Genomic DNA, 44,911 nt, shown 5'->3' with positions numbered 1-44,911 from the left:
TCACCGTGGCCGGCACGGCGAGCTGAGCGAGGTCGCCGCGCGGAACGGCCTGTCGGCGCTGCCGTACTTCGCGCTGGCCGCCGGATTCCTCACCGGCAAGTACCGACTTCCTCGTCGTCGACGAGGACCGCACGGCACGTCAGATCGCCGAGAAGCGCGCGGCGCGCGAGCGCAACGCCAACTTCGCCCGGCGCGGAGTCCGGTTCTCCCTGGAGAACCTGGACGAGGGGGTGCCCAGCCCGAGCACGTCGGCCGGGTGCAGACGAGCGTCCCCTTCGCCGAGGGCGCCACCCTCGTGCTGTACACCGACGGACTGATCGAGCGTCGTACGGAGGACATCGACCGCGGTCTGGCCCGCCTCGCCGGCTCCCTCGCCCACCACCGGCACGCGGAACCCGAGGCCCTGGCCGACGCCCTGCTCGCCGACCTCCTCCCCGCCGAGGGCAACACCGACGACACGGCCCTGATCGTCCTGCGCCTGTGACGGCGGCCCGGCGACTGGCCTGAACCCGTCGCTCGGAACCACGCCCCGGCGGCCCGCCGTCAGTTCCGGCGAACGAGCATGGCCAGGCGGCTCGTTCGGCGGTTACACGTCGGCTCGTCGCCACCCGTCCACAGCTTTCCCGGCCGATTGTCAGTGATCGCCGCTAACGTTCCGCATGTCGTCGCACAGACGCCGGGACGTCCCGGCTGAACTGTGCTTTCTTCGGGCTGTGTTGATGTGGGAGGCGGGGGCATCGTGGGTTGGCTGTCGGCGGGTGACGGGTATGAAGTCACCCTGGTGGAGGGGCGGGTGGCGGCGCGTGCCACCGGGGGCCGGGCAGCGGGGCGGCAGTTGAAGTCCCTGCCGCGCGCGCTCAAGGACCACCCCGAGGTGGACCGGCTGCGGCGCTTCGCCGAATGGCTGGATCGGCACGCCGCGTCGTGCGTCGCCCAGGTCGACTCCTGGATGGTGTCGTCGCTGCCCGTCCCCACCGGCCTGCTGGTCCGCGTGTGGCCGGACGAGGCCTGGCAGTCGGCCCTGCGCGACCTGGCCGTGGTCGGCGACGACCCCGACGAGGTCGGCTTCCTCCGGGGCACCACCGAGGACGGGGAACTGCGGGTGGTGAACCTCGACGGCGAGACGGTACGGCTGTCCCCGCGCACGGTGACCCTGCCGCACCCGGTCCTGCTGCCGGACCTCGACGACATCCGGGAGTTCGCGGCGGAGCTGGGCATCGTCCAGCGCGTCGAGCAGATCCACCGGGCGACCTGGCGGCGCCCCGAGGAGTTCGACGCCAAGGCCACCGAGGTACGGGAGTTCAGCGGCGGCTCGTTCCGCTCCCGCTTCGCCCTCGCCGCGCGCGCCAGTTCACTGGGTTACCGCGTCTCCGGCGGCTACTCCACGGCCCGGGTCCGCGACGGCGGGCGCACGGTCGAGGCCTCCGTGTGGATCGGGGAGCCGTACTGGGAGGACACCGTGGAGACCGGTGGCCTCAGCTGGCAGGACCAGGACGGCCGTGCCCTGCCGCTGCGCGAGGTGGGCCCGGTGGCCTGGTCCGAGGGGATGCGGATGGCGGCGGCGCTGTACGCCGGGCGCGACATCGAGAAGGGCGAGGACGCATGAGCGGGGGGACGCAGGTGTCGTACGAGGACATGCTCGCGGCGGGGGCGGTGCTGCCGCCGGACTCGGTGGGCGCCGGTGAGCGGGCGGTGCCGCTGACGGCGCGCAGCTACCGGCACCCGGGGCTCGACGACCGGGTGGTGGTGCGGCTGGTCGCCGGTGAGCTGGGCGCGGCGGAGGATCTGGCCGCCGGTTTCCTCGGCCTGGAGCCGGCCGCCGAACCGGTCGTGGTGGGCCTGGGGTCGCGTCAGTCGCTGGGCTTTCCCGAGTGGGTGCTGGTGCACCACCCCGAGGACGGACACCACGCGCTCGGAGTCGTACCGGACCTGGAGCGGGCGGCCCGGCAGGTGAAGTCCCGGCCCAAGGCCGCCCTGGACGCCTACCTGGAGCTGGGTTCGCGGCTGGCGGCCTCCGTCCCGCACTTCCTGCCGACGTTCTACGAGCAGGCGGGCCGGGTCTTCCTCGCCGAGGAGAACGCCACCTACGCGGCCCAGTTGTTCACCCGGGCCCGCAAGGCCGAGGCCGAGCACGGGCTGGTCATCGAGGAGGACCGCCTCGACGCGGTGTTCCTGGAGTTCGCGCTGGCGGGCGCGCTGCCGGTGAAGGTGCTGTCCTCCTACGGCAGGGAGCTGGCCGCCCGGGTGCCGGCCGAGGAGGCGCTGCGGCGTTTCACCCGGCTGTGTCTGCGGCGCACCGCCGGTGGTCTGCCGCCGTCCGCGCAGATGGCGGGAGACCTGCGCAAGCTGGCCCGCGCCGCCGGCCAGGACGCCGACCTCGCCGAGCAGCGGTATCTGTCCGAGCTGCTCGGACTGCCGGCCACACCGCGTGCCGCGGCCGGCTGGTGGAAGGGCCACCGTGCCGCGCTGGTGGCACTGGCCGCACGGGAGCCGCGGGTGCGCGGCACTCTGCTGGACATGCTCCCCGCGGTCCACGACGACGAGATGCCCGCGCTGTGGCTCCAGGTGCTGGAGGACTCCGGCGCCACGGCGGGGCTGTGGGACGCCGCCCTGCCCGAGGAGGAGCGTCCTCGGGACGGCACGGCGGGCTGGCTGGAGCGCTTTCTGACGTTCCGGGAGCGGGCCAGGTCCTGGCGCGGCTCGACCCGGATGCCGCTGCTGTACCCGCTCGTGGAGCGGACGGCGGACCGGCTGCGGGCCGAACTCGCCGCGTCCGGCGGCGCGTTGAAGGTCACCCACGACATCGATCTGATCGACCTGCTGCTGTCCCTGGACATACCGGTGGCCGCTCCGGAGCGCGATGACGCTCTGCCGCTCGAACAGTGGGCACTGGGCGACGGGCACCGGGACCTGGTGTTCCTGGGCGCCGACGCCCGGTTCCACGACGCCTTCCTGAACGGCGCGGACCGGTTCGGCGATGACGACCAAGGCCTGCGGGCCATCCGGCTGTTGGCGCGGTCGCCCGGCTGCCGTCCGCTGCTCGCCCGCTGGGTGCGTACGGTCGTCGAGCGGTTCACCGCGGTCGGTCTGCCCCGACTGCCCGACGCGCTGTCCCGGTTGAAGTGGCTGCCCGCCGAGGCGCTGGCGCTGGCCGAGGCGGACGTACGCGAGGCGGTCGCCACCGACCTCGCACCGGTGCTGGCGCGCACCCTGCGTGCCGGCCTCTTCGACGAACTGGGCTGGCCCGCCTGGGAGGACGCGGCGGCCTCCCTCGTGCCGAAGGACCGGGTGGAGGACCTGATCGTCGCCGACGCCTGGCCCCACCTCGTGGTGGCAGGCGACGCCCAGGCCCGTGTGATCGGCGCCGAGGGCACCCTGCTCACCCACGACCTGCGCGTCCCCAAGGACAACCGGTACGGCGACCCCGGCTTCCACCACGTCGACGGCGAACTCCTCGTCTACTGGAACAGCCGTGACGACGGCCTGCGCGGCTACTGGCACACCCGTGCCGACCGCGTCGAGAAGCTCGAAGGCCCACGCGGTACACGCGGCACCGAAATGGACTGGTACAAGGGCGACTTCGCCATCACCCTGCCGTTGCCCGGGGGCGGCCGGAGCACCGGACGCGGTGTGCTGCACGCCGGGGACACCACCGTGCCCGAGGAGAGTCCACTGCTCTTCGACGGCTCCAACCACTGGGTCTGGAACGCGGATTCCGAGGACCGGGAGGCGCACGGCTGGTACGAGTACGACCCGGCCACGGGCGAGCGCGGACGCATGAGCCGGCCCGCCTTCCTCGCCGACGCGCTGCGCTCCGCCCCCGCCGGCAGCAAGCTCACCGGCGGCCGGCTGCGCCCCTCCCCCACGACCGGTGTCACCCCCGCCTGTTCGCCCGTCGACGGCCTGGTCGGCCTGCGCATGCTGAAACTCCCCGACGGCTCCACGCGGGTCGAGGACCTCGCCGGGCACACCCTCACACTGCCCTCCGGGCCGGGCCGGCCGTACACGCTCGTGATGTTCCCGGGCGCGGAGCGGCCCACCGCGGTCGTCCGCAACGGCTGGCAGCTCGACCTGGTCGACGCGGACGGTGTCGTCACCGCCTGGGCGAAGACCGACCGTACGGCGGGCGTGTTCGGCGAGGGCTCGCTGCTGCTGCCGCCGGTGCAGTACTGGGAGTGCCTGACCCCGCGCGACCCGGAGGGCTCGGCGGGGCTGCGGAAGATCGACCGGGACATCGCCGCCGCCCTGCTGTCGGCGGCCACCGGCCGGGACACGGAGGCGCTGCCCGCCGCGATCCGCACGCTGCTGCCCGTCACCCACCCCGCCCTGCTCGCGGGCATCACCGGGGTCGTGCGGTACGCGGCGGCCCAGCAGGCGGTCCTGGACGCCGCGGCGACCCGGCTCACCCTCGCCCTGGACGGTGGCGTGGAGGACGAGGGGCCGGCCGGTCCGACGGACAGTCTGCTGCGTGACGCGATGAGTGGTCTCGGTGCGTCGAACGGCTACTGGTGGAACCGCGACGACCAGGCCGACAGCGTCTTCCGCACCCTGCGGATGCTGACCCGGGCCGCCGACGCCGCACCGGAGACGTCCGGTGCCCGGCTCCACCTCGACGGTCCCGAACTGCCCACCGGGCAGCCCGAGTTGCGCACCCTGCTCGGGCGGGCGACGGCCCTCGCCTACCGCGCGGCGGCCGGCACCACCGCCGACGAGCACCGCGAGACGCTGCGGCAACTGCTCGCCGGATTCGACCGGTTGGGGCTGGGACGGTCCGAAGTGCCCGGTCGCTGGCGCTCGGTGACGCTGCGTCTGGACGCTCATCTGCTGCGTCCGGCCCCGGGCGCCTGGCGGGAGGGCTCCTGGAACGGCCTGCTGCCGCTGGCGGACGGCGCCTTCGTCGCCGTGACCGGACACGGGTCCCCGGGCGACGACGGCTGCGACTTCACCGGTCTGTTCCACGATCCGGCCGGACGGTTCACCGCTCCGGAGCCCTACAGGGTCGTGGCCTGCGACCCGGTGGGCGAGGACGAGCACCCGGGCCGGCTCGGTGCCTTCCTCACCGCACTCGCCGAGCGCGGTCCGGCACCGTGGTTCCCGGACGCCGCCGAGGAGTTCGCCCGGCTCACCGGAGTCACGGAGACCATGGCCCGGCTCGTCGTCGCCGGACTGCCGAATGCCGACGCCTACGAGCGGGCCTTCCTCACCACCGAGACCCGCACCGTCATCGGGGTGAAGGTCGCCCCGGCGGCGGTCGCCAAGGACGAACTGCGCGGCATCGACAGTGCCGTCCGCGCCGCGGTCGTGGCGGCCCTGCTGCCCGCCGACCCGGTGCGGCTGTGGACCGAGGGCCCGGACGTCGCGGCGGGCGCCGCGGTGTGGAACAGCAGGCTCGGCAAGCGTCCCGCCCTGCCCGAGGACCTGCTCAGCGACGCCGTCCGCGCCCTCAAGCACGCGCCGTGGAGCGTACGGGAAGCCCTGCCCGCGCTGCTGGACCCGGCCCGCGCCCCGGAACTCAGCCGGGACCTGCGGTGGGAGGTCAACGGCGACCGGGTGCGGCCGGCCGGGAACGACACGGCCGGGTTCAGCACGCAGACCCTGGTCGGTTCGGTCGGCCTCGCCGCGTGGCTCGCCCACCGGCTGCCCGCCGGCGACCCGATCCGCGCCGCACTGCCCCCGGTACTGACCGCCGTACGCCAACGCCTCGCCGCCCCCGGGCTCATGCTCGACCTCGGCCAGTACATCAGCCTCCCCGCGTTCCGGAAGACGGCGGGCACCCCCACCGAGACCGGTCCGGGATTCGAGCGCTACGGCGCCGTGGTCCTGGCCACCCACGACGACCAGCCGGCCCCGGGCATCCGTGTCGACCTGCTCGACGAGGCCGGCCAGGATCCCTACCTGCCCGCGACCCGCGTCGACGACCAGCCGTACCCGGCCGAGGTCGCCCTGCGACTGGTCCGCGACCCCCGTTTCGCGGCCCTCCTCGCCGACCCCGGAGAGCCGATCCTGGGCGGCCAGGACAAGGACGGCACCTGGTGGCCGCAGGACCCGGGCCGCTCCGTGCCCGACCTGGTCGCCGAGGTCGCCAAGGAGCACGGCCTCGGCGACGACGCGGCCACGCTGTATCTGATGCTGCTGGCCATGCCCGACCCGACCGACCGTCTGACGGCACGGTGGACGGGGTGGAAGCCGGCCCGGCTCAAGGCGGCCCGCGCCGGACTGACCGCCACCGACCTCGTGGTCGAGGCCACCCGGACCAGGGCGGGCCGCTCGCTCTTCCTGCCCGGCGGCTGGGCCGAGCAGTCGGCCCCGCGCGTTCCCCTGGAGCAGTGGAAGCTGCCGCTGTTCGACACCGTCGACGGCGCCCGCACGTTCTTCGGCGTGATCGTGCCGACCGAACCGGTCGCGGACCTGTACCGCAGAGCCTGGCAGCGGGTCCAGGAGGGTGACGCGCCCCGGTTCGAGGAGCTGAAGGTGCGCCGGGGACGCCGCCGCTGACGGACCCGGCGCAGGAGCGCCCGACACCACCGGTGCGCGCCGTACAGGCGACCCGGCTCGACCGACGCCTGCTACCCGGGGGCGCCCGGCATCACCGGCGCCCCCCCTCATCGACGACCAACAGACCTACCCCGCAAGGACATTCATGACCCCGACCGACACGGCGACGGCCCTGCCCCACCGGCAGACCCTGCCCGCCGAAGAGCGCCACGCCACCGAACTCGCCTTCCTCGCCGCGCACGACGAGGGCCCGCGACCGCCCGGCTGGCTGCTGACGCCCCGATCCGTCATCGCCTTCGTCTGCGGCAGCGCGGGTGAACCGCTCAAGCTCGCCAAGCCGCACGAGTCGCTGCCCCGCGAACTCGTCATAGCCCCCAAGTTCGTCGGTGAACGCGCCCTGGTGGAGCGGTGCGTGGTCACCCTCGCCGGAGAACGCGGCCTGCTGCTGGTCGGTGAGCCGGGCACGGCCTAGTCGATGCTCTCGGAGCTGCTGGCGGCGGCCGTCTGCGGCACCAGCGCGCTGACCGTGCAGGGCACCGCGGGCACCACCGAGGACGCCCTGCGCTACGGCTGGAACTACGCCCTCCTCCTGGCCCAGGGACCCACGCCCCAGGCGCTGGTGGACTCGCCCGTGCTCGCCGCGATGCGCTCCGGACGGGTGGCGCGCGTCGAGGAGATCACCCGCTGCCTGCCCGAGGTGCAGGACGCGCTCGTGTCGATCCTCTCCGACCGCCGGATGAGCGTGCCCGAGCTGTCCGGCACGGACGACGCGCAGGTCGCCGCGGCCTCCGGCTTCACCGTCATCGCCACCGCCAACCTGCGCGACCGGGGTGTGTCGGAGATGTCCGCCGCGCTCAAGCGCCGCTTCAACTTCGAGACGGTGCATCCGATCGCGGACGTGGACGCCGAGACCGCACTCGTGAAACGACAGGCTGTCGCGGCCGTCCAGCGGGCGGGCGCCGCGTTCGACGTCGACGACGCGGTGCTCGATGTCCTGGTGACCGTCTTCCGTGATCTGCGGGCGGGCCGCTCGGCCGAGGGCTGGGACGTGGAGCGTCCCGGCACGGTGATGTCCACCGCGGAGGCGGTGCAGGTGGCCGTCTCCCTCGGGGTGGCCACCGCCTACCTCCCGGCCGGGGACCCTCTCGACCTGGTGCCCGGCCATCTCCTGGGCGTGGTCCGCAAGGACGACCCCACCGACCACGCACGCCTCCTGGGCTACTGGGACGGTCCGGTGCGCCGCCGCGCCGAGGACGGTTCGGCGACCTGGCGCCGGCTCTGGGACCTGCGGGAGAACCTTCGGTGACGCTCGCTCAGGACCCGAGGGCCGCGCTCGACGCCCTCGCCGACTCGGTGGTGCCGTACCTGCTGGGCGTACGGCACCACAGCCCGGCGCTCGCCGCCGCCGTACCCGCCCTGCTGGACGCGGCCGGCGCCGAGGTGGTGTGCGTGGAACTGCCGGCGGACTTCCAGCCGTGGCTGACCCACCTCGGCGCGCCCGGCACGCTGGCGCCGGTCGCGCTCGCGGGTGCCGTCGAGGGCGGGCGGCTCGGCTTCTACCCGTTCGCCGACTTCTCCCCCGAACTCGCCGCGGTCCGCTGGGCGCGCGAGCGGGGAGCGGAGGTCGTCTGCTGCGACCTGCCGATGGCCGACGCCCGCTGGCACACAGAGGAAGACGCACACGCCGAGGCGGTCGACCGTCCGGCGTCCGCGTCCTTCGCGCACGCGCTCACCGCCGCCGGTACCGGCCGTACCGGGGACGACCTGTGGGACCGGAGCGTGGAGGTCCTCGCCCCCGGCTGCGCCCCCGAGTCGCTCCGCCGGGCCGCCCTGGGCGTCGGCTGGGCGCTGCGCCAGGACTCCGGGTCGTCGGGCGGCGTACCCGCGGTGGACCTCGCCCGCGAGGCCCATATGCGGGAGACGATCGCCCTCGCGGCGACCGGCGGACGCCGCGTCGCGGCAGTCGTCGGCGCCTTCCACGCACCGGCGCTGGCCGACGGGGCGGACCGGCGGGAGCGGGAGCCGGAGCAGGCTGACCGAGCCGGGGTGCCCGGGACACCGGCGACCGGTTCGGCACTCCCGGCAGAGCCCTCCCTCGTCGTCACCTCCCTCGTCCCGTACGCCTTCGATCTGCTGGACTCCCGGTCCGGCTACCCGGCAGGCATCCGCGATCCCCGCTGGCAGCAAGCGGTGTTCAGCGCCGCGGGCGATCCCGATCTGCTGTACGACGCCGCCGCCCGGGCCATCACCGGGGTGTGCCGGGAGTTGCGCGCGGCCGGGCACACCGCCGGGACGGGCGAGGCCCGGGAGACGCTGCGCGTGGCCGGTGACCTGGCCCGTTTGCGCGGGCTCCCCGCGCCGGGCCGGGGCGAGGTGCTGGAGGCCCTGACGTCCGTCATGGGGCAGGGCGAGCCGCTCGGCCGGGGCCGTGCTCTCGCGCGAGCCCTGGAAGTGGTCCTGGTGGGTACCAAGCGCGGCCGGGTCGCGCCGGGCACCCCGCGCTCCGGGCTCGGCCCGTCCGTCGAGGCCGAACTCACCGCCCTGCGGCTGCCCGGTCCGGACGATCCCGCCCGGCGTGAGCTGCGCCTGGACCCGCTCCGTTCGGCGCTCGACCACCGGCGAGAGATCCTCCTGCGGCGCCTCGACGTGTGCGGGGTGGGATACGGCGAGCCCGTGGAGGTGGCCGGTACGGGCGATGCCGCCGCGCTCACCACCCGGTGGCGGGCGGCGTGGGTGCCGTCCGTGCCGGTCCGCCTGGACCTGGCCGGGGTGCGGGGCGTGACCGCCGCGCTGGCGGCCGAGGGAACGCTGCGGGAGACCTTCCGCAGGGAGTCGGCGGAGGGCGGCCCCACCTGTGCCCTCGTCCTGACGGGGCTCCGGGACGCCGCCCGCTGCGATCTGCCCGCCCTGGTGGCCGAGCGGCTGGCGGAGGCCGCCGAGGTGCTGCCCGCCTCCGCGACGCTCCCCGAGATCCTCACCGGACTTGATCTGCTGGAGGCACTGCGCCGGGGCCATCTGCCCGCCACCACGCCCGGAACCCGCCGGGCGGCGGGCGAACTCGCCGCCGATCTCCTGGAGTCGGCGGTACGGTCCCTGCCGGGCCTGGCGGGGAGCGACGACCCGGAGGAGGCGGCCGCGCTCGTCGCCCTGGCCGCACGCGCCGGTGAGCATCGCCTGGGACTGCGCATGGACGAAGCCCTGAGCGGCCTCGCGCACACCGGCTCCCCCCTCGTCCAGGGGGCCGCCCTGGCCTGCCGGGTCCTGCTGGATCTGGACGGCGCCGACGCCCTCGGTGCCCGGGCCGCCGGCTGGATCGATGCCGCCACCGGCCCCGACGCACGGCACGCGCTGGCCCGCCGCCTCGCCGGGCTGCTGACCGGGGCCGCGCCGCTGCTCCAGTCGGCGCCGACCGCGCTCGATCCGCTGCTCGACCGCGTCGACTCGCTCGCGGACCAGGCGTTCCTGGAGCGGCTGCCCGCTCTGCGCGGCGGCTTCGACACGCTCTCCCCGGCGGGCCGCGACCGGCTGCTGCACACGGTCACGGAGCGGCTCGGCGACCGCCTCGACCTGACGCTGGCCGCCTCTCCAGAACTGCTGGCCCTGTGGGCGGCGGCGGACGAGTGCGGCCGTACGGCGGTGGAAGCCCTGTGGCCGACGCCCCGGACCGCTGACCTGCCGGCCTCCGCGACGGCCGGCGTACGTCCCGTGCCGGCGCCGGACCCGTCCGGTACGGCCGAGCCGGCCGACGGCGTACCGCGTCTCCCGCCGACGGACCGGTGGCGCCTGCTGCTGGGCAGCGAGAGCGACAGATTGCCGGCAGGCGCCCGCCGTTACGCGCACGCGCTCGACGAGCTGTACGGCACCGGTCGCGGCGAGGGCTCCTCGGACCCGGGCCGGGACGGCGGGCGCGGCGGCGGACAGGACGCCTCCTTCCCGACCGCGCGTGAGTGGGCCGAGGAACTCCAGGCGCTGTTCGGCGCGGAGGTCCGTGAGGAGGTCCTCGCCCGCGCCGCCGATCAGGGGCGCGGCGATGTCCTGGCCGAACTCGACCCCGCGGCCGTACGCCCCTCGGTCGATCTGCTGACGTCGGTGCTGTCGCTGGCGGGCGGGATGCCCGAGCAGCAACTGGCGCGGCTACGACCGCTGGTGCGCCGGCTGGTCGACGAACTGGCCAAGGAGTTGGCCACCCGGGTGCGGCCCGCGCTGACCGGTCTGGCCACCCCGCGCCCGACCCGTCGTCCGGGCGGCCGGATCGACCTGCCGCGCACCCTGCGGGCGAACCTGGCGCACGCCCGCAGGAGGGCCGACGGCAGCACCCTGGTCGTGCCGGAACGGCCGGTGTTCAGCACCCGTTCGCGCAAGGAGGCGGACTGGCGGCTGATCCTGGTGGTCGACGTGTCCGGGTCGATGGAGGCCTCCGTGGTCTGGTCGGCGTTGACCGCGGCCGTGCTGGGCGGAGTACCCACGCTCAGCACGCACTTCCTGGCGTTCTCGACCGACGTGATCGACCTGACGGACCGGGTCGACGACCCGTTGTCCCTGCTGCTGGAGGTGCGGGTGGGCGGTGGCACCCACATCGCGGCCGGTCTGGCCCACGCCCGTTCCCTGGTGACCGTGCCCAGCCGGACCCTCGTGGTGGTGGTGAGCGACTTCGAGGAGGGCTACCCGCTGGGCGGGCTCCTGGGCGAGGTACGGGCGCTCGCGAGTTCCGGGGTGCATCTGATGGGCTGCGCCGCGCTGGACGACACCGGCACCCCGCGCTACTCCGTGCCGGTGGCCCGGCAACTCGTCGCGGCCGGGATGCCCGTCGCCGCCCTCAGTCCTCTCGCCCTCGCCCGCTGGGTGGGCGAACGCCTTCGCGGAGAGTCCCGATGAACCCCGAACTGCCCCCGGTGGCGCCCGAAGTGGCCGCTGCCGCCGTGGAGGCCCTGACCTCCCGCCTGCGCAAGAAGCTGGACGCCGCGATCGAGACGTACGTGGCCGCGCCCGTCACCGTCGAGGGCGCCGTGCGCCGGGTGCGGTGCGGCGAGGACGCGGAGGTCGTCCTCACTCCTGGTCCTTCCGGGACGGTCACGGACGCCGAACAGGCCGTGTGCAGCTGCCTGTTGGCCCCGAGGTGCCTGCACCGCGCCGCCGTGCTGGGCGCCTGTCCGGTGGCCGACGCGGAGACAGCCGTAGAGACGAACGCGCCGCCGGCCGAGGCGGCCGGTACCGCCGCGGAGGCGGTGCGGCCGACGCGGGACGTCACCGGCGCGGATGCCGTCCGGGACGTGCCCGCGGCAGCGCCGCAGGCGGGTCCCACGGACGCGCAACGGGCCGCCGCGCGCGCTCTGTGGGCCGCCGCGGCCGCGGCTCTGGCCGCCGGGGTTCCGGCGGCGGGTGCGGTGGCGCAGGCGGAGGTGCTGCGTGCCTCGCACACCGCGCGCCTCGCCGGACTGCACCGCGCCGAGGCGGCGGCGCTGCGCGTGGTGCGTGGACTGCGGGGCGCCCGGTCCCGGCACGACGGCCACCGGCTGGCCGACCTGGTCGCCGATCTGCGTGAACTGCTGCTGACCACGGGCCTGTTGGCGGCGGCCGATCCGGACCCGGCACTGGTCGGAACCGCCCGCCGCGGCTACCGGCCGGAAGGCGCGCTGCGGGTTCACGGGGTGTGCCGGGAGCCGGTGATCTCCGCCACCGGGTACGGCGGGGTGGTCACGCATCTCCTCTCCGACGACGGGCGCTGGTTCACCGTGGCGGACGTGCGGCCGGGCGGTCCCGCCCGTGCGCGCGGTGCCGCGACCGCCACCGTCGCGCTCGGCTCGGGCAGCCTCGACCACGCCCAGCTCTCCCGTGGCGGGCTGCTCATCTCGGGGGCGACGCTGTCCTCTGACGGCCGTCTCGGTGCCGGCAAGGGAGTCCGGGCGACGCCGGTCGCGGGCCTGTCCTGGACATCGGGGCCGATGGCCGCCCTGTTCACCCGCCCCCTCTCCGAGGCCGTCACGGCCCGGCTCGGGAACGCTCCGGCGGGCGACCCAGCGCGGGCCGAGCGGACGGACGGTGAGCTGATCGGCTGCGATCTGGTCATCGTCGGAGTGGTCGAACAGCACGTGCTCGCACGGGAGTTGGTGTCCGGCCGGGCGGACCCGGACGGACTCCTGATCCGCCTGCTGCCGTCCCACGGCCACCCCGACCTCGCCCACACCACCAACCTCCGCCGACTGGCGTCCCGCCCCGGGCTGCGGCTGCGCGTCGTCGGCCGCCTCGACCCCGATCGCGCGGTCACCCTGCGGCCCCTGGCCGTCGGCCCGCTGCCGGACGAGGGTACGGCGACCCTGCGGCTGCCGGCCGAGTGGCTGGGCCACGCCGATCTGGGCTACGACCGCCTCGAAGGCATCCACCTGCCACCCGCCGACGCCCTGCCGGAGCTGCCCGCGCTCCCCCAAGTCCCGCCGGACCCGGTGGCCCAGGCGCCGTTGTGGCGGCTGCGGCGGTCGGTCGAGGTCGCCGTGTCCGGCGGTCGCAGGGCCGCCGCCGAGCCCGCGCGCGACGGCGACCGGGCCGGGGCCGCGGCGGCGCTGCGCCAGGCGGGTTTCCGCACCGCCGCGGACCTGTCGCGCGCCCTCGCCGCGGAGGCGGACCGGCGCGGCCGCGATGTCTTCGGCCGCACCGAGGAGGCCGACCCGGACGGGTACGCCCGCGCCTGGCTCGCCGCCGCCGTCTACCTGGCCGGCACCGAACGGGAGTTGGTCCGGTCCACTTGGCGGCCGACGGGGACGACCTGACCACGACGGCCGCCGGCGCGTGCGCGTACGGGCCTTGGGCTCAGCGTGCGGGTTCGAGTGCCGGGCAGCGAACTGGACCGGTCCCGTCGGACCATGTCGTCCGGGCCCTTCCGTGAGGCGGAAGCAGTGTTGCGCCCCCGTGACGCCCTTCCGGACGATGTCGCCATCACCCAACGACGGGAGCCGCAACGATGCCGCACACCACCGCCTTCGCCAGGAACCAGTGGTACAGCTAGCGCATCTTTCTGACCTGCGCTTGTGTGGGGGCGATGAGGCTGTGACCTGCTAGGACGGGTTGCAGAGGCGAGCGGAGGCAGTCAGAGGAAACCGCTCTGATTCGACCCCGGTTCGACCCGGGTCGCTCAGAGGCAGTCAGAGGCAGCGACCTCTGCAACTAGCCTCTGAGGGGCTCGAGTTGGCCGATGTGGATCACGAGTGTGCGGCTCTGGCGGTGCTCTGACTCGACCTCGGTCGAGCTGCGATGGGGACGCCTGCCTCCGCTCGGGGCCACGCATACGAATGCTTCCAGGACGGCAACCCTGGAGGCATTCACTGGCACCGATTGGAGGTCGGTCCCGGACACCACCCGTGGTTTTAGCGGGCCTGGGTGGCGTCCACGTCTTTGCGAGACGACCCCACCGTGCGACACAGCACCCACCACACGAACCTCCAGCAGCGGCACTCTCACCCGTCCGACCCCTCGGGCCTCTCTCACCTGCCCTCGGCGGCAGCCGATCTCGTCCTCCTCGGGGACCTCACCGGCCGCTACGCCACAGGCAGTTACAGCAGGCTCGCCTCAGACGGCCGAAGCCTGGTCCTGCGCACCGATCGCCAGGGCGCGGCCGAGCACGGGCACCGGATCACCGCGGCCATCGCCTGCCACGTGGCCCGTATCGGCGGCACCGTCGACCATCTGACGCAGCTCCTGCTGCACCCGGACCATGAGGGCGGCAGGCACGCCCGCAACATCGCACTGCGCTCCGGGCAGTCGCGTGCCCTGGACTACATCCGCCGGGTGTGGGCCAGCGCCTCGGAAGCGGTCAGCACCACCCGGGCGCTGGACTCCCGGCACGACGCGTACGAGGTTCTCGCCGCACTGCGCGACCGTATCGAGACGACGCCCTGGCACGGAGAGCGGGGACGCACCGCCCTGCGGGTCCTGCGGGCGCACCTGAACTTCGCCGAGACCGCGGGCGGCCTCCTGCACCACGCCAGCGAACGGCAGACCGCCGAAGAAGCCGGCATCTCCCGCACGACATTGCGGGCCGTCTACGAAAGTGTCCTCAAGCCACAGGGCTGGCTGCACCGGCTGCGAGTCGGTCATGGCCGGGAGGGCTCCACCTGGTACTTCAACGCGCCGCCGTCTCGTTTCCGGACCACTCAGTACCCCCCCGACCCGGCACTTGAGGAGTGGCCCACCCCTGAGACGGCCACAACGGCCGACATCGACTCCACCGTCCTCGGCCGGCTGATGAGCCACGACGCCTTCGCCCACCGCGGCCTCGGCAGCGCCACTCTCATGATCATCAGTGCTCTGTGCCAGCGCCCCCACCAGACAGCTGCTGAGCTCGTCGGTACCTCCTCGGTCTCTCGCGCCACCGCCTACCGGTCCCTTCGGCGCCTTGCCGAGCACGGTCTTGTGCACCGCGCCAGGGAGACCTGGGCCCTCGCACCACGCGCTCTGGAGGGCATCGGCACTCGCCTGGCGGGCCCTGTCACCGGCATCACCCCCGTGCCGGCACAGGGCTGGGCCGCAGTTGCCGCGGGGCTCGGTACGTCGGGCGGTGCAGCTCAGCGAAAGGCCCTGCACGCAGCCCAACGCACTGCCTACCGGGAGGCGTTGGACCGGCTCACGGAGCACCGCAGCAAGGCCGTGGTGATTGTCCGCGAAGACGGCCGCCAGCTCGTGGTGCCCGCGCCACGCCCCGACGAAATCCCGCTCGCGTGGCACACCGCCGACGGGCGTGTCTTCGATCCGGTCACCGGCCGTGCTGCTCCCGGCTGGCGGGTCGCCACCGACGGCCGCCTAATCCTCATCACCCCAGCCGACCAGCGCAGTTACGACGAGCTGGCCACCGCCCATGCCGAAGCCCTCAGCGAATGGGAGTCCGCAGCATGAACCCACACCCCCCAAACCCGGCCTCCGGCGGCAAACCGCCGACCCCTCAGTCCCTGCGGCAACAGTACGAGTCCGGTTCCACGGTCGAGGAACTCATGGCTGCCAGCGGCCTGTCGTACGGCACGCTTCTCAATCGGCTGCACGAGGCCGGGACCGTGATGCGCACCTCGTGGCAGACCCGCCGGATGCGAGCAGACCCCGAAGCGCGCCGGCGTCTCGCAGTCCATCTGCGCACCCTCTACGAAAAGCACGGCGCGACCCTTACCGAACTCGCAGCAGCGGCAGGCGAGTCGAGGGTCGTTGCCCGGCGTCTGCTCGTCGAGGCCGGCGGCACGGTGCGCACCACGCAGCAGACGGTGCGGATCCGTTCCGCGGCGGGTGCCGTCAGGCGGCGGGAACTCGCTCTGTCTCTGCGGGCGCGCTACGAAGCCGATGCCACCGTGCCCGCGCTCGCCAAGGAGTTCAACTTCTCCACCGCCATGGTCTACCGGCTCCTGCACCAGGCGGACACCCCCATGCGGCCCCAACACCGCCATGGTCCCGCGGGACAGACAGGGGCGCGGTGATGGACGCGCCACACCTGACGCATCATCCCGGCGCAACGAGTCGTCCCCAGGGCCCGCCCGTCCACCAACCGCACCGGAGCTCCACTCCCAGAGCGCCCCCGACTCCCCTGCTCGCAGCGCACGAGCCATGTGTCGATGCCAGCGACAACTCCCCCCGGATCAAAGCCCGTTGTATTCAAGGAGATCAAGTACACGTGAGTGAGAACACTCGTCACAAGACCCTGGCCGCAGCCGCGGCGAGCGCCTGGGAGGCGTTCGTCATCGTCGTCGGCATGCTCAAGGGCGGCACCGGCAAAACCACTTCCGCCTGGTTCATCGCCCTCTACTACGCCGTCGTCCTCGACCTGCCCACCCTGCTCCTGGACGCCGACGCGACCAGCCAGTCCGCCTACGACTGGTTCAAGGTCGCCCAGGCAGCGGGCTTCGAAATCCCCGCCAACCTGGTCGTCGAGCGGTACCCGTTCGACGACATCGCCGAGCACATCCGTACCAAGCGCACCGAGTTCGGCGCGATCGTGGTCGACGCAGGCGGCGGCAGCGCCCGCATCTTCCACGAGGCTGTCACCGAGGCCAACCTGCTGCTCGTGCCGGTCGCACCCACCAAGATCGAACGCCGCAAGCTCGTCGCCACCTTCGACGAGGCCGAACGCGCCGCCGCCCGCAACACCCGCGGGGTCACCGCCCACGTCGTGATGGTCAAGGCCGACGACCGCACCAGCCTGCCCAGCCGGGCGAGGGATCAGCTCCTCGACCCCGCCCGGGGCGAGGGCATCGGCCCAGACCGCGACGAGCCATTCCCGCTCGCCGAGACCGTCATCCACTCCTGGGTCCACTACATGGAGGCCTTCGGCGAGATCCCCACCGAACTGAGCGAGTACGCCAACCTGATGAAGGAGCTGACCCAGGCATGAGCGAGAAGAACGAGAGGCCAAAGCCTCCGGCCCGCCGCACCAGCGGTCGTGCTCTGGGCGGAGCCAAGAAGACGACCCCGCCGCCGCCTCCGCCGGCCGCCGAGCTCACCCCGGAGCAGTTCGCCACCGAACAGGCCGCCGCACGAGGCGAAGGCCGTCCCGCTGCCAGGGAGCCGCAGGTTCAGCCGGCTGTATCCAGCGTTCCCATCGGGGTATCGACGCAGGACCCGACCGAGATTGTGGCTGAGGTGGCGCAGAGGCCCGCGGCACCGCCCGCCCACCCGCGCGTCGAGGCCGCGCCGGGCAGCCCGTTGCAGGACCCGGCTGCCAGTCAGCCAACCCGCCCAGCCGTCGTCGCCTCCGAGGCCGGAACAGAATCTCCTGTGGCATCGGTGGAGGGGCAGGCGCTTGGGCAGACCGTGGCCCCGGCTGCACAGCCTTCAGCACCTGCGGCTCAGCCCACGCCATTGGCCGAGCACGTCTCGCAGCACGCGGCGTCTCAAGACACGGGAGCTGCTCCGGGTGTGGCGCACACCGCTGAGGTGGCGATTCACTCGACAGTTCTCCCTGTTACGGGAGCCGCGGCGTTCCCTGTGAGTGCTGGCGTAGCGAATCCTCAGTACGAGCAGCAAGCCAGTTCGGATACGGCGCCCAGTAACGGGAGTTCTTGGGAGCACGGGTCGGGGCGCCCGAAGGACATCCCGGAAGCGGCGGTCGTCCTCAATCAGCGCATCATCGCGCGCGAGAGCCTCGACTCCTCGGTCCCCGCCGCGCTGAAGCTGAAAAGGCGCATCAAGCGCTTCGCGCTGGACAACGAGCTCGATCACCTGCCCATGGGCGACATCGTCTCGGTTGCACTGGACGAATGGCTCACCACCCGCGGCTTCTGACACGCCGCACGGTACAGGGGCGGCCGCCAGCTCGCTGAGTGCGCGGCCGCCCCTTCCGCCGACTATTCCAATAGCCCAATAGGCGGCTAACTAGCCGCCTAGCCAGACCGATCGGAGCAGCCTTCGTGCCCGACCTCTCCCACCACGCCCGTCGGCTACGCGACATGGCCGACACACTCGAAGCCCAGTCCGAGCCCACCGACGATCCGCTCACCCCTCATCCAGACACTTTCGCGGTCATCGGCAACCGCAACATCAAACGCGGACAGCTCAACTACGCCGTCCCCGACATCCTGCAACTCCAGCGACGCATCCGCCGCTACAACGCCGACCACGACGTTCCCCACGGCGACATCGTCGCCCTGGCCCTCGACACCTGGCTCCGTGCCAAGGGCTACCCACCCGACCTCACCTCGCCCCAGGCAGAGGCACCATGAGCAGGGTTCCAGACCAATGGTTAGGTTTGGAGAGCCGCGAGCAGGTCGCCAATTTGCCCTGCCTCCTCCATGAGGCCGAGGTCTTCGAACATGCGCTCCGCGCGAACGAAGTACGTGACGGCCCGGTCTCTGTCACCCGACGTGGTCAATGCCATGCCGATACCGCGCAACGCATGGGCGTGGAGGTCGCGGGCGTTGGCTTGCTTGCAGGCCGCTTCTGCCTGCAAGAAGTAGGCGATCTGTTGCTGTGGTGTGAGGTCGTCCAGCTGAGTACAGGTCATGAGAATCGCCGCCTCAACGAGGGGGCTCCCCGCCGCACGGCTGGCCTCGACGGCGCGTTGGCAAGCAGCCTGTGCCGCCTCAGGCCGTCCCGAGGCTTGCAGCGCGAAAGCCGCCGCGCACAGGGCATTCGCTTCATTCGTGGGGTCGCCGAGACGTTGAAAGAGGGAGGCGGCCTCCTCTGCTGTTGCACACGCCTCTGCGTAGTTCTCCAGGTCCTGATGGTCCAGGGAAAGGTTGTTCAGCACCGCGGCCTGTTCGCGCAGATCCCCTACAGTTCGCTGGATGGCGAGAGCCTCCTGGTGGGCCAGCAACGCCTCTGCAGGTTTCCCGGAGTCGTGCAGGGCAGAGCCCTTCCCGTTGAGTGCCTTACCTGTGCCTGCCGGAAGCTTCACGTGCTCGTCTGCTCTTCGGCAATCGATCTGTCCAGCCGTGCTCTGCGGTACCTGAGCAGACAACTCGTCGCCCGGCAGAGAGAGCGGGACGCGGTGGCGGCGCCTGTCGGCTAGCCGTCAGGCGCCTCGCGGTGGACAGCTCTGGCAGATCGCCCAAGCACTTACCGGGCAGCCCGTCACCGGCCTGTGAGAAGCTGACGGCCGGCTTGTGGTGTGGCTGAACAGGTTCGCCTGGTTGCGTTCAGGCCCACCGTGACGGATCGTCCGCCCAGCCGGACTCGCCTCAACTCCCCTTCCCGATAAGACACTTCAAGCTGCGACTATCGCGCGCCAATCGGCGATCGCCGGTACGAACCGATCGGCTTCAGAGGAGCCGTCTGCATCAGCTCGACTCTCGACGGCCGACCCACTTGGCGTCCAGAGACGCTCAGCAACAGGCGCAACCGGGTCGGCAGCCGCACGCGTCGCCCACCTCGGCATCGGCGGCGGGCGCAGCCGCAACCGAGGGCGCGCAACAACCCTTCCCCTGCCAAGCGTCGCGTCCCTCCTTGACAGCGACGGCGGCAATGACGAGGGCGGCGATTGGGTCGGCCCAGGACCAGCCGAGGGTGGCGTTGAGGACGAGGCCGACGAGGAGTATGGCCGAGAGGTAGGTGCAGAGCAGGGTCTGTTTGGAGTCGGCGACCGCGCTGGCGGAGCCCAGTTCGCGGCCCGCGCGGCGTTGGGCGGCGGACAGGAACGGCATGACCGCTAGGGAGAGTGCGGCGAGCGCGATGCCGGGGATGGAGCGCTCCGCCTCTCCGGTGCCGGTCAGCGAGCGTACGGCGTCGGCGGTGACGTAGGCGGCGAGGGCGAAGAAGGAGAGGGAGATGATGCGCAGGGTGGTCTTCTCGCGTGCTTCGCGTACGGCGTGCTCGCGGGCGGAGAACTGCCAGGCGACCGCGGTGGCGGAGGAGACCTCGACCACGGAGTCCAGGCCGAAGCCGATCAGTGCGGTGGAGGAGGCGATCGTCCCCGCGGTGATCGCGACGACTGCCTCGATGACGTTGTAGGTGATGGTCGCGGCGACCAGCAGGCGTATCCGGCGGGCGAGCGCGTCCCGGCGGGCCGGGGCGGGGCCGAGGGATATTGCGGTCATCAGCAGCATCCCTTTTCGTCGGCCTCGACGCACGTGCGGTCGGTCTCGACGGCGACCACAGCGGTGCGCAGGTCGTCGAGCGCGTGACCGAGGCGATCGTCGGCGAGCTCGTAGCGGGTGCGGCGGCCGTCGGGCACGGTGACGACCAGGCCGCAGTCGCGCAGGCAGGCGAGGTGGTTGGACAGCCGGGTGCGGGAGACGCCGAGTGCTTCGGCTAGGTCGGCGGGGTAGGCAGGGGCTGTGCGCAGGGCGAGCAGGATGTGGCAGCGGATCGGGTCGGCGAGGGCCCGCCCGAACCGGGCCAGGACTTCGATCTCGGAGGCAACTGTCAGCACACCACGACAGTACACGGAATCCTGAATTCAGGAAGTCATGGATCGTGATGGCCCTCGGTGGCCCAGTGGTCCGATGGTTGTGGGCTACAGCCAGCCGTTGCGTTTGAAGCCTCGGTGGAGGAGGAGGCAGGCGGTGGCGATGACGCCGAGGACTAGGGGGTAGCCGAAGCGCCAGCGCAGTTCGGGCATGTGGTCGAAGTTCATGCCGTAGACGCCGCACACCATGGTGGGGACGGCGATGATCGCCGCCCAGGCGGTGATCTTGCGGGCGTCGTCGTTCTGGGCGATGGCGACCTGCGCGAGGTGGGCCTGGAGGATGGAGTCGAGGAGGGCGTCGAAAGCGGTGATCTGTTCGGTGACACGGGTGAGATGGTCGGCGACGTCCCGGAAGTACGCCTGTATCTCCTTGTCGATGCAGCTCCTGGGCTCGGTGGCGAGCCGGTCGAGAGGGCGGGCGAGGGGCACCACGGCCCGCTTCAGCTCCAGGAGTTCGCGCTTGAGCTGGTAGATGCGGCTGGCGTCGGCGTTTCGGGCAGTGTCCGGGGAGAAGACGTCGGTCTCGACCTGGTCGATGTCGTTCTGGACGGCGTCGGCGACCGTGACGTAGTCGTCGACGACATGGTCGGCGATCGCGTGCAGGACGGCGGAGGGTCCCTTGGCCAGCTGTTGCGGGTCCGCCTCCAGGTCCTCCCGCAGCGGGCCGAGGGAGCCGTGGCGGCCGTGGCGGACGGTGACGACGAAGTCGGGGCCGGTGAAGACCATGATCTCGCCGGTGTTCACCACTTCGCTGGTCGCGGTCAGTTCGGCGTGCTCGACATACGTCACCGTCTTGAAGACGGCGAACAGGACGTCGTCGTACTGCTCGACCTTGGGCCGCTGGTGGGCCTGGACGGCGTCCTCGACGGCGAGCGGGTGCAGGCCGAACAACTCGGCGACCCCGGCGAACTCCTCCTCGCCGGGTTCGTGCAGGCCCAGCCACACGAAGCCGCCCCGGTGCTTGCGGGTTTGCCGGACGGCCTCCTCCACGGTGTCCGTGCCGGGCCGGCGGATGCCGTCGCGGTAGACGACGCAGTTGACCACCGTCGAGCCGAGCGGTGAGCGGGCCGGGTGGCTGAGGTCCACGCGGCGTCGGCTGCGTCGCGCCAGGTCCGCGACTTTGCGCAGGTTGCCGACCATCGACATTCGGGACTCTTCTCCATCCAACGGGTTCGGATCCGGACAGTGTGCCAAACAACCGTAGGACGGGCGTCAGAGCCAGTGCTTGCGGCGGAAGACCAGGTAGACGACGGTGACGAGGACCGCGGTGGAGATGAGCATCGCCGGGTAGCCGAAGTGCTGGCGCAGTTCCGGCATGTGGTCGAAGTTCATGCCGTACACACCGGCCACGGCGACCGGTACGGCGATGAGCGCGGCGGCGGCGCTGATGCGGCGCATGTCGTGGTTCTGTTGGACGCTGGTCTGGGCGAGGGCCATGGACAGGGCGTTGTCGACGAGTTCGGTCAGGACTCCGACACGTTCGGCGGCCTGGGCGAGGTGGTCGGCGACGTCGCGGAAGTAGGCGGCCATTTCCCGGTCCACTCCGGGGACGCGGCGTTCGGCTAGGGCGCGCAGCGGCTGGGCCAGCGGGGCGACGGTGCGCCGGATTTCGAGGAGTTCGCGTTTGAGCTGGTAGACGCGGCCGACGTCGTGTCCGACGGCCGGGGAGAAGGCGTCGTTCTCGACCTGCTCGGCGTCGGTCTCCAGGGCGGTGACGACATCGAGGTACTGGTCGACGACCGTGTCCGCGATCGCGTGCAGGACGGCGGCGGGTCCGTGGGCGAGGCGCTCGGGGTCGCCCTCCAGGCGGCGGCGCACAGGACCGAGGTGCTGGGCGGGGTCGTGGCGGACGACGACGATGAAGTCGCGGCCGGCGAAGGCCATGATCTCGCCGGTGCCGACGATGTCGCTGGTGGGGGTCAGTACGTCGTGTTCCAGGTAGACGGCGGTGCGCAGGACGAGGAAGAGGGTGTCGTCGTAGCGCTCCAGCTTGGGGCGCTGGTGGGCTTCCAGGGCGTCCTCGACGGCGAGGGGGTGCAGGCCGAAGGCGCGTGCCACCACCTGGAGTTGGTCGGCGTCCGGCGCGTGCAGACCGATCCAGACGAACCCGCCGGGAGTGGTGCGGGCGGCGCTCAGCGCCTCGTCGAGCGGCAGGTGCCCTGGCCGGCGGCGGCCGTACTCGTACAGGGCGCAGTCGACGACGGGGACGGGCTGTCGCGAAGTGCTCTCGGCCGTCATGGCTGTCCTCCGACCCCTCGTGGCAGGCGCGGCCCGGCGGCGCGTGCCACGGGTACCATAGTTGCATGGATACGCAAGGAGGAGCCTGGGACGCGGGTGCGACCGAGCAGGCGGTGGCCGTGCTGAAGGCCGTGGCCGACCCGTCCAGGTACCGGCTGCTGTGGGCGCTGAGCGAGCAGGAACTGCCGGTCAGCCGACTGGCGGAGCTGATCGACGCGCACGTCGCGGCCACCTCCCAGCACCTGGCGAGGCTGCGCGCGGCCGGGCTGGTCACCTCCCGGCGCGAGGGCACGCGGATCTACTACCGGGCCGCCGGACGGCAGGCGCGGGCGCTGTTGGAGAGCGCGGTGCTGGCGGGTGACGCCGCCGGAGCTCCCGACGACGCGGCGGAGGCGGGCGAGGTGCCCGCGGCCGTCGCACAGGAACGCCCGGCCGCGGCACGGGCCCGGCGCCGTCCGGTCATCGAGCACTGAGCTCCCTGTCGTCATGTCGAGCACTGAACTCCCTGTCGTCATACGGCCGTTTGCCGCCACAGGGCGGAGACGACGGCCGGTTCCATGCTGATGCGGGCGACCGCGCTCTCCACCGGCGTGCTGTCGGCGCCGACGGACGTGATCTCGGCACGTATCAGGACCTGGCCGTCGTCGCCGTCACTGGTGGAGGCGACCGCGTGCAGGCGGCTGGCGGAACTGGCCGCCAGCAGAGCCTGCACGAGCAGAGTGCGGACGTGGGCCTCGTCGCGGGCCGACACCACGGCCTCCACGCAGTACGGGGTCGGCACCTCGTCGCCTGAGCCGGGCTGGCGGTCCAGGCGCTGGGCGAGCCCACGTACTGCGGTGTTGACGGCGACGATCGCGGCCGCCCCGGCGAGTACGTAACCGGGCAGTCCAGCCCCGGCGAGCGAACCCACGGCGGCCGAACACCACAGCGTGGCCGCCGTGTTGATGCCGGAGACGTTCACTCCGTCGCGCATGATGACGCCCGCGCCGAGGAAGCCGATGCCGGAGACCACCTGGGCGGCCACCCGGCTGGGGTCGCCGGTACCGAAGGAGCTGGACAGCAGCACGAAGAGCGCCGAGCCGGTCGCGACGAGCGTGTGAGTGCGCAGACCGGCCATCCGCTGGCGCCACTGCCGCTCGATGCCGATGAGCGCGCCTGAGGACAACCCGGCGCCGAGGCCGGTGGCGAAGTGCAGCGTGTTCATCGGTCTACCCCCTCCGTACAGCCCGTGCGGTGTCGTTCTCGTCGAGCCGGTACTCCTGCGGCTCGGCGTCGTACGAGTACAACTCGGCATAACGGCCCCAGTCGGTGGCCGTCTCCAGCTGGCGGGTGACCTGCTCGCTGGTGAAGTGGTGGGCCAGCACGTCGCGGAAGAAGCCGGCGCGCAGGGTGCCGTCCGGGTTCTGGCGCAGGCTGCTGGTGATCAGCTTCACCAGCGGCGCGTTGACTGCCGCCCGGGCGAAGATGCTCTTGGACTTCTGCACGTCGGCGCCGGCGAACTCGGCACCGGTGTCGGTCAGCAGCAGGTCGTCGCCGTGCACGACGGCGAAGCCGAGCAGGTCGAGGGCGTCGACGAGGGGCAGGATGTCGTCGATCTCCAGGCCGAGGTCGTCGGCGAGGTCGGCCAGGTCGGCCCGTCCGCCGCTGTGGGCGATCATCTCCGCCAGGCCGGACAGCCCGTCCACGCTCGCGGTGGGCAGCGGGGTGTTGGCCGCGGTGCGCTTCTCCAGCTCGATCGACTCGGCCCTCCCGGGGGTGCGGCCCTCCTTGTGCCGTCCGGTCATGGTGCGGTAGACGCGGTCGATCAGATCCTCGAAGGCGGCCGAGTTGCGGTCGCGGGGCCGGTCCAGGCCGACCTCGAAGACCTCGCGGATGGTGCCGTAGGGGCGGGCGCCGAGGACGACGATCCGGTCGGCCATCAGCACGGCTTCTTCGATGTTGTGGGTGACCAGCACGATGGCGCGGGTGGGGAACTGGCCCGACTCCCACAGTTCCATCAGCTCGCCGCGCAGGTTCTCGGCTGTCAGGACGTCGAGGGCGGAGAACGGCTCGTCCATCATCAGTACGTCCGGTTCGACGACCAACGCCCGTGCGAAGCCGACGCGTTGGCGCATGCCGCCGGAAAGCTCCTTCGGGTACGCCGACTCGAAGCCGTCCAGGCCGATCAGGTCGATGGCGTGCCGGGCCGCGCCCGCCCGCTCGGCGGCCGGAACTCCCTTGGCCTCCAAGCCCAGTTCGACGTTCTGCTGCACGGTCAGCCAGGGCAGCAGGGCGAAGGTCTGGAACACCATGGCCGTACCGGGGTTGGCGCCGGTGAGCGGGGTGTCCTTGTAGGTGACGGTGCCGGAGCTGACCGGCAGCAGACCGGCCATGCAGCGCAGCAGCGTCGACTTGCCCGAGCCCGACTTGCCGAGCAGGGCGACGACTTCACCGGCGCGGACCTGGAGGTCGATGCCCGACAGGACGGGCAGTTCGCCGTCGGCCCCGGCGTAGGACTTGGTCAACCCGACCGTCTCCAGCAGCAGTTCGCCGTCGGCAGGACGGGACCGCTCGGCGGTGAGGTGGGCGAGGCCGGCCCGGGCGGCCCGGTCGGCGCGGAGGTTGCGCAGGATGTTCAGCACCATGACGTGCTCCAAATACGTTCAGGAAGAGGGAAGTTCAGAGGGAGTAGCGCGCTTCGGCCAGCCGGTACAGGCGGCGCCACAGCAGCCGGTTCAGGGCGACGACGTAGACACTCATCACGGCGACCCCGGCGATCAGGTGCGGGTAGTCGCCGCTCTCGGTGGCCTTCGCGATATACGCGCCCAGGCCGGTGGCCGTCAGCGTCGTACCGCCGAAGGTGACGACCTCGGAGACGATCGAGGCGTTCCAGGCGCCGCCGGAGGCGGTGATCCCGCCGGTGACATAAGAGGGGAAGATTCCCGGGATGATCAGCCGCTTCCAGCGCTGCCAGCCGGTCACGCCCAGGTCGTCCATGGCCTCGCGCAGGTCGGAGGGGATGGCCATGGCGCCGGCGATGGAGTTGAACAGGATGTACCACTGGGCGCCGAGCGCCATCAGCAGCGTGCCGCCGACGTTGATGGACAGGCCGGTCCGCAGGAAGAACCACACGGCAAGGGGGAAGAGGAAGTTGGCGGGGAAGGACGCCAGCACCTGGACCACCGGCTGGGCGATGCGGGTCAGCCGGGGCGAGAAGCCGATCTTCACGCCGATCGGCACCCAGATCACCGTGGCCAGCGCGACCAGCACCAACACCCTTGCCAGCGTGGCCAGTCCGAGCAGCAGCGGTTCGCCGAACACGCCGAGGCCGGTGCGGTCGTAGAGATAGTTGCCGAGATCGGCCAGGCCCCACAGGATCAGGCCGCCCGCGATGACGGCGAAGACGACGTCGCCAGTGCGTTGCCGGCTGTGGTCCACGGCGAGCGGCCGGTCGTCGCGGCCCAGGACCCGGCCCGCCGCGCTCAGCCCACGGCCGACCGGGCGCAGTATCCGCCCGAGGAGTTGCGGCCAGTGCGAGCGGCGCAGGAAGTCAAGGACGACGGAGCGCTGTACCTCGCTCGCCTCGGACTGCTCGTTCTTGAACTTCTCCGCCCAGGCCGTCAGCGGACGCCAGAACAGGAAGTTCACGCCGATGACCATGACCGCCATGGTGAGGATGGCCCAGCCGACCTTGCCCAAGTCGCCGTCGGTGATGGCGGCGCCCGCGTAGGAGCCGACGCCGGGCAGGGCGTACTGCTGGTTGTTGACGCTGATGGCCTCCGAGGCGACCAGGAAGAACCAGCCGCCGCCGAAGCTCATCATGCCGTTCCAGACCAGGCCGATCATCCCGGCCGGCACCTCCACCTTCCAGAACCGCATCCACCGCGTGAAGCCGAACGACCGTGACAGCTCGTCGAGTTCACGCGGGAGGGAGGTGAGGGAGTAGTAGAAGCCGAACGTCATGTTCCACGCCTGCGAGGTGAAGATCGCGAAGATCGACGCGAACTCCAGACCCAGCATCGAGCCGGGGAAGAGGGCGATGAACCCGGTCACCGCCACGGTGAGGAAGCCGAGCACGGGGACGGACTGGAGGATGTCCAGCGCCGGGATCAGGATCCGCTCCAACCGCCTGCTCTTCGCCGCGGCATAGGCGTAGACGAACGTGAACACGACCGACAGGGCCAGCGCGACGAACATACGCAGCAGCGAGCGCGCCGCGTCATAGGGGAGCCGGGCCGGATCGGTGTCGATGTGGACGTTCTGATGGGTACTGAAGGCAACGGTGGTGCCGTGGCCCACGCGCAGCACGACATACAAGGTCACCAGCACGGCTGCGGCGACCGCCGCGTCCACCCAGGAGAACTGCGACAGACGCCCCGGCAGCCGCGCGACCAGGGGCGTGCGCGTCGCCGTCGGCGACGGCTCAGGGGTTTTGGTGTCCGTACGGAACGACATCACGGGAGACCTCCGCCCACGCTCTGGGCACGCCGCCATGACCCGGCCGCGACGGACGCGCCGACGGCAGAGCGGGGCTCACCCACGCAGCATGGGAAAGACAGGTAAGGAAGGGGTGTGCGCCTGCGGGCCGATCGTCGCCTCGGCGGGACGGGGGCCGCGACCGGCGCGGGAGAACCAGGGCCGACGGCCCAGGTGTACGAAAGTCAGCGAGTACCCAGGAGGCAGCGCGGACTAGGAGGGTCGGCACCCATGGCTGCCTCCGATCCGTGATGTGGCTGTGCCCCGTCCGCGCTCAGCGCACGCACAGGACCCGACCCCAAGAGTGTGCCCCTTGTTGCGTCAATGCGCAAATAAGGTGGCCGGCGTCGGCATCGGGAAGGTCTACGGCCTCGATGTGGAGTTGACGGTGATGGGGGCGCCGCTGACCGGGCCCGTGGAGGTGATCACGGCGTCGGTGCCGAACATGTCCGGGATGCCCAGGGCGTAGATCGCACACATCGCCCACGTCTCGACGCCGTTGGGGAGGCGGATCCGGTGGGCGGTGGGGGTGGCGGAGAAGGGATACGCCGCCCGGATACGTCCCTGGTCGTCGAGGGTGAGAAAGTCCTCGGCGGCCAAGTCGGCCAGGACATCGCGGGAGTCACGCCCCCAGGCGCGTGCCATCTGCCCCAGGTCGGCCGGATCGGGTGCGTGGCCGGTGGTAGCGAAGGAGCTCAGGACAGCCTGTTGCACCTCCCGCAGCCCTCCCGTGACGGGTGCCAGACGGCCGCGGCCACCGCGTCACACCGCGTCCATGGAAGGGCGGTCGCAGTCCGCGCCGGTCTCTACGGCGTGCAGAACCCGGCGCAGGTCGGCCACGCTTGGCGCCCCCTCGGTCCGCCCGTCCGGGCCGCGATACAGGCGGCACGAGACAGAGGCCACAGCCCCCGGTACGGCGAAGGGGTCGGTGCCGTGAAGGAGCACCGTTGGCGAGCCGGCCATGCCGAGCTGTGCGGCCTGCGACTCATCGGCGACCTCGACGAACTGCACTTCTGCGGCTTGCCCATCGAGTGCCAGCTCGATCCGCTCCTGCGCCAGGGATGCGTGGGGACAGTCGGGCACCGTCAGAACCGTGATGCGCATAGCCTCGTCCTCCCAGATCACTGCGGATGTGATCGACGTTAGACCTTCCAGCACACTCAGTTTCGGCGGCCCGGACCTGGAGGAAGGTGACGAACAAGAGCGCCCCGAGCACCGGGTTGATGGCGTGCTCCAGTCCCGGGCCCGCCGCGGGGGCGACCCGGCCTAGCAGCGCGCCTACGGCCATCGCCGCGAGGTAGATCGCGACCTGATGGTGTTCCATCCGCTCGACCGGGCCCTGCGGTCGCTGCTGCTGCGGTACCCGAACTGCTCCTTCGTACGCATCAAGGGCAGCCGGCCGGTAGCCCCGTCCCATCCTCACAGGACACCGGACCAGCTCCTTCCCCGCCTCAGCGTCCCTCGCTCGTCCGGTCACCGGCATAGTGGAGGCCATGACGGACGTGGAATTCTCCGAAGCCCTGGAGGCGGTCCTGCGGGACCTCCGGGCGCAGTGCGCGGTGCAGCCGCGCATCCGCGTGGACGACAGCTACGGGATCATGCTCCACGCCCCGGACGGCACCGGCCAGGGTTTCACTTCGCCGCTGGGCGGCACCGCGGCGGAGCAGTTGGCGAACCTCGCGGATCAGGTCCAGGAATGGGCGGTGGAGGCGCTGTGGTCCAAGGGCGCACCGGCGGTCTGGCCGCACTGCCCGGATCACCCGGACACGCATCCGCTGACGGCGACGGTCGTGGCGGACACGGCGGTGTGGGTGTGTCCGAAGAGTGGAGCGACTGTGGCCCGGATCGGGGAGTTGGAGCAGCGTTGAAGCCCTTCCGCGGTCCACAGCCCGACGCGGGAAGCACTCCGACCTACAGGCCCACGTCGCGGCTGCGGATGTCGTCCAGGGACTCGCGGCGTACGAGGAGGCGGGCGTGGCCGTCGCGTACGGCGGCCACCGGCGGGCGGCCGACCAGGTTGTAGCCGGACGCCATGGAGAGGTGGTAGGCGCCGGACACCGGCACGGCGAGCAGGTCTCCCGGGCGTACGTCGTCGGGGAGTTCGACGTCGGCGGCCAGGATGTCTCCGGCCTCGCAGCGCCGGCCCACGACGGTAACTCGGGCCGGGTCGGCGGTGCTGTGCCGGCCGATGAGGCGTGGTGCGTACCGCACGCCGTACAGTGCCGGCCGCGGGTTGTCGCTCATGCCGCCGTCCACCGCGACGAACAGTTGGTCGCCCGTGCGCTTCACGGCCAGCACGTGGTAGAGCGCGATGCCTGCCGGGCCGGCGATCGCACGCCCGGGTTCGATGATCAGGCGCGGCACGGGGAGCCGGGCCGCGGCGCACGCCTCGGCGAGTTCGGTGCGTACTCTGCGGGCCAGCGTGGTCAGGTCGAGGGCCTCGTCCCCAGGGCGGTAGGCGATCCCGTGGCCACCGCCCAGGTCGAGTTCGGGCAGGACCAGGCCGTGCTGCTCGTACAGTCTGGCCATGAGGCCGACCATGCGGCGTACGGCGGCGAGGTACGGCTTGACGCTCGTGATCTGCGAGCCCAAGTGGCAGTGCAGGCCCGTCAGTTCGAGTTGTGGCTGATCGAGTATGCGGGTGATGGCGTGCTGGGCGTAGCCGTCGGAGATGGACAGGCCGAACTTCTGGTCGTCCGTGCCGGTGCGGATCTTCTCGTGGCTGCCGGCGCTGATGCCGGGCACCACGCGGACCATGACTTTCTGGTGGCCCCCGGGGCCTACGGCGGCGGCCAGCCGCGCGATCTCAGACGGGCTGTCGATGACGATGCGGCCCACGCCGAGGCGGAGGGCTGTCTCCAGGTCCCGTGGGGACTTGGCGTTGCCGTGCAGGACCATCCGCTCCGGTGGGAAGCCGGTGGTGACCGCGAGTTCCAGTTCGCCGGCGGAGCAGACGTCGAGGCCGAGACCCTCCTCTTCCATCCAGTGGACCATGGCCCGGCACAGGAACGCCTTTGCCGCGTACAGGACTTCGGCGTCGGGGAAGGCGTGCCGGTAGGTGCGGCAGCGGTCGCGGACCTCGTTCTCGTCGAGGACGTAGACGGGGGTGCCGAAGCGGTCGGCGATCTCCGCGAGCGATACGCCGCCCACGGCCAGGTCGCCCAGTCGGGGCTCGGTGGTCGAGGCCGGCCACATCGACAGCTCGACGGAGGTGGAAGGGACGGCGGGTTCGTGAAGGGTGGTCATCGACTGGTGCTCTCTTCTCAGCCGGTCGCAGCCGGTTCTCAACTGACTCGCAGGGTCGGGGCAGTCGGGGCCGATTCGGGGACGGCCGACGCGACCGGTGTGGGCGCCGGGGCGGTGAACTGGGGGTCGACCGTGACGGTGGTGACGCCGAGCGGTGCGGTGAGGGCGCGCAGTGCGGGCTCGACGAGGCGGATCCACTTCTGGTCGGGGCCGAGTGTCGCGGTCAGCCTCCGCAGGGAGGTGAAGCCGACGGCCGTGCGGTCGCCGAGGGGTGTGCGGAAGAGGCGGGCCGCGCATCGTGAGGGGCCCGGCCGGACCGGGACGAGCAGAAGTCCGGCCGGGAACCGATCCCAGGGCTCGGGGTCTTCGCCGTAGACGAGTTCTTTCATGGGATACCTCCAGGAGGAGCTGAAGTGCCCCGGACGCGGGGAGGCGGACCGGGGCTCGACAACGACGTTATGCCCGCCCGCGGGGGTCGGCGGACCTGTCCTGACGGGATGCTGACGGTGAGCGGGACGACGTTGACGAGATGCTGACGTGCCTGGTGAGCGGCCCGGGCGGCGTCCGTCAGAGGGGCGCCAAGAAGTGGGCCGCGGGCTTTTCGAATGCCTCGCCGAGGAGTGGGATGGGAGGCGTTCCGATGAGGATCGTCTGCGGGAACCGACCGCCGACGCGTGGAGAACGGTGAAGTGATGTCCGAGTCTGACTCCCCCTCAGCCGCTCGTGTCGTGGTCGGAGTGAGCGGCTCCGTGAGCAGTCTTACCGCCCTGTGCCGGGCCGCCGACGAAGCACGGCACAGGGGTGCCGAGTTGTGGCCGGTGCTGGCCTGGGAGCCGCCCGGCGGGGATCTCTCCGCACGTCGTTCACCGGCGGCGTCCTATCTGGTCGAGGAGTGGAAGCGGCTGGCGCGGGAGCGGCTGGTCACAGCGCTCGTTGACGTGTTCGGCAGCACGGGCACGGGACTTGCGGCGGAGGCCCTAGTTGTCCGAGGTTCCCCGGGCCGGGCCCTGGTCGAGATCGCCGACCGCGAGGACGACCTTCTCGTCGTCGGCGCGGGCCCTCGCGGCCGGCTGCACCGCGCCCTGTGGCCGTCCGTCAGCCGCTACTGCCTCGCGCACGCCACCTGCCCCGTCCTCGCTGTGCCGCCGTCGCCCTTGGAGGCCGAACTGGCCGCCGCGCACCGCCGGAACGCCTGGCGCCTGCGGCTGGACACCGGGCACGTGGAGAAGGAGTTCGAGACCGTGCCGCCTGATGCCTGAGTGCCCGTTTCTCAACCTCCGGTATGGATCTTTGGGTGGGTCCAGTCTGGTTTGGTGGCCGAGATCAACGGGCCTGTACGCGGGCGGCGTTGTCCGGGCTGCGGTGACTGGCTGAGTCCGGGCGCCGGGCCGCGGGCGGTGTTCTGCTCGGGGTGTGTCGTTCCAGGCAGTGGCGCCGGTTGCGGCGGGTGAAGCTTTGTACGGCCGCGTTGGAGCGGGACGAGGGCCGGCGGGTGTGTCCGGTGTGCGGGGCAGTCTGGATGGCCGGGGTGGATCACCGCAGCAGTGCGGTGTACTGCTCGGCCTGGTGCCGCCGCAGGGCGTGGGTGGTTCGGAGGAAGCGTTCGTCCAAGCGTTGGGATAAACGCTTTGGTGAACGGTTCATGTGTCCGTTCTGCTTTCGAATGGTCAGTTGCTGTCATTGCTGGTGTTGGATCTCGAAACAGGTTGACTCTGGCGGGAGTTGGGCCGGGGTGTTGTCGCCGGAGGTCCGGTCTGCCGGACCCTTGCCCGTGAGAGATGGTGAGGCGTCATGACCACCGCGACGATCGGCCACATAACCCGCGAGCGCTACGAGCAGATCATTGCCGGCGACCGGGAACTGGTCGGGCAGATGCAGCGCATCCAGTTCACCATCGGGGACCACGCGCTGGAGATCGAGCCGATGCAGCCGCTTGGCAGCGCCCATCCGGCCCCGGGTGAGGACCTGTTCAGCGTAGAAGCCTCCTTGCAGACCTACGCCGATGACCTAGGTCTGGCGCTGAGTACGGTCCGCAACTACCGGTTCACCGCCCACCGCTGGCCCGGGGAACAGCGTCGTCAGGGCGTCTCCCACAAGGTCCACTGCATCCTCGCGTCCATCGGGGACGACACCGAGCGCTTCGAGGCGATCGGCGCCCCTCCGCTGGACGAGCCCTCCCGGATCCGCCGCTGGTCGTGGATCATGAGGGCCCGCCGTCACTGCCGGGACTACGAACGCCTCCCCGAGATGAGCGAATCCTTGATCACCTGGGCGGCCATCACCTTGATGACCAGGCGCCTCACCCGCCGCACGGCCCGTCCCGCCGAACGGCGCGACACCACCCCGTATTACCTCGCCCAGGCTGCATGAGCAGGCCAGCCTGTCAATGCTGCGACATGACTACCGCTCGCACGAGTGAAGGATCGGGTGCGTGGACGTTTCTGCATCCGCTGTGTTCCTACGGTGGTGGGGCGTTGCCCCAGTCCCCGGTGACGGTCCGACGACCGCGAACTCCCCTACAGAGTGGGTCTCACGTCAGGAACCGCCATGGGCATCCAGGAGACGAATACGCCTTCGGGGCAGCGCCGGAATCACCCGGTTCCGGGGAAGCTGCCGGTGCCGGGCCGGCACGCGCGCAGTTACCTTCTCCGCGGTGTCACCGTGGTCGAACTCCACGGAACTATCGACTTGAGCAGCATCCCTGAGATTCAGGCGCATACCGATGCCGCGACCATCCGGTCGGGTGTCCGTGTGGTCGTGGACCTGCGGCCGGTGGAATTCCTCGACTGCTCCACGCTCGGTCTGCTCTGCCGGACCCGACGCCGGGCCCTGGAACGCGACGGCCGCCTAGCAGTGGTCTGTGTCCGGCCCTGGCACCTGCGGATCCTCAAGGCCGCCGGGCTCCTCACCCTCTTCGAGCCCGTCGCCACTCTGGAAGACGCACTGGAGGATGGACAGTGAACCCCCACCAGCTCCCGGTATGAAGATCACCAATGCGTCCCGCCGTCTTTCCCGGCATCGACTGAATCGCGTGCTGCCCTCATTGCCCGGACCCGGTATAGGCTCCCCGGCAGGGCCTTCGCACGTTTCGCCTGCTCCGGTCGGCGACGGGCTACCGGTCCGCTTCTTTCGGCCCCCAGCCCCCGGGTCGCAGTGACTGTCTGACCACTGTGAGCGGCTGGAGCCGCATCGCCGACAACGCAGCTCCAGCCCTTCGTCCTACCCAGCCTTTTTCGAGACCGGGATGTACTCCCGCGCATCCCGGACGGGTGGTGAGGACGGTCAGCGCGAGACGGCGACGGGAGGGGGAATCCGGCGCTGCCTTCGCGCTCTCAGCCGCCGTCCGTGCTCACCAGCCCGGACGGCGGCTGTCGGCCATTCCACCACCCATGCCCCCGACCGGAGCACCCTTTTGATGACAAAAGGTCGACGGGAAGGCGAGATGTGGCTTTGTAGGTGAGTCGACTCCAGTTGTAGGCGAGTTCTGGGTTCTGACACAGATCTTGGGGAGCGGTCGCGGAGCGTTACTGAAGCAGGATCATCTTGCGGAGTAGTTCGAATCCGGCTCGTCCGTAGAGCTGCCTCTTGATCTTCTTGATGCGGTTGACGGCGCCCTCGGTGCTGCCGGAACTCCACTCCAGGGTGAGCCCAGCGGTTACGGCGCCGAGGTCTCGGAGCATGTGGAGCGCGAAGCCGGTGAGGCCGGGCAGTTGACTGACGGCGACGGCGTCGATCCAGGCAGGGAGTCTGCCGCCGAGGCGGCCGGTGAGTATCTCGCCGAAGTCGCGGACATGCCCGGCTGCCGTGTCCAGTTCGCGACAGCGCGCCAGGACGTCCTTCAAATCTGCGCGGTCCTCCTCGCTCAGGGCCGTGGGGTGGCGGGTGAGCCAGCCAGTCACCTGCCGCACCGTCGGTGGCGGGGGTGGTGTGCCTGGCGGGGCGGTGCGCAGGTTGGCGATGTGGGCGCGGACCATGGCGTAGGTGACGGGGGCGTCCTCGGCAAGCAGTTCGCTGTGCAGCTGGGTGACGCTTGTGCATCCCGCGGCGAACCGTCGCTCCAAGTAGGGCTTGTAGGGATCCAGCCTGCTGGGCCGGGGCCTGTTCTCGCGGAAGGTGTCCTGCCAGCGTGCGGCGGCCGCGTACCGGAGCACGCGTTGAGACCCCAGCCCAGGTGCCGGGCGATCGCCCGGCGGGAGTGGCCTTGGGCGAGTAACTCGTGGACCAGGGCGTGTGCGGCCTTCTTGCGCTCGGCCCGTCGGCCGACAGGATCCGGGTCGGGAAGGCCCGCGTCGCCTTGCAGCGTGTCAACGTTCGACGGCTCGGGCGACGTCGGAGCGCGCAGACACTCACGGTGGGCGGCGACACAGGTCTCCACTGCACGGCCGAGGCCTTGCCACAAGTGAAACCGGTCAGCAACCTGGAGAGCTTCGGGGGCGCCGCGTCGGGCACCCTCGGCGTAGGCACCTGCCCGGTCCCGACAGATGATCTCCACGCCCGGGTGGCTGGTCAGCCACCCGGCCAGCGACCCCGCTTCGCGTGTAGGGAGCACGTCGACCACGCGATGGGATTCTCCGCAGGTCAAAACGGTGGAGTACGTCTGTCCCCGGCGGATCGCGAAGTCGTCCACGCCCAGCACGCGCGGCGTGCTGAACTGCGGATCGGGCAGCGACATGACCCTGCGCAACAAGGTCATCCGTCCTGCGCCGAAGCCCAGTTGGGCGGCCAGCCGGGCGCCGGCCCGTCCGGCCAGCGCGAGCCCGACTCGCTCCAGGACGTGGTTGAGCCGAGTGGTGAACCGTGAGTACGGGGCGGTCAACTGCGTGAACGGCTCGGCGAACGTGCGGCGCCGACAGTCAGCCGCCCCACAGATGAAACGCCGGACTGTCAACAGGATCACGACGCTCTGCTCACCGAGCGGGAGATCCTTCAACCTGCGCTGATAGCAGTCGTGCACCCGGTCCGAGAATCGACCGCAGTCCGGACATGCCGCCTCGGCCGCCCGGCCTCTCGCCACCACATCGACGGTGCCGAAGGCAGAGGTCACCCCCTCGACGTCCACGTCGTCGATCCCGGCGAACACGAGGGAATCCCAGAATGGTGCATCAAGTTTCATAACAGCACCGTCGTCGCGTGGGGACCACCTGGGGGTGCTGGGTGGCCGCAGCGACTGCGCCACTTCCCGGGCTGGCACTGGTCGGCAACGACCAGGCGTGGCTGCACTGGCACGACGGTGAGTGAGAGCGTCGGCACGCTCCGGGCTATTTCGTGCGGCGCGCGGAGGCTCAGGGGTGGTGGTCGATGCTCACGTCCGCCGCCGCGTGACAAGGACCCTTGACGTTAAGACAAGTCACCTTTACGTTTGCCGCATGGAGAAATCGCAGGAGAACCGCCAGAGCCGAAGCGACATAGTCCGCGCCCGCGCCTGGTTCCTCGACTGGTTGCCGGCCGTCATCGGCCTCGTGTTGCTCAGCCTGATCTCGGAGTTCGGCCTCTTCGGTTCGGCGGGCTCATGGAAACTGTTCTGGTCGCTGCTGAATCTCACGCCGGCGCTGTGGGTCGTCCGGGCCGTGATCAGGAGCCTGCGCCGCGCCGACGAGTACCAGCGCCGTTGCCAGCTCGAGGCTCTGGCGATCGGGTTCGGCGTGCTGGTCATGTCGATCCACACCGTCGGGCTTCTCCAGGCAGCCGGCGTGGGCGACCTGCGGCAGCTGGTCCAGATCAGCTTCATCGTGAGCATCCTGATCTGGATCGCAGCCCTGCTGTTCAAGACCCCGCGAACCCGATGAAGAACCGGCTCAGGGAACTGCGGGCGATGCGTCGTTGGAGCCAGGCTGACCTCGCCGACCGCCTCGGCGTCTCCCGGCAAACGGTCTACGCCATCGAAACGGGCCGCTACGACCCGAGCCTGCCGCTCGCGTTCAAGATCGCCGCCGTGTTCGGCGAACCGATCGAGGATCTTTTCTCCCCGGACGAGGACACGGACTCCAAGCCGTGAACGCCGGGAGGCGTGCAACCCGGGCAACTGAGGCTGCGGTCTGCGGCTCCTGACACGTCCCTCAGGAACACCAGCAACCCCCATATGATCGTTCGCCATCCAATCCAGTCGATGCAGGGCAGCGCGACCCGAGCGACTGACTTCGCTGTCAAAGGACAACCAAGGTGACGCTCCGCGACCGCTCCCCAAGATCTGGCTCTGTCGCTGATTTGGGGGTGTCAGCCGGTTGATCAAGGTGACAGGAGGATGCGGCGTCGCAGGAGGTCGAAGTTGGCCCGGCCGTACATCTGTCTCTTCAGCAGCTTGATTCTGGTGACGTTGCCTTCGACTGCTCCCGAAGTGTGGGTAGTGGTCAGGGCGGCGAGTACGGCTGCGCGGTCGCGGCGTATGCCGGCGGCGAGGGTACGGAGTTCTCGTTGTCCGTCGAGGCGGACGTCGGCGAGCCAGACGTCGAGGGCCAGGTGCTCGCTGCGGCGTTCGCGCACCATCGAGGCCAGGCGCCGGGCGTATTGGGTGGTCGTGGCCAGTGCGGGGCTGCGTTCGCATAGTTCGTCGAGGCATTTGCGTTCGGTGTCGGTGAGTTGCTCGGGCCGGCGCATGATCCAGTCGGTGACCCGGCGGACGGTCACATGGGGCAGCGGGGCATCTGTCGGGATCGTTCCGGTGCGGTAGGGCCGCAGGTGGCTGCGGACGGTGTTGACGTCTCTGCGGTAGCCGATCTGTTGGATCTCCCGGGTGAGTGCGGCAGCGTTGGTGCATCCCTCCATCCAGCGGTGATGCAGGTAGAGCCGGTAGTCGTCGACCATGCTCGGGCGGTCGGTTGCCGCGCCAAGAAGTTGTTGGACATCAGCGGCCCGGGCGAAGCGCAGGACGGTGCCGCGGCTGAGGTGGAGTTCACGGGCGATGGCGCGCAGGCTGTCGCCGCGTTCGATGCGTTCGTGGATCTGCTGGTGGCGTTCGCGGGTGCGGGCCACCAGCGGTCGAGGCCGTCCGTGCACGTCCAGTTCACCCAGGGCGGTGTGATGGACGTCCGCGGGTGGGCGGGTGTCGTCCTGGTCGGCGTGGACAGTGAGGGGTTCGCGCAGGTTGGCGCGGTGTCGTCCAACGATTCGTTCGACGGCTTCGGCGAGGTTGTGGAGCAGGTGCCAGGCGTCGGCCACTTGCCGGGCCTGTGGCGCACCGGCGTGGGCGCCGTCGCGGAAGGAGCCGGCACGGTCGCGGCAGACGATCTGGACCTCAGGGTGCTCGCGAAGCCAGGCCGCGAAGGTTTGCGCGGTGCGGTCCGCGAGGACGTCGACGGGACGGTGGGTGTTCATGTCGACGAGGATCGTCGCGTAGGTCCGGCCGCGGCGCACGGCGAACTCGTCGACGCCCAGACACGGGACAGATTCCGGCGCCGGGACGGGCAGTGCGCGCAGCAGGCGGAGCAGTGTGTCCTTGCCGGTGGTCACAGCCAGGCGACCGCACAGATTGGCTCCCGCACGTCCGCCCAGAAACAAGGCGATGTCGGTGAGTTGAGTGGTGAGCGCGTTGGTGCGGCGGGCATGTCGATGCGTCAGGTCCGGTATCTGCTCGGCGAACGTCCGACGCCCGCAGCTGCCGTTACCGCACACGAGACGGCGTGCCCGCAGATCGAGCCGCGCCTGACGGCCGGCGACGGGACGGTCTGCCAGACACCGCTGGTAGTAGCAGTGCACACGCGAGGATCTCCATCCACATCCCGGACAGGCGGCCGACCCCACCGTGGACCGCACAGTGAGCCGGACCTCGGTGTCCCCAAGAACCACTGCTTCGACAGACGCCCCAACCCCCGGAAGAAGAAGGTCGGCGAGGCGAACCACATCCCCCACACCCAGGTGATGCCCACCGATCCTTGATCGTCACCACCCCCAAATCAGCGACAGAGCCCGGAACTTGAGCCAGAACCAAAACTCGTGAATATCACCCGACCGTGGATCTGGGTGCCTCCCAAACCCATGAACAACTGACGGCACTACTCGTGAATAAAGCCAGTACGGTCCACAGCCGCGGGCCAGCGGCTCAGCGTCGGTTCGTCGAGCAATCCCGGGACCCGGGCAAACCCCGGGCCCGCGAAGGCATGAACGTACTGGTCAATCTCGCTCTTTGGAAAGAATGGAATTCCGTAAGGATTCGTCGGCACGGTAATTGAGGAAGAGGCTGTCGCTGTTTTATCCGACGCCGTCCAGTGTACGGGAATCAACTGTAACCGTGCATCTCCGGCTGGTGAACACCGCGCGGAAACCGAAAATGATGTTTGACAATTGGTAGTCAGCGGCGCATTTGGTGGTTCCGGAAACTGTCGAAAATATTCGACGAAAAGGAAGCGGAACCGGGGCGACCTAAAAAGTCACGCCTCGGATGTCACCGTTTCCCGCCGGACGGCGACCGACAGGGCTGCCACCCCCGTCAGCGCGGCCGCCGCCGTCAGCGGCAGGACCGCCCACCAGCCGACCAGGTCCTTCGAGGCCCCGAACAGGGGCGGGCCCATCAGGGTTCCGACGCTGCCCATCTGGGTGACCATCCCGGTCGCCCTTCCGGCACCGGACACTCCCGCCACCGACGGCAGAGCCGAGAACACGCCCGCGACCACGATGCCGTTGACCACCATGAGCAGCGTGGCCGCGACGAAGCACCACGGCCACGTGGGACCGAGGAAGACTCCCGCGCCGAGCAACGGCATGGCCAGCGCGGAGGCGAACAACGACGTGTGGCGGACCCCGCGCCGTACGAGAAGTCCGGCGGCCACGCTGCCCAGGATGCTGGCGGCCGCGACGACCGAGGTCAGGGCGCCGGACCGGCCCTCGGGCAGACCCCTTTCCGTGGACAGGAAGGTGGGCAGCAGCGTGACCGTCGCCAGTCCGACCATCGACACGAGTGCGAAGCCCGAGGCCAGGGACCACACCGATCCGGAGATCCGGCCGGTGGACGGGACGGCCGCAGCGGCAGCCGTCCCGTCCTGGCCGGTCCACAGGGGGACCGCCCAGCGCACCGCCACGGCCAGAAGAATCGCGGCCACCGCCGGTACCGCGATCCAGGCCCGCCAGCCGGCCCCCGCCATCAGCCCGCCCGCCGCGGCCGCTGCGGCGAGCCCTCCCGGGATGCACATACCCCACAGGGCCAGTGCCCAGGATCGCAGGTGGGCGTCCGCCACCTGGGCCAGCAGGCTCGGCCCGGTGACCATGATCGCCACGTATCCGACGGCTTCCAGCAGGCGCAGGGCGAACAGTTGCCAGGCCATGTCGGCGAACGCCGACATGGCGAGCCCGCTCAGCCCCGTGGCGACCAGCCCCAGGGCGAGCACCGAACGGGCCCTGGTGGCGCCGGCCCATCGGCCGACCGGTGTCGCGGCCGCTGCGGCTACGACGGTGATACCGGACGTCAGCCAGCCGGCGTTGGTCAGGGACAGGTCGAATCCTTCACGTACCCGGTCCAGAAAAGGGGAGAATTTTCCGAGGGCCACGGCGGCCACCGTTCCACTGGCCAGAATTACCGTCACCGATGTGCGCTCCGACATACGGACGAGACCCTTCCAAATATCGTCAATACCCAGGAGGCACGACCTCTGTGACGAGGCCCGATCCCCAGCCGCTGCGGCGTCGCCCTGAGGGATCCTCACACACTCCGGTAGACCCGGGAAGTCCGTGGATTCTATCCCCGTTGTGAGGGTTCGGGAAGGCCGGGATCGACCATACGGTTTTCGGTCAACTCGATCCGGCCGGATCCCGATGCTTGACGGCGAATGAATCAGCCACCGAGGATGAGTCGTGGAATATTGAATCCTTTCAGGATCCAACCTCAGGGAGTAAAGGGTGCAGCACCCGCAGCTCGTCACTGCTTTCTCCGAACCGATATTGGCTCGTGACAGGCTTCTCACAGCTTTCCGGCACCGCATCGAAAACGTTCCGTCCCGGGGATCGAGTTTCTTCATTCATCTGAGCGAGCTGTGCCCGGTGGCCTGCGAGCACTGCATGTATTCGTCGGACCTGGAACGGAAGTCCGACAAGACGGCGCTCTCGAAACGAGAACTTGAGGGCGCGATCAGGTTCATATCGGAATCGGAGTCACAGAAGCTCAACATCACCGGCGGCGGGGAGCCCTTCCTCAAGCTCTCCAGCATCCTGCGGCTGCTGGAGACCGTAGAGGTCCCCCGGATCGAGATCGTCACGGCCGGCCACTGGGCCATGACGCCCAAGCGCACGGCGCGCATCATGGGCCAGCTCGACGCGGCGAGGTCGCGCAATCCGGGCAACCCCGAACTCATGCTGCGGCTGAGCATCGACCGCTACCACCTGAACGCTCCCAGGCCCGTACGGATCGACTACTACGGCAACGTGCTGCGGTGCTGGGCGGAGACCGGACCGGGCTTCTCGGTGGGGCTCAGGAGCATTCAGCCGGACATGGGCATCGCGGACCGGATGATCGCCGACGAGGTGGGAGCCGTGGTCCAGAAGGTCGACGACTGGAACCGCCTCCTGGTGCTGCCCGACGGCAAGACCGTCCCCGTCACCTTCAACGTCTTCCGGCGCAGCGGGAAGGCGCTGAATCTGACGGAGGACCACAAGGGCGCCACCAAGACACTCCGCGAGTACTACGGACCCTTCGAGACGAAGCCGGGAAACCTCTCTCTGGCCACGGCCGTGAACGACGCGATCCGCGGCGAGTACGCGGCCAGTACGGGACTCGCCGTCACGCTCAACTCCGACGGCACGTTCTGGATCTTCTGCGGCACCGCGCCCGACCGCAAACTCCTGTTGGGCAAGCAGAGCTTCGCCGAAGCAGTGGCCTACTTCTTCGAGGACCCCATCACCCACCTGCTCGTCGACGAGGGCGTGTGGGCACTGTCCGACCTCATCATGGACCTCGCCCCGAAGACCCACGCCGCCGCGCTGGCCAAGAACGACTCCGCGTCACTGGTGGACGACCTGCTCGGCCCCGACGACGTGCGGTTCGCCGTGACGCTGACGGCGGCTCACGACCTGGTGGTCCGCGGGCGCGCGACCGTGGATCCGGAGCATTCCCTGGCGGGCATCCTGTCCGATCCGGCCGCCGACCTGGCGGCAATGTGCCGTGACGTCATCCTCGAACGCGGGAGCACGCCGTGACCTTCCTGGTGGAAACCGCGGACGACGAGAAGCGATACGCCCGGCTGGCGCACCTCACGGAGCCCGGCGAGGTGCGCCAGGAACTCGTCGAACTGAGCGGCGTCCTGGGCCGGCGGACCGCCGACATCGTCACCGAACGCTTCGGCCGGTCCCGGCACGTGCTCTGCGTGATCGTCCTGCGGGGCGGAGCGCTGATGTACCCCGGCTTCGTCGCGGCCTTCCCGACGGCGGACTTCTGCGTGCTCGGCATGCGCCGCGCCGCCGACCGGGACGCCGTCCACCACGAGTACATGACCGCCGTGCCACGCGACGCGTACGAGGTGACGGTCTACATCGACTGCATCTCGGCCACCGGCGGCACACTACTGGCGGTCAGGGAGGTGATCGCCGCCCACTGCGCCACCGGTCACGAAGTGGCCGCGGTCGTCAGCGGCGCCGCCGCGGGTACGGATGTGCTGCGCCAGGCGGGGATCAACGTCGTCGGTTTCAGCCTCTACGAGGATCTGGACGGTCCGGTGGTCCTGCCCGACATGGGAGCGCTGGACGCCGGTGACCTCTTCAGCGGTGTCGCGCCGTACCCGCCGGGCGACGGATCGCCACGGTGACGCGGGAGATCTCCGGGGCGGTCGGCGAACCGGACGGCTCCCTGCTCCTGACGAACGCCAGGCTCCTCGACGGCTCCCTCGCAGACGTGCTGCTGGAGGCCGGACACGTCCGCGCGGTCACGGCGGCTGGGGCACCACGTACGGGTCGCGTGCACATGGACCTGTCCGGTCACCTGCTGCTGCCCGCCCCCGCCGAACCGCACTGCCACTTCGACAAGGTCCTGCTCGGCGGGCTGGGCGGTGCGCGGGACGGCGGCGATCTGGACGCCGCCGTGGCGGCCTGGTACGCGGCGCGGGCGTCGGTGTCCCGCGCCGACGTGCGCGAGCGGGCGCTGCGCGCCGCCACCGAGCTGCTGTCCGCCGGCGCGACAGCGATCCGTACCCATGTCGATGTCGGGGTGACCATCGGGCTGAGGATGGTCGAGGCCCTGTCCGAAGCGGGTGACCTGCTCTCGGGGAGACTGTTGCTGCAGACCGTGGCGTTCGTGGACTTCCCCGTCCGTGGAAGCGCCGGCGCGGACAACAGGGCCCTGCTGGCGGCGGCCTTGGAAGCCGGCGCGGACGCGGTGGGCGGCGCCCCTTACCGGGACGAGAACCCGGCCGCGTGCCTGGACATCCTGATGACCATGGCGGCCGAGTACGGGAAGCCGGTGGACCTGCACGTCGACGAGAGCCTGGACCCGGCCTCGGACACCCTCGGCGAACTCGCCGAGTGGGTGCTGAAGAACGGTTTCCCGCACGGAGTCACGGCCGGCCACTGTGTGAGCCTCGGCGTACAGCCGCCGAAGGCGGTCGAACGGACCGCCGCCCGGGTGGCGGAGGCGGGCATCTGTGTCGTGACCTGTCCGCAGACGAACCTCTACCTGCAGGCACGGGGGCATCCGAACCCCGTGCCGAGGGGGCTCACCGCGGTCCGGGAGCTGCGCGCGGCCGGTGTGACCGTGGCGGCGGGCGGGGACAACGCGCGGGATCCCTTCAACCCGCTGGGGCGGTTCGACCCGTTCGAGGCCGCCTCGCTGCTCGTCCTCGCGGGCCATCTGTCGCCGCGTTCCGCCTACGACGCCGTCAGCGGCGACGCACGCAGGGCCATGGGCCTCCCGGTCCCGGCAATCGAGCCCGGGGGGCCGGCGGAACTCCTGGCCGTGCGGGCCCTCACCCTGGAGGAGGCCATGGCGAACGGCAGAGCTGACCGGATGGTGTTCCACCAGGGCCGGCTCGTCTGCCGCACCCGCCACGAGTGCTTCCTGCCCAACGGCCTGCCGGGCACGGGAGGATGACAGGGAGATGAAGGACGGAGGACGGGCGGCGAGGCCAGGAAGGTGTCGTGCGGGTCGTCGCGGTGCTCCTGGGCACGTGCTCATCGGCGGACCATGGCCAGCCGGGTCGTCGGTCAGGAGAGGCGGCGACGGTCCACCTTGCCGCTGGTCGTCTTCGGGAGCGTGTCCACCCGTACCCAGTGGCGGGGGACGAGGGACGCGGGCAGCTTCGCGAGCGCGGCCCTGCGCAGGTCCGCATCGGTGACCGCGACGGAAGCGACCACGTAGGCGTGTAGCCGGTCGTGCCCCCGGACGCTGTCGACGAACACGGCGCAGCCCGTGACGCCGGGCAGGCTGCCGACGACGTTCTCGATCTCGTCGAGTTCGATGCGCACACCCGACAGCTTGACCTGCCGGTCGGCGTGCCCCAGACAGTGGGCATGGCTGTCCGAGAAGACCGTCAGGTCGCCCGTGCGGTCGAGCCTGCCCGTGGGGGAGCCCGGGTCGAACGGTGCGCGGCAGAACGCCGCCCGGGTCAGCTCCCCCGCAGCTGTTCTTTGCTCACGGCGAGCACACCCCCGCCCAACGCGCCGACATCTTCACCAACTTCCGTGCCGCCGAGTCCGCGATCCTGGCCAACTCCCACTGACCGCCGGCGGCATCGACATCCCCAGCGTCGACGCCGTCGTCTTCGCCGACCCCACCCGCAGCGTCATCCGCTGCGTCCGAGCCCTCGGCCGCGCCCTCCGCCTGGACGTCTCCGGCAAGACCGCGAGCCTCATCGTCCCCGTCCATATCCCGCCCGGAGCCGACCCCGAGAACATCCTCGGCACCGCCTACGAACCCGTCTGGGCCATCGCCACTGTGCTCGCCAGCCACGACCACCGCATTCTGGAACGCCTGGTGGACAAGGCCAACCGCCTCCTGCGTGAGACCAGTCAACTGATCGAACACCGCTGGCACTTCGACTTCACCGTCCACCCCGAACGCATCGCCCCGCGCCATGGACCTGGCTGCCTTCGACCCCTGCGACGCCACCTCCCGTCCCGCCGCGCCGGACTCGCCGCCGCCCAGGCCTTCCACGACCAGTACGGCCACCTCAACGTCCCCGCCGACTACACCGATACCACCGGCGACGCCCTGGGCTGCTTCATCACCGGCATGCGCGACGCGGTCACCGCAGGCCGCCTGGACGCCGCCCGGAGAGCCGAACTCGGCTCCCTGAACATGATCTGGGACAAACACGAAGCCGCCTGGCGCGCCCAGCTCACCACCGTCGCCGACTACCACCCCCCCGCCGGAGCCTTTCTCGCCGAGCGGCGCTCGCCGGCAACCCGCGGCGAACTCACCCTCGCCCGCGCCGCAGACCTCACATCCATCGACCCCAACTGGCGACTGCCGCACGGCGCCGTCTGGCACCGCAAATACAACCTGCTGCGCGCCCACCTCACCGCTGGAAACGACCCGACCGCTCTACGTCCCGACACCGTCCTCGGCGCCGTCAGGATCGGCACCCGGCTGGGCCGCCAGCTCACCCGCTGGGCCGACCTCCACCCCGGCCGGCAGCACCTCCTCACGGAGATCGGCCAGCTGCGTGGTACCGCGCAGCGGCCTCCGTGAGGAGACCC

Annotated in this window: 36 protein-coding genes and 4 pseudogenes; 22 read left to right on the top strand and 18 right to left on the bottom strand. The window is 70.9% G+C overall.

Features of this window, described 5'->3' with window-relative positions:
- The 11 genes and pseudogenes from ACNFOC_RS11830 to ACNFOC_RS11780 form a co-directional block, all read left to right on the top strand.
- Nucleotides 1-484, top strand: a 484-nt coding sequence (locus tag ACNFOC_RS11830; RefSeq protein WP_416959056.1) for a SpoIIE family protein phosphatase, incomplete at its 5' end; no start/stop codon positions are given.
- A gap of 255 nt (nucleotides 485-739) precedes the next feature.
- On the top strand, nucleotides 740-1,606 hold the full coding sequence (locus ACNFOC_RS11825) for a DUF4132 domain-containing protein (protein WP_416959055.1): 867 nt from the start codon (nucleotides 740-742) through the stop codon (nucleotides 1,604-1,606).
- Nucleotides 1,603-6,495 carry a DNA-binding protein gene (locus ACNFOC_RS11820; RefSeq protein ID WP_416959054.1) on the top strand — a complete coding sequence of 1,631 codons (4,893 nt, stop codon included), beginning with the start codon at nucleotides 1,603-1,605 and terminating at the stop codon, nucleotides 6,493-6,495. The genes ACNFOC_RS11825 and ACNFOC_RS11820 overlap by 4 nt, the downstream gene beginning before the upstream one ends.
- A 145-nt stretch (nucleotides 6,496-6,640) precedes the next feature.
- A pseudogene (locus ACNFOC_RS11815) lies at nucleotides 6,641-7,801 on the top strand (ATP-binding protein).
- The gene (locus tag ACNFOC_RS11810; protein WP_416959053.1) at nucleotides 7,798-11,370 is read left to right on the top strand and encodes a vWA domain-containing protein; all 3,573 of its coding nucleotides are present in this window, start codon (nucleotides 7,798-7,800) and stop codon (nucleotides 11,368-11,370) included. The pseudogene ACNFOC_RS11815 and the gene ACNFOC_RS11810 overlap by 4 nt, the downstream one beginning before the upstream one ends.
- Nucleotides 11,367-13,259 (top strand): hypothetical protein, encoded by a 1,893-nt coding sequence (locus tag ACNFOC_RS11805; protein ID WP_416959052.1) that lies wholly within the window; start codon nucleotides 11,367-11,369, stop codon nucleotides 13,257-13,259. Before ACNFOC_RS11810 ends, ACNFOC_RS11805 begins: the two co-directional genes overlap by 4 nt.
- A 640-nt stretch (nucleotides 13,260-13,899) precedes the next feature.
- Nucleotides 13,900-15,378, top strand: a complete 1,479-nt coding sequence (locus ACNFOC_RS11800; protein ID WP_416959051.1) for a transcriptional regulator — start codon at nucleotides 13,900-13,902, stop codon at nucleotides 15,376-15,378.
- Entirely contained in the window at nucleotides 15,375-15,944 is a 570-nt protein-coding gene (locus tag ACNFOC_RS11795; protein WP_416959050.1) for a helix-turn-helix domain containing protein, read from the top strand. Before ACNFOC_RS11800 ends, ACNFOC_RS11795 begins: the two co-directional genes overlap by 4 nt.
- A 194-nt stretch (nucleotides 15,945-16,138) precedes the next feature.
- Nucleotides 16,139-16,855, top strand: coding sequence for a ParA family protein (locus ACNFOC_RS11790; RefSeq protein WP_416959049.1), 717 nt, complete (start codon nucleotides 16,139-16,141; stop codon nucleotides 16,853-16,855).
- Nucleotides 16,852-17,745, top strand: a complete 894-nt coding sequence (locus tag ACNFOC_RS11785) for a hypothetical protein (protein ID WP_416959048.1) — start codon at nucleotides 16,852-16,854, stop codon at nucleotides 17,743-17,745. Before ACNFOC_RS11790 ends, ACNFOC_RS11785 begins: the two co-directional genes overlap by 4 nt.
- Before the next feature lie 164 nt (nucleotides 17,746-17,909).
- Nucleotides 17,910-18,182, top strand: a complete 273-nt coding sequence (locus ACNFOC_RS11780; protein WP_398855050.1) for a hypothetical protein — start codon at nucleotides 17,910-17,912, stop codon at nucleotides 18,180-18,182.
- Nucleotides 18,183-18,202: 20 nt separating this feature from the next.
- Here the strand turns inward: ACNFOC_RS11780 and ACNFOC_RS11775 are convergent, their stop codons facing one another.
- From ACNFOC_RS11775 to ACNFOC_RS11755, 5 genes are all read right to left on the bottom strand, one after another.
- Nucleotides 18,203-18,856, bottom strand: coding sequence for a tetratricopeptide repeat protein (locus ACNFOC_RS11775; RefSeq protein WP_416959047.1), 654 nt, complete (start codon nucleotides 18,854-18,856; stop codon nucleotides 18,203-18,205).
- A 427-nt stretch (nucleotides 18,857-19,283) separates the two neighbouring features.
- Complete coding sequence (locus tag ACNFOC_RS11770; protein ID WP_521985081.1) at nucleotides 19,284-19,994, bottom strand: cation efflux transmembrane domain-containing protein; 711 nt, start codon at nucleotides 19,992-19,994, stop codon at nucleotides 19,284-19,286.
- Nucleotides 19,994-20,329, bottom strand: a complete 336-nt coding sequence (locus ACNFOC_RS11765; protein ID WP_416959044.1) for an ArsR/SmtB family transcription factor — start codon at nucleotides 20,327-20,329, stop codon at nucleotides 19,994-19,996. The genes ACNFOC_RS11770 and ACNFOC_RS11765 overlap by 1 nt, the downstream gene beginning before the upstream one ends.
- An 84-nt stretch (nucleotides 20,330-20,413) precedes the next feature.
- On the bottom strand, nucleotides 20,414-21,511 hold the full coding sequence (locus tag ACNFOC_RS11760; protein WP_416959042.1) for a magnesium and cobalt transport protein CorA: 1,098 nt from the start codon (nucleotides 21,509-21,511) through the stop codon (nucleotides 20,414-20,416).
- A gap of 66 nt (nucleotides 21,512-21,577) precedes the next feature.
- Nucleotides 21,578-22,603 (bottom strand): magnesium and cobalt transport protein CorA, encoded by a 1,026-nt coding sequence (locus tag ACNFOC_RS11755; protein WP_416959041.1) that lies wholly within the window; start codon nucleotides 22,601-22,603, stop codon nucleotides 21,578-21,580.
- 65 nt (nucleotides 22,604-22,668) lie between these two features.
- Here ACNFOC_RS11755 and ACNFOC_RS11750 point away from each other — a divergent pair, with 65 nt between their 5' ends.
- On the top strand, nucleotides 22,669-23,076 hold the full coding sequence (locus tag ACNFOC_RS11750; RefSeq protein WP_416959040.1) for an ArsR/SmtB family transcription factor: 408 nt from the start codon (nucleotides 22,669-22,671) through the stop codon (nucleotides 23,074-23,076).
- A gap of 38 nt (nucleotides 23,077-23,114) precedes the next feature.
- Here ACNFOC_RS11750 and ACNFOC_RS11745 read toward each other — a convergent pair whose 3' ends face one another.
- The 6 genes and pseudogenes from ACNFOC_RS11745 to ACNFOC_RS11720 all read right to left on the bottom strand — a co-directional run.
- Complete coding sequence (locus ACNFOC_RS11745; RefSeq protein WP_416959038.1) at nucleotides 23,115-23,807, bottom strand: MgtC/SapB family protein; 693 nt, start codon at nucleotides 23,805-23,807, stop codon at nucleotides 23,115-23,117.
- Between the two features lie 4 nt (nucleotides 23,808-23,811).
- Nucleotides 23,812-25,227: an ABC transporter ATP-binding protein gene (locus ACNFOC_RS11740; protein ID WP_416959037.1), complete on the bottom strand. Its 1,416-nt coding sequence runs from the start codon at nucleotides 25,225-25,227 to the stop codon at nucleotides 23,812-23,814.
- A gap of 34 nt (nucleotides 25,228-25,261) precedes the next feature.
- Complete coding sequence (locus tag ACNFOC_RS11735) at nucleotides 25,262-27,037, bottom strand: ABC transporter permease (protein WP_416959035.1); 1,776 nt, start codon at nucleotides 27,035-27,037, stop codon at nucleotides 25,262-25,264.
- 384 nt (nucleotides 27,038-27,421) lie between these two features.
- Nucleotides 27,422-27,772: an organomercurial lyase gene (gene merB, locus ACNFOC_RS11730; protein WP_416959034.1), complete on the bottom strand. Its 351-nt coding sequence runs from the start codon at nucleotides 27,770-27,772 to the stop codon at nucleotides 27,422-27,424.
- Between the two features lie 48 nt (nucleotides 27,773-27,820).
- Nucleotides 27,821-28,162, bottom strand: coding sequence for a hypothetical protein (locus ACNFOC_RS11725; protein WP_416959057.1), 342 nt, complete (start codon nucleotides 28,160-28,162; stop codon nucleotides 27,821-27,823).
- Nucleotides 28,163-28,223: 61 nt separating this feature from the next.
- Nucleotides 28,224-28,382, bottom strand: a pseudogene (locus ACNFOC_RS11720) (arsenic resistance protein); the annotation flags it as partial.
- Nucleotides 28,383-28,551: 169 nt separating this feature from the next.
- Between ACNFOC_RS11720 and ACNFOC_RS11715 the strand changes: the two are divergent.
- A complete protein-coding gene (locus ACNFOC_RS11715) occupies nucleotides 28,552-28,926 on the top strand; it encodes a hypothetical protein (RefSeq protein WP_416959032.1) in 375 nt (124 codons plus the stop codon).
- Nucleotides 28,927-28,969: 43 nt separating this feature from the next.
- Here the strand turns inward: ACNFOC_RS11715 and lysA are convergent, their stop codons facing one another.
- Complete coding sequence (gene lysA / locus ACNFOC_RS11710; RefSeq protein ID WP_416959031.1) at nucleotides 28,970-30,304, bottom strand: diaminopimelate decarboxylase; 1,335 nt, start codon at nucleotides 30,302-30,304, stop codon at nucleotides 28,970-28,972.
- A gap of 38 nt (nucleotides 30,305-30,342) precedes the next feature.
- The gene (locus ACNFOC_RS11705; protein ID WP_416959030.1) at nucleotides 30,343-30,693 is read right to left on the bottom strand and encodes an SAV_915 family protein; all 351 of its coding nucleotides are present in this window, start codon (nucleotides 30,691-30,693) and stop codon (nucleotides 30,343-30,345) included.
- A gap of 303 nt (nucleotides 30,694-30,996) precedes the next feature.
- On the opposite strand from ACNFOC_RS11705, the gene ACNFOC_RS11700 reads away from it, so the two are divergent.
- The 3 genes and pseudogenes from ACNFOC_RS11700 (at nucleotide 30,997) to ACNFOC_RS11690 (ending at nucleotide 33,265) form a co-directional block, all read left to right on the top strand.
- Nucleotides 30,997-31,563 carry a universal stress protein gene (locus ACNFOC_RS11700; RefSeq protein ID WP_416959028.1) on the top strand — a complete coding sequence of 189 codons (567 nt, stop codon included), beginning with the start codon at nucleotides 30,997-30,999 and terminating at the stop codon, nucleotides 31,561-31,563.
- Between the two features lie 532 nt (nucleotides 31,564-32,095).
- Nucleotides 32,096-32,611, top strand: a pseudogene (locus tag ACNFOC_RS11695) (DUF6192 family protein); the annotation flags it as partial.
- 240 nt (nucleotides 32,612-32,851) lie between these two features.
- Entirely contained in the window at nucleotides 32,852-33,265 is a 414-nt protein-coding gene (locus ACNFOC_RS11690; protein WP_416959027.1) for an STAS domain-containing protein, read from the top strand.
- Nucleotides 33,266-33,828: 563 nt separating this feature from the next.
- On the opposite strand, the gene ACNFOC_RS11685 is transcribed toward ACNFOC_RS11690, so the two are convergent.
- Entirely contained in the window at nucleotides 33,829-34,455 is a 627-nt protein-coding gene (locus ACNFOC_RS11685; RefSeq protein WP_416959026.1) for a transposase, read from the bottom strand.
- 242 nt (nucleotides 34,456-34,697) lie between these two features.
- Nucleotides 34,698-35,417, bottom strand: a pseudogene (locus ACNFOC_RS11680) (ISL3 family transposase); the annotation flags it as partial.
- A gap of 253 nt (nucleotides 35,418-35,670) precedes the next feature.
- Here ACNFOC_RS11680 and ACNFOC_RS11675 point away from each other — a divergent pair.
- Together ACNFOC_RS11675 and relB are read left to right on the top strand one after the other, a co-directional pair.
- On the top strand, nucleotides 35,671-36,090 hold the full coding sequence (locus tag ACNFOC_RS11675) for a hypothetical protein (RefSeq protein ID WP_329263290.1): 420 nt from the start codon (nucleotides 35,671-35,673) through the stop codon (nucleotides 36,088-36,090).
- On the top strand, nucleotides 36,087-36,299 hold the full coding sequence (gene relB, locus ACNFOC_RS11670) for a type II toxin-antitoxin system RelB family anti-toxin (protein WP_033327906.1): 213 nt from the start codon (nucleotides 36,087-36,089) through the stop codon (nucleotides 36,297-36,299). The genes ACNFOC_RS11675 and relB overlap by 4 nt, the downstream gene beginning before the upstream one ends.
- Nucleotides 36,300-36,529: 230 nt before the next feature.
- Here the strand turns inward: relB and ACNFOC_RS11665 are convergent, their stop codons facing one another.
- Together ACNFOC_RS11665 and ACNFOC_RS11660 are read right to left on the bottom strand one after the other, a co-directional pair.
- On the bottom strand, nucleotides 36,530-38,053 hold the full coding sequence (locus ACNFOC_RS11665; protein ID WP_416959025.1) for an ISL3 family transposase: 1,524 nt from the start codon (nucleotides 38,051-38,053) through the stop codon (nucleotides 36,530-36,532).
- 614 nt (nucleotides 38,054-38,667) lie between these two features.
- Nucleotides 38,668-39,834: an MFS transporter gene (locus ACNFOC_RS11660; protein WP_416959023.1), complete on the bottom strand. Its 1,167-nt coding sequence runs from the start codon at nucleotides 39,832-39,834 to the stop codon at nucleotides 38,668-38,670.
- Between the two features lie 295 nt (nucleotides 39,835-40,129).
- Between ACNFOC_RS11660 and ACNFOC_RS11655 the strand changes: the two genes are divergently transcribed.
- The 3 genes from ACNFOC_RS11655 to ACNFOC_RS11645 are packed head-to-tail and all read left to right on the top strand — an operon-like array spanning nucleotide 40,130 to nucleotide 43,304.
- Nucleotides 40,130-41,422: a 4Fe-4S cluster-binding domain-containing protein gene (locus ACNFOC_RS11655; protein WP_416959022.1), complete on the top strand. Its 1,293-nt coding sequence runs from the start codon at nucleotides 40,130-40,132 to the stop codon at nucleotides 41,420-41,422.
- Nucleotides 41,419-42,027 carry a uracil phosphoribosyltransferase gene (locus ACNFOC_RS11650; protein WP_416959020.1) on the top strand — a complete coding sequence of 203 codons (609 nt, stop codon included), beginning with the start codon at nucleotides 41,419-41,421 and terminating at the stop codon, nucleotides 42,025-42,027. Before ACNFOC_RS11655 ends, ACNFOC_RS11650 begins: the two co-directional genes overlap by 4 nt.
- Entirely contained in the window at nucleotides 42,024-43,304 is a 1,281-nt protein-coding gene (locus tag ACNFOC_RS11645) for an amidohydrolase family protein (RefSeq protein WP_416959019.1), read from the top strand. Before ACNFOC_RS11650 ends, ACNFOC_RS11645 begins: the two co-directional genes overlap by 4 nt.
- Nucleotides 43,305-43,417: 113 nt before the next feature.
- Here ACNFOC_RS11645 and ACNFOC_RS11640 read toward each other — a convergent pair whose 3' ends face one another.
- The gene (locus tag ACNFOC_RS11640) at nucleotides 43,418-43,678 is read right to left on the bottom strand and encodes an AMP-binding enzyme (RefSeq protein ID WP_416959017.1); all 261 of its coding nucleotides are present in this window, start codon (nucleotides 43,676-43,678) and stop codon (nucleotides 43,418-43,420) included.
- Nucleotides 43,679-43,754: 76 nt separating this feature from the next.
- Here ACNFOC_RS11640 and ACNFOC_RS11635 point away from each other — a divergent pair, with 76 nt between their 5' ends.
- Complete coding sequence (locus ACNFOC_RS11635; protein ID WP_416959015.1) at nucleotides 43,755-44,903, top strand: helicase associated domain-containing protein; 1,149 nt, start codon at nucleotides 43,755-43,757, stop codon at nucleotides 44,901-44,903.
- Nucleotides 44,904-44,911: the final 8 nt, after the last annotated feature.

The sequence above is a fragment of the Streptomyces colwelliae genome (assembly GCF_048158785.1).
Classification (GTDB): Bacteria; Actinomycetota; Actinomycetes; order Streptomycetales; family Streptomycetaceae; genus Streptomyces.
The sequence above is the reverse complement of the archived record's forward strand: the minus strand, read 5'-3'. Positions and strand labels throughout refer to the sequence as shown.

Excerpts from the sequence above, each read along its gene's own strand:
- ACNFOC_RS11755 (WP_416959041.1), bottom strand. The coding sequence starts at position 22,603 with ATGACGGCCGAGAGCACTTCGCGACAGCCCGTCCCCGTCGTCGACTGC.
- ACNFOC_RS11700 (WP_416959028.1), top strand. The coding sequence starts at position 30,997 with ATGTCCGAGTCTGACTCCCCCTCAGCCGCTCGTGTCGTGGTCGGAGTG.
- ACNFOC_RS11785 (WP_416959048.1), top strand. The coding sequence starts at position 16,852 with ATGAGCGAGAAGAACGAGAGGCCAAAGCCTCCGGCCCGCCGCACCAGC.
- ACNFOC_RS11740 (WP_416959037.1), bottom strand. The coding sequence starts at position 25,227 with ATGGTGCTGAACATCCTGCGCAACCTCCGCGCCGACCGGGCCGCCCGG.
- lysA (WP_416959031.1), bottom strand. The coding sequence starts at position 30,304 with ATGACCACCCTTCACGAACCCGCCGTCCCTTCCACCTCCGTCGAGCTG.
- ACNFOC_RS11725 (WP_416959057.1), bottom strand. The coding sequence starts at position 28,162 with ATGCGCATCACGGTTCTGACGGTGCCCGACTGTCCCCACGCATCCCTG.
- ACNFOC_RS11690 (WP_416959027.1), top strand. The coding sequence starts at position 32,852 with ATGGGCATCCAGGAGACGAATACGCCTTCGGGGCAGCGCCGGAATCAC.
- relB (WP_033327906.1), top strand. The coding sequence starts at position 36,087 with ATGAAGAACCGGCTCAGGGAACTGCGGGCGATGCGTCGTTGGAGCCAG.
- ACNFOC_RS11660 (WP_416959023.1), bottom strand. The coding sequence starts at position 39,834 with ATGTCGGAGCGCACATCGGTGACGGTAATTCTGGCCAGTGGAACGGTG.
- ACNFOC_RS11750 (WP_416959040.1), top strand. The coding sequence starts at position 22,669 with ATGGATACGCAAGGAGGAGCCTGGGACGCGGGTGCGACCGAGCAGGCG.
- ACNFOC_RS11735 (WP_416959035.1), bottom strand. The coding sequence starts at position 27,037 with ATGTCGTTCCGTACGGACACCAAAACCCCTGAGCCGTCGCCGACGGCG.
- ACNFOC_RS11795 (WP_416959050.1), top strand. The coding sequence starts at position 15,375 with ATGAACCCACACCCCCCAAACCCGGCCTCCGGCGGCAAACCGCCGACC.
- ACNFOC_RS11675 (WP_329263290.1), top strand. The coding sequence starts at position 35,671 with ATGGAGAAATCGCAGGAGAACCGCCAGAGCCGAAGCGACATAGTCCGC.
- ACNFOC_RS11805 (WP_416959052.1), top strand. The coding sequence starts at position 11,367 with ATGAACCCCGAACTGCCCCCGGTGGCGCCCGAAGTGGCCGCTGCCGCC.
- ACNFOC_RS11770 (WP_521985081.1), bottom strand. The coding sequence starts at position 19,994 with ATGACCGCAATATCCCTCGGCCCCGCCCCGGCCCGCCGGGACGCGCTC.
- ACNFOC_RS11745 (WP_416959038.1), bottom strand. The coding sequence starts at position 23,807 with ATGAACACGCTGCACTTCGCCACCGGCCTCGGCGCCGGGTTGTCCTCA.
- ACNFOC_RS11760 (WP_416959042.1), bottom strand. The coding sequence starts at position 21,511 with ATGTCGATGGTCGGCAACCTGCGCAAAGTCGCGGACCTGGCGCGACGC.
- ACNFOC_RS11715 (WP_416959032.1), top strand. The coding sequence starts at position 28,552 with ATGACGGACGTGGAATTCTCCGAAGCCCTGGAGGCGGTCCTGCGGGAC.
- ACNFOC_RS11820 (WP_416959054.1), top strand. The coding sequence starts at position 1,603 with ATGAGCGGGGGGACGCAGGTGTCGTACGAGGACATGCTCGCGGCGGGG.
- ACNFOC_RS11780 (WP_398855050.1), top strand. The coding sequence starts at position 17,910 with ATGGCCGACACACTCGAAGCCCAGTCCGAGCCCACCGACGATCCGCTC.
- ACNFOC_RS11705 (WP_416959030.1), bottom strand. The coding sequence starts at position 30,693 with ATGAAAGAACTCGTCTACGGCGAAGACCCCGAGCCCTGGGATCGGTTC.